Annotated in this window: 39 protein-coding genes and 1 other RNA gene (2 of these 40 cut by a window edge); 22 read left to right on the forward strand and 18 right to left on the reverse strand. The window is 41.3% G+C overall.

Going from position 1 to position 57671, the window contains the following annotated elements:
* The 10 genes from coaBC to KJK34_RS00615 form a co-directional block, all read left to right on the forward strand.
* Positions 1–208, forward strand: partial view of a bifunctional phosphopantothenoylcysteine decarboxylase/phosphopantothenate--cysteine ligase CoaBC gene (gene coaBC, locus KJK34_RS00570; RefSeq protein ID WP_223051901.1) — the final stretch only. The gene continues 1004 nt to the left of window position 1, outside the view; the window shows 208 of its 1212 coding nt (coding positions 1005–1212); the start codon falls outside the window, past its left edge; its stop codon occupies positions 206–208.
* On the forward strand, positions 201–1085 hold the full coding sequence (gene porD / locus KJK34_RS00575) for a type IX secretion system protein PorD (protein WP_223051902.1): 885 nt from the start codon (positions 201–203) through the stop codon (positions 1083–1085). Before coaBC ends, porD begins: the two co-directional genes overlap by 8 nt.
* Positions 1086–1114: 29 nt before the next feature.
* A complete protein-coding gene (gene recN, locus KJK34_RS00580; RefSeq protein WP_223051903.1) occupies positions 1115–2767 on the forward strand; it encodes a DNA repair protein RecN in 1653 nt (550 codons plus the stop codon).
* A 50-nt stretch (positions 2768–2817) separates the two neighbouring features.
* Complete coding sequence (locus KJK34_RS00585) at positions 2818–3630, forward strand: enoyl-ACP reductase FabI (RefSeq protein ID WP_223051904.1); 813 nt, start codon at positions 2818–2820, stop codon at positions 3628–3630.
* Between the two features lie 290 nt (positions 3631–3920).
* Entirely contained in the window at positions 3921–9599 is a 5679-nt protein-coding gene (locus KJK34_RS00590; protein WP_223051905.1) for an Ig-like domain-containing protein, read from the forward strand.
* A 312-nt stretch (positions 9600–9911) separates the two neighbouring features.
* Positions 9912–15701: a T9SS type A sorting domain-containing protein gene (locus KJK34_RS00595; RefSeq protein ID WP_223051906.1), complete on the forward strand. Its 5790-nt coding sequence runs from the start codon at positions 9912–9914 to the stop codon at positions 15699–15701.
* A gap of 104 nt (positions 15702–15805) precedes the next feature.
* Positions 15806–16804: a glycosyltransferase family 2 protein gene (locus KJK34_RS00600; protein ID WP_223051907.1), complete on the forward strand. Its 999-nt coding sequence runs from the start codon at positions 15806–15808 to the stop codon at positions 16802–16804.
* Positions 16801–17397 (forward strand): dephospho-CoA kinase, encoded by a 597-nt coding sequence (gene coaE / locus KJK34_RS00605; RefSeq protein WP_317196848.1) that lies wholly within the window; start codon positions 16801–16803, stop codon positions 17395–17397. Before KJK34_RS00600 ends, coaE begins: the two co-directional genes overlap by 4 nt.
* Before the next feature lie 61 nt (positions 17398–17458).
* Positions 17459–18994, forward strand: coding sequence for a sensor histidine kinase (locus KJK34_RS00610; RefSeq protein WP_223051908.1), 1536 nt, complete (start codon positions 17459–17461; stop codon positions 18992–18994).
* Positions 18995–18998: 4 nt separating this feature from the next.
* Positions 18999–19724: a response regulator transcription factor gene (locus KJK34_RS00615; RefSeq protein WP_223051909.1), complete on the forward strand. Its 726-nt coding sequence runs from the start codon at positions 18999–19001 to the stop codon at positions 19722–19724.
* Between the two features lie 60 nt (positions 19725–19784).
* Here the strand turns inward: KJK34_RS00615 and KJK34_RS00620 are convergent, their stop codons facing one another.
* From KJK34_RS00620 to KJK34_RS00655, 8 genes are all read right to left on the reverse strand, one after another.
* Entirely contained in the window at positions 19785–20525 is a 741-nt protein-coding gene (locus tag KJK34_RS00620) for an acyl-[acyl-carrier-protein] thioesterase (RefSeq protein ID WP_223051910.1), read from the reverse strand.
* Positions 20509–21441 (reverse strand): tRNA (adenosine(37)-N6)-dimethylallyltransferase MiaA, encoded by a 933-nt coding sequence (gene miaA / locus KJK34_RS00625; protein ID WP_223051911.1) that lies wholly within the window; start codon positions 21439–21441, stop codon positions 20509–20511. Before miaA ends, KJK34_RS00620 begins: the two co-directional genes overlap by 17 nt.
* Positions 21442–21443: 2 nt before the next feature.
* Positions 21444–22253: an ion transporter gene (locus KJK34_RS00630; protein WP_223051912.1), complete on the reverse strand. Its 810-nt coding sequence runs from the start codon at positions 22251–22253 to the stop codon at positions 21444–21446.
* Between the two features lie 45 nt (positions 22254–22298).
* Complete coding sequence (locus KJK34_RS00635) at positions 22299–23663, reverse strand: exonuclease domain-containing protein (RefSeq protein ID WP_223051913.1); 1365 nt, start codon at positions 23661–23663, stop codon at positions 22299–22301.
* A gap of 120 nt (positions 23664–23783) precedes the next feature.
* Complete coding sequence (locus KJK34_RS00640; RefSeq protein WP_223051914.1) at positions 23784–24500, reverse strand: YggS family pyridoxal phosphate-dependent enzyme; 717 nt, start codon at positions 24498–24500, stop codon at positions 23784–23786.
* A 3-nt stretch (positions 24501–24503) separates the two neighbouring features.
* Positions 24504–25718 carry a DUF1015 domain-containing protein gene (locus KJK34_RS00645; RefSeq protein WP_223051915.1) on the reverse strand — a complete coding sequence of 405 codons (1215 nt, stop codon included), beginning with the start codon at positions 25716–25718 and terminating at the stop codon, positions 24504–24506.
* A gap of 50 nt (positions 25719–25768) precedes the next feature.
* A complete protein-coding gene (locus KJK34_RS00650; RefSeq protein ID WP_223051916.1) occupies positions 25769–26659 on the reverse strand; it encodes a 3-hydroxyacyl-CoA dehydrogenase family protein in 891 nt (296 codons plus the stop codon).
* 34 nt (positions 26660–26693) lie between these two features.
* Positions 26694–27659, reverse strand: a complete 966-nt coding sequence (locus tag KJK34_RS00655) for a Gfo/Idh/MocA family protein (RefSeq protein ID WP_223051917.1) — start codon at positions 27657–27659, stop codon at positions 26694–26696.
* A gap of 166 nt (positions 27660–27825) precedes the next feature.
* Between KJK34_RS00655 and KJK34_RS00660 the strand changes: the two genes are divergently transcribed.
* Both KJK34_RS00660 and KJK34_RS00665 read left to right on the forward strand, forming a co-directional pair.
* The gene (locus tag KJK34_RS00660) at positions 27826–28467 is read left to right on the forward strand and encodes a protein-L-isoaspartate(D-aspartate) O-methyltransferase (RefSeq protein ID WP_223051918.1); all 642 of its coding nucleotides are present in this window, start codon (positions 27826–27828) and stop codon (positions 28465–28467) included.
* A gap of 34 nt (positions 28468–28501) precedes the next feature.
* Positions 28502–32245: a transglutaminase domain-containing protein gene (locus KJK34_RS00665; protein WP_223051919.1), complete on the forward strand. Its 3744-nt coding sequence runs from the start codon at positions 28502–28504 to the stop codon at positions 32243–32245.
* Positions 32246–32279: 34 nt separating this feature from the next.
* Here KJK34_RS00665 and ytxJ read toward each other — a convergent pair whose 3' ends face one another.
* Positions 32280–32672: a bacillithiol system redox-active protein YtxJ gene (gene ytxJ / locus KJK34_RS00670; protein ID WP_223051920.1), complete on the reverse strand. Its 393-nt coding sequence runs from the start codon at positions 32670–32672 to the stop codon at positions 32280–32282.
* Positions 32673–32800: 128 nt separating this feature from the next.
* On the opposite strand from ytxJ, the gene clpB reads away from it, so the two are divergent.
* Positions 32801–35407 (forward strand): ATP-dependent chaperone ClpB, encoded by a 2607-nt coding sequence (gene clpB / locus KJK34_RS00675; RefSeq protein WP_223051921.1) that lies wholly within the window; start codon positions 32801–32803, stop codon positions 35405–35407.
* 68 nt (positions 35408–35475) lie between these two features.
* Here clpB and KJK34_RS00680 read toward each other — a convergent pair whose 3' ends face one another.
* A complete protein-coding gene (locus tag KJK34_RS00680) occupies positions 35476–35718 on the reverse strand; it encodes a hypothetical protein (protein WP_223051922.1) in 243 nt (80 codons plus the stop codon).
* Between the two features lie 288 nt (positions 35719–36006).
* Between KJK34_RS00680 and KJK34_RS00685 the strand changes: the two genes are divergently transcribed.
* Positions 36007–36207 (forward strand): hypothetical protein, encoded by a 201-nt coding sequence (locus KJK34_RS00685; RefSeq protein ID WP_223051923.1) that lies wholly within the window; start codon positions 36007–36009, stop codon positions 36205–36207.
* Positions 36208–36465: 258 nt separating this feature from the next.
* Here the strand turns inward: KJK34_RS00685 and KJK34_RS00690 are convergent, their stop codons facing one another.
* Entirely contained in the window at positions 36466–39771 is a 3306-nt protein-coding gene (locus KJK34_RS00690; protein WP_223051924.1) for a T9SS type B sorting domain-containing protein, read from the reverse strand.
* Positions 39772–40102: 331 nt separating this feature from the next.
* On the opposite strand from KJK34_RS00690, the gene rpsA reads away from it, so the two are divergent.
* The 3 genes from rpsA (at position 40103) to KJK34_RS00705 (ending at position 43208) form a co-directional block, all read left to right on the forward strand.
* The gene (gene rpsA, locus KJK34_RS00695) at positions 40103–41869 is read left to right on the forward strand and encodes a 30S ribosomal protein S1 (protein ID WP_223051925.1); all 1767 of its coding nucleotides are present in this window, start codon (positions 40103–40105) and stop codon (positions 41867–41869) included.
* Positions 41870–42114: 245 nt separating this feature from the next.
* A complete protein-coding gene (locus tag KJK34_RS00700) occupies positions 42115–42564 on the forward strand; it encodes a hypothetical protein (RefSeq protein WP_223051926.1) in 450 nt (149 codons plus the stop codon).
* Between the two features lie 86 nt (positions 42565–42650).
* Positions 42651–43208, forward strand: coding sequence for a fasciclin domain-containing protein (locus tag KJK34_RS00705; protein ID WP_223051927.1), 558 nt, complete (start codon positions 42651–42653; stop codon positions 43206–43208).
* A 330-nt stretch (positions 43209–43538) separates the two neighbouring features.
* On the opposite strand, the gene KJK34_RS00710 is transcribed toward KJK34_RS00705, so the two are convergent.
* Entirely contained in the window at positions 43539–44591 is a 1053-nt protein-coding gene (locus tag KJK34_RS00710; protein ID WP_223051928.1) for a glutaminyl-peptide cyclotransferase, read from the reverse strand.
* Positions 44592–44679: 88 nt separating this feature from the next.
* On the opposite strand from KJK34_RS00710, the gene ffs reads away from it, so the two are divergent.
* The 4 genes from ffs to fsa all read left to right on the forward strand — a co-directional run bounded on the left by ffs (position 44680) and on the right by fsa (position 47075).
* Positions 44680–44778, forward strand: an RNA gene (ffs, locus tag KJK34_RS00715) — signal recognition particle sRNA small type.
* Positions 44779–44848: 70 nt separating this feature from the next.
* Positions 44849–45655 carry an SDR family oxidoreductase gene (locus tag KJK34_RS00720; protein WP_223051929.1) on the forward strand — a complete coding sequence of 269 codons (807 nt, stop codon included), beginning with the start codon at positions 44849–44851 and terminating at the stop codon, positions 45653–45655.
* A gap of 30 nt (positions 45656–45685) precedes the next feature.
* Positions 45686–46393: a hypothetical protein gene (locus tag KJK34_RS00725; RefSeq protein ID WP_223051930.1), complete on the forward strand. Its 708-nt coding sequence runs from the start codon at positions 45686–45688 to the stop codon at positions 46391–46393.
* A gap of 25 nt (positions 46394–46418) precedes the next feature.
* Positions 46419–47075, forward strand: coding sequence for a fructose-6-phosphate aldolase (fsa, locus tag KJK34_RS00730; RefSeq protein ID WP_223051931.1), 657 nt, complete (start codon positions 46419–46421; stop codon positions 47073–47075).
* A 209-nt stretch (positions 47076–47284) separates the two neighbouring features.
* Here fsa and KJK34_RS00735 read toward each other — a convergent pair whose 3' ends face one another.
* The 4 genes from KJK34_RS00735 to KJK34_RS00750 form a co-directional block, all read right to left on the reverse strand.
* Positions 47285–48214: an NAD(P)/FAD-dependent oxidoreductase gene (locus KJK34_RS00735; RefSeq protein WP_223051932.1), complete on the reverse strand. Its 930-nt coding sequence runs from the start codon at positions 48212–48214 to the stop codon at positions 47285–47287.
* 87 nt (positions 48215–48301) lie between these two features.
* The gene (locus KJK34_RS00740; protein ID WP_223051933.1) at positions 48302–50122 is read right to left on the reverse strand and encodes a chloride channel protein; all 1821 of its coding nucleotides are present in this window, start codon (positions 50120–50122) and stop codon (positions 48302–48304) included.
* Between the two features lie 72 nt (positions 50123–50194).
* Positions 50195–50863: a DNA alkylation repair protein gene (locus KJK34_RS00745; protein WP_223051934.1), complete on the reverse strand. Its 669-nt coding sequence runs from the start codon at positions 50861–50863 to the stop codon at positions 50195–50197.
* Positions 50860–51444, reverse strand: coding sequence for an acyl carrier protein phosphodiesterase (locus tag KJK34_RS00750; RefSeq protein WP_223051935.1), 585 nt, complete (start codon positions 51442–51444; stop codon positions 50860–50862). The genes KJK34_RS00745 and KJK34_RS00750 overlap by 4 nt, the downstream gene beginning before the upstream one ends.
* A gap of 140 nt (positions 51445–51584) precedes the next feature.
* Between KJK34_RS00750 and glmM the strand changes: the two genes are divergently transcribed.
* Positions 51585–52976 carry a phosphoglucosamine mutase gene (glmM, locus tag KJK34_RS00755; protein WP_223051936.1) on the forward strand — a complete coding sequence of 464 codons (1392 nt, stop codon included), beginning with the start codon at positions 51585–51587 and terminating at the stop codon, positions 52974–52976.
* Positions 52977–53027: 51 nt separating this feature from the next.
* On the opposite strand, the gene KJK34_RS00760 is transcribed toward glmM, so the two are convergent.
* Together KJK34_RS00760 and KJK34_RS00765 are read right to left on the reverse strand one after the other, a co-directional pair.
* Complete coding sequence (locus KJK34_RS00760; protein WP_223051937.1) at positions 53028–53762, reverse strand: YdcF family protein; 735 nt, start codon at positions 53760–53762, stop codon at positions 53028–53030.
* Between the two features lie 84 nt (positions 53763–53846).
* Positions 53847–57671, reverse strand: the 3' portion of a protein-coding gene (locus KJK34_RS00765) for a choice-of-anchor I family protein (protein ID WP_223051938.1). 663 nt of this gene lie beyond the right edge of the window; 3825 of the gene's 4488 nt are visible here — the last part of the coding sequence; its start codon lies off the right edge, out of view — the gene reads right to left on this strand; it ends in the stop codon at positions 53847–53849.

Here is a 57671-nt window from a genome sequence, read left to right on the forward strand (position 1 = left end):
AGAAAACGCAAGGCTTAAGATTAAAAGAAAAAACTTAGATTTGATTGTTTTAAACTCGCTTAATGATCAAGGCGCCGGTTTTGGCAAGCCAACGAATAAGGTTACTTTTATAGATAAAGACTTTAATGAAGAGGATAAAGAGCTTAAAGCCAAAGAGGCTGTTGCAAAAGATATAATTGATAAGATAAAAGCACATTATAATGTTTAGATGGTTAACAATAATAGCGGTACTGTTTGCTTTTAGTGCACAGGCACAGGAGCTTAACTGTACAGTTACCGTGAATGCCGACAGGGTTACCGATGCAAATACACAGATTTTCAGGACGCTGGAAACCTCATTAAATGAGTTCATGAACAGTACCCGCTGGACATCGCGCAACTTTAGCAGGAATGAACGTATAGACTGTTCTATCTACATCAACGTATCGGCTTATGACTCTAACAGCTTTAGCGCTACCATGCAGGTACAGTCGTCAAGGCCGGTATATAACAGTACGTATCAGTCGCCTATATTAAACTTTAATGATAAGGATATAAGTTTCAGGTACCTCGAAAACGAGACATTGCAGTATAACCCGAATGCTTTTACCTCTAACCTTATTGCACTGATGGCCTATTACGCCAATATTATAATTGGTATGGATGCAGATACGTTTGAGCTTAACAGCGGTACACCTTACTACCAGGCTGCGCAAAACATGGTGGGGCTTGCACAGGGCAGCGGCTACAGGGGCTGGGGGCAGCAGGATGGTAATCAGAACAGGTTTTTCTTAATTACCGACCTGTTATCAAACACGTTCAGCCCGTTCAGGCAGGCGCTTTATGACTATCACAGGCAGGCGCTTGATGTTATGTCTGATAACCCCAAGACAGGAAAAGAAAAAGCACTTGATGCTATAAAAACGCTTGCAGAGGTTAACAAAGTGCGCCCGAATGCGTTTCTTACCCGTATCTTTTTTGATGCCAAGTCAGATGAAATTGTCTCGATTTTTTCAGACGGCCCAATGGTAACCATAACCGGTCTTGTAGATACGCTAAACAGGATATCTCCGCTTAATTCTTCCAAATGGAGTAATATAAAATAGTACATTTGTGCAAAACACCGCACATTGGTATGTTGCAAACATTACACATTAAAAACTTTGCTCTTATAGAGCAGCTACATATAGATTTTTCGGAAGGCCTTTCTATCATTACAGGCGAAACCGGTGCAGGTAAGTCAATACTTTTGGGTGCGCTGGGGCTTGTTTTGGGCAACCGTGCCGATTTAGGTTCGCTTAAAGATAAAGAACAGAAATGTGTTGTAGAAGCACATTTTAAAATAAGCGATTATAACCTTAAAACTTTTTTTGCCGATAACGACCTTGATTATGATGATGTAACCATAATAAGGCGAGAAATATTACCGTCAGGAAAATCGAGGGCATTTGTTAATGACAGCCCTGTTAACCTGCAGGAACTGCAACAGCTTGGCAATCATCTTATAGATATACATTCGCAGCAGCAGACAAGGGAGCTGTCAGATGAGCAATACCAGCTTTACATTTTAGATGCCATTGCGGGCAACAATCACCTGCTTGCAGAATATAAAAAGCAGCTTTCCTTATATAAAAGTTTAAAGAAGCAACTTATAAAGGCGAAAGAGCAAAAGGAAAGCCTTACCAAAGAATATGACTACAACAGTTTCTTACTTAAGGAACTTACAGATGCCAACCTTAAAGCAGGCGAGCAGGAAGAAATGGAAGCTGAACTTGAAAAACTCAGTAATGTAGAGTTTATTAAAGAATCGGTAGCCAAAGCGCTTGCCATTGCGGAAGATGAGCAGATAGGCGTAATACAAAATCTTAAAGAAATAAAAAGCACACTGCAAAAAATAAGTGGTTTATCTGTAGGTTACAGCCAGTTCTATGAAAGGGTAAACAGCGTACTTATAGAGTTTGATGATATTGCAGCAGGGCTTCGGGAGGATGCCGACCTACTGTCGGACGACCCGGAGAGGCTGGAATTAGTAAACCAAAAGCTGCAATTAATTTACAGCCTGCAAAAAAAGCATACCGTTTCTACTGTAGAAGCGTTAATAGCAATTCAGCAGGAACTGGAAGGAAAGGTATTGCAGTCGGACGAACTGGATGCCACGATTGAAAAACGTGAAGCAGAGCTTTTGGATATAGAAAAAGCAACAAATGAAGCAGCGGCAGCGCTCTCTGAAAAAAGAAGTGCGGCCATACCTAAGCTAGCCGACAATATAACAACTATACTTTCTCAGCTTGGTATGCCCAATGCACGCTTTAAATTTGAACTTACCCCATCCGGTAATTACTATGATAATGGCACCGATACTATAAACCTGATGTTCTCTGCCAACAAAGGGACCGATTTTGGGCTGCTGAAAAAAGTAGCTTCGGGAGGTGAGATGTCGCGTATTATGCTTGCGGTAAAATCGGTACTGGCAGGATATTCTAAACTCCCTACTATAATTTTTGATGAGATAGATACCGGGGTTAGTGGAGAGATATCCAATAAAATGGGAGACATTATGAAAGAGATGAGCAAAGCCATGCAGGTTTTTGCCATAACACATTTACCGCAGGTAGCTGCAAAGGGTGACAGCCACTATAAAGTGTTTAAGAGCATACAGGGCGAAACAACTGTTTCTGAACTTAAAGAACTGACAGGCGAGGGCAGGGTGCAGGAAATAGCCGAAATGCTTTCGGGCAAAGACATTACCGATTCTGCGCTTAACCACGCAAGGGCGTTGCTTAACTGAAAAAATGCTATATATTTGTTTTTGATATAAACCAGCAAACTCTAATTGATATGCATAATTTACTAAAGGGCAAAAGGGGGATTATTACCGGAGCCTTAGACCAGAATTCTATAGCCTGGAAAGTGGCTGAAAAAGCACATGAGCAGGGGGCAACATTTGTATTGACCAATGCGCCGATTGCCATGCGTATGGGCGAAATAAAAAACCTTGCCGAAAAAACTAATTCAGAAATTATTCCGGCTGACGCTACCAATGTAGATGACCTTGCCAACCTTTATACAAAAGCCCAGGAAATACTTGGCGGTAAAATAGATTTTGTATTACACTCTATAGGTATGAGTGTTAACATCCGTAAGAACATACCTTATACAGAGTCTAATTACGATTACTTTATGAAAGGCATAGATGTATCTGCACTTTCATTACATAAAATGCTTAGCGTTGCCATGAAAATGGACGCAATAAGTGAAGGCGGAAGTGTTGTGGCGCTTACCTATATGGCTGCACAGCGCACCTATCCGTTCTATACTGATATGGCAGATATTAAAGCAATGCTTGAGTCTATAGCGCGCAGCTTTGGTTACCATTATGGTGTAGAGAAAAAAGTGCGTGTTAATACTGTGTCTCAGTCGCCAACAAAAACAACTGCGGGAACAGGTATTAAAGGCTTTGGTGATTTTTACAGCTATGCCGACTCTATATCGCCATTAGGCAATGCAGATGCCGAATCATGTGCAGATTACTGTATTACATTATTTTCAGACCTTACACGCATGGTTACCATGCAAAATCTTTTCCATGATGGAGGTTATTCATCTACAGGTGTAAGTTTTGACGTTATGGATAAGTTTGCGACTGAATAAATTATAAATACACAATATTTTAGTTATAAAAAGAGCCCATTATAGGCTCTTTTTACATTTATAACTTGATAGACACATTAAAATGTTATGAATTAATAAATTTTAAATCCTTATTTTAACATAATTTTTTGGTTTGTTTCATTTTTAAATCATAAATAACTATCTAAACAATGTTAATTTATATAAATTGTGATGTATGTGTATAAAAATGCATTAATGTTATAAATAGCGGTTAGAGTGTAATAAAAAGTTATAATTTTATTAAGTTTTAAATTAATTATTTACTTTTTATGAAAAAATTTACTTTAATTGCTATGATGCTCTTTATCGTCACTGCAGGTTTTGCGCAAGCTTCGCTATATAGCTTCGCACAATCTACAGGGACGTACAGCCCCATTACCGGGGGGACTGTCCTGGCTACGTGCACCAGTTGTACGGACAGCTACGACTCAAGTTCTTTTGTTATTACTTTACCAACCCCGTTTACCTTTAACGGAACTTCTGTTTCGTCGGTGGTAATGCGTACTGACGGGTCGCTTGTGCTTGGTTCTACAACCACGGGCACCAGTACAGGGCCAATTGCTGCTACAACTACTGCAACAGGAATTGCTTCTGCTTTGGGTATGGATTTAAGGACCTCTACAATTACGGGTACCGTTTTTGAATTGCGTTGGGAAGATACCGGTTCAGAATATGTGTTCCAGTGGCAAAACGCTGCGCGTTGGTCTCAGGGTAACGCTGAGAAACTTAATTTCCAGATTCGTATAGTAAAAGCAACAGGGGTTATCTCTTTTGTTTATGGCGAAATGTCCGGCGTTGCCGACTCTACAACTTATCAGCCACAGGTTGGCTTAAGAGGTGCTTCTAATGCCGATTATAATAACAGGCGTGTAACAACCACCGTTCCTGACGATTCACCATCTTGGGAAGATACTGCTGCCGGAACAAGCAACAGTCATACTGTAAGGTTTACATCAGGTACACCTGCTGCTTTCCCTGCAAATGGCTTAACTTATACATATTCTCCGCCACCTCCATGTACGGGTACTCCTGTAGCAGGTACAGTAAGCGGAAGCCTTTCAAGGTTTGTATGTAATGGTTCTACACCTGCTGCTATAGCAGTTACGGGTGTATCAGCAGCCGTACCGGGTATAAGCTACCAATGGGAGCAGTCTTTAAATGGTACAGACTGGACTAACGCTACCGGTGGTACAGGTGCTACTACAACTTCATATACACCTCCGGTATTTAATGGTACTACAATACAGTACAGGTTTAAAGTAACCTGCGCAGGCAGTTCAGAGTCGGCAGTTACAAGTGCTGTCTCTATAAATAATGAATCTTCATCAGTATCTCAAGCTACGGCACTTGCTGTAACTGCTGATAGCGCTACACCAACATCATTTGGCGTAAGCTGGACAAACGGTACAGGTAACAGGAGGATTGTAGTGATAAGTGATGCTGCAATAACAGATCCTGTTAACCAGACAGGTGCAGCCGCTATTACGGCAAATAATGTTTATGCAGGTACAGGCCAGCAAATAGTTTATGAAGGTACAGGCAGCAGCGCTACAATTTTAGGGCTTAACTGTAATACAAGTTATAATGTAAAAGTATTTGAATATAACCGTTGCGGCTCAGGCCCATATGATTTTATCTTCAGCCCTGTGTCAGAGACAAATGCTATAACATTTACTACTCCGTCTCCGGCTACTGCTGCGGCTTTACCGGTAACAAACAACTTTACAGGGTTTACCGGTGCTAACCTTCCTGCTGCTGTTGCCGGCTGGTATGAAGGTGCAATACCTACAGCTGCCGCTACAACCCCGGGAACATCATACCCTGGTGGTAATGCTTCTAACTGGGTTAATTCATCTGTTTTAGGAGGTACTACTGCAAGGGTAAACTTATATACTAACACAAGGAATGAGTGGATTATAAGCCCGAAAATTCAACTTACAGCCAACTCAAGGCTTAAGTTTAAAGCGGCTATTACAAACTGGAACTCTGCAGCTGCTGATGCAACCGGAATGCAGGGTACAGATGATAAGGTGCGTGTAATGGTATCTACAGACGGATGTGGTGTAAACTGGACTCCTGTTTTTACATTTGATGCTGCAAATACAACTACACTTACTAACGTACTGACTGATTTTGAAGTGCTTTTAACAGCATATAACGGACAGACAATACAAATTGCTTTCCAGGCAATTGATGGGCCAACGGATGATACGTCAGACTATGATTTCCATATTGGTGATATAGTTGTTGAAGAAGTTCCGGCGTGTGATATACCTGTACTTGCTGAGTCAACTAACATTGATAAGGATAGTGTAACTATTAACTGGGCAGCACCTTCTACAGGTACACCAACAGGTTATGAATATGTAGTTTCTGCAACAAACGCAACACCTGCAGGTGCAGGCACGGCTGTTACAGGTTTAACGGCTAACGTGTCAGGCCTAAGTGCTTCTACTGATTATTATGTATTTGTAAGAAGCGTTTGCGGTGCAGGAGTTTACAGCGACTGGACAGTTGCAGGTGAATTTACAACACTGTGCGATTATCCTGAAATACTTACTACCACACCGGATGAAGTTTGCGGTATAGGTACAGCATCTTTATCGGCTACTGCTACAGGTGGTACAATTAAATGGTATGCAGCTGCCAATGGCGGTGCTTCACTTGCAACGGGTGCTAACTTTACAACGCCTGAAATTTCTGAAACTTCTACATATTATGTAGTTGCAGAAGGTGTAGGAACTTCTGTATCTGGCGGTCTTATTGCTCCTAACGCATCATGGACAGGTTTTGCTTCAGAAGACTGGGGTATAGTATTTAATGCAAATACTGATGTTACCGTAAATTCAGTAGATGTATATTCTACAACTGCAGGAACTTTAGATGTTATGGTTGTTAATGCTGCGGGCGAAGAACTTTTCTCTACAGGTAGCCTTCCTGTAGCAGCAGGAGGCACTACAACACCTACAACCATTCCGCTTAACATTTCTGTTACTCAGGGTAACGGTTACAAAATACTTGTTAAGAGCTATACAGGTGTAAGTCTTATAAGAGGTTCTGTAAGTGGTTTTCCTTATGTTAACGATAACATAAGCGTAACGGCAAGCGAGTGGGGTGGTACTACAACTGGTACTTATTATTTCTTTTATAATATACAAACTACAGGTGTTTGCGCAGGTGCAAGAACCCCGGTTACTGTTACTGTTACTGATGCTCCTGAAATTGAAGTTACAGCAACTGAAGAAGCAATTTGTATCGGAGAAAGCACGCAAATTTCTGTAACAAGTGCCAACACAGATTATACTTATGTATGGACTCCGGGTGATTTAACAGGTGCTGCACAAACAGTAACTCCTGCCGAGACTACAACTTATACTGTAACAGCTACCGATGCTGTTTCGGGATGTGTTGCACGTGAAGAGATAACTATTACTGTAAATATGCTTCCTTTTGCAGAGGCTGTACAGTCTGACGTAGCTATATGTGAAGGTAGCATAGGCCAGCTAAGTGTTGTTGGAGGCCCTGTAAGCGGAGATGCTGTTATGGGTACAGGTACAACAGCACCAAGTACTACTTCATATCCTAACCCGTTCAGTGCTTACTATGGCGGCGCTAAAACACAGATTTTGTTCAGGTCATCAGAACTTGAAGCGCAAGGCCTTGTTGAGGGGACTGAAATCAGCTCACTTTCTTTCGACTTCTTTGCTTCTGTAGCTAATACAGCAAATGACCTTACTATACGTATTGGTACTACTGACAGCGACCAGTTAACAGCAGGTTTTGATTCAACCGCAAACCTGGTTACTGTTTATAACGCAAACTTTACACCTGTTGCAGGTACTACAGGACTTGTGCCATTTAACTTTAGTACTCCTTTTATCTGGAACGGAGACAACATTATAGTTGAGGTAGTACACAACCAGGGTAACAACGGTAATGGTTCTGGTACAAGGACAAGAACAACAACTACATCTTTTAACAGTGTTTATTATGGAGCTGTTGATGGTGTAACTCCTGCAGGTGCAGCAAGTATTGATTCACTTGATGAAGATGATTTTGATACAGACGGTACTTCAACATCAAGGCCAAATATTGTATTTAATCATGAACTGAATACAACTGTTGTATGGTCTCCTGCTGCCGGTTTATTTACTGATGCCGGAGCAACAACTCCTTATAACGGAGAGAATGTATCTACAGTTTATGTTATGACAGCTGCTGCTGCAACTTATACTGCAACAATTACAAGTGAGGCAGGTTGTACTTCAGATGTTACTATAAATGTAACAATTACAGATACCCCTGCGCCAACTGTAGCTGATGCTGCACAAACACTTTGTGCCGGTGCTACTTTAGAAGATATCACCATAACAGGTACAGATATACTATGGTATGCCGCTGCAACAGGTGGTGAATCTCTTGAAGATGATACAGAGCTTACAGATGCTACTGTATATTATGCAAGCCAAACGGCTGATGGTTGCGAAAGTAATGAAAGGACTGCAGTTACAGTTACAATTTCTACTGTTGCAACACCGGTAGTTGCTATAACACAACCGGGTTGCGGAGATACAACAGGCTCTGTAACGGTTACAGCTCCTGTAGGTGCTGAATATACTTACAGCATAAACGGTACCGACTATCAGGCATCAGCTACGTTTGATGGCCTTGCAGAAGGTATTCACACTGTTTATGTAAAGAATGAAGATGGTTGTACATCTATACTTGATGTAACTATTGAGGCAGCTCCTGTAGTTCCTGTGGCCCCTGAGGTTACTGCAACACAACCGGGTTGCGGAGATACAACAGGTTCTGTAACAGTTACAGCTCCTGTAGGTGCCGAATATACTTATAGTATAAATGGTACTGACTTCCAGGCATCAGCTACATTTGATAACCTTGCAGCAGGTACATATACTGTTACTGTAATGAATACAAGCGGTTGTACATCTACACTTGATGTAACTATAAATGCTGCTCCGGCAACTCCTGCTACACCGGTGGTTGATGTAATACAGCCTACTTGTGCCGTTGCAGGTACAATTACAGTTACGGCTCCTGTAGGTGCTGAATATACTTACAGCATAAACGGTACAGATTTCCAGGCTTCAGCTGTATTTGCTGATGTTGCTCCGGGAACTTATACTATTACAGTTAAGAACGATGCAGGTTGTACTGCTGCTTTAACAGATGTTGTTGTTAACGATACTCCGGTAGTGGCTGCTCCTGTGGCAGATGCTAACCAGTCATTCTGTAACGGTGCTACTGTAGAAGAACTTGAAGCTGAAGGCGAGGACATTCTTTGGTATGCTGATGAAACAGGAGGTGAGCCTCTTGCTGATGATACTGTATTGGTAGATGGTACTACTTATTATGCATCTCAGACTATAGAGTGCGAAAGCGAGGGCAGGACAGCTGTAACTGTTATGGTTACTACGGTTGCTGCACCAACAGGTGAAGCTGTACAGGTTATAACTGTAAATAACGCTGCTGACGCAACTCTTGAAAACTTAGTTGTTGATGCTGAAGAAGGTGCAGTTATTACATGGTATGCTTCTGAAGAGGATGCTGCTAACGGTGATAACCCGCTTGCACTTACAACACAATTAGAAGACGGTGTTACTTATTATGCCACACAAACTGTTGGCGATTGTACAAGTGTTGCAACACTTGCTGTAACGGCTAATGTTGTGCTTGGCACTACAGGTTTCGATAAAGATACATTCTCTTATTATCCTAACCCTGTTAAAGATGTACTAAATATTACATCTGCTTCAGAAATAACTTCTGTTTCGGTATTTAACATGCTTGGACAGCAGGTAATGGCTGTACAACCGGGTGTTGTTAATGCATTACTTGATATGTCAGTACTATCAGATGGAACTTACCTTATTAATGTAACTGCTGGTAATAGTGTGAAAACTATTAAAGTGGTAAAGAAACAGTAAGTTTTCATTTGTAAAACGCATAAAAATGCTTTAAGCCGCAGGGAATTCCCTGCGGCTTTTTTATTTCGTAAGTATTACTATACAAATAATGTTTCCTGAATAAAATCTCAATATTAAAATAATGTTAAAATTTTAACAATTAAATAAAGTCATTGAGTTTTTTGCTGATAGAGGTATTTTTTATTAATTTTTATAACACAAACGTTAATTTTAATTAAAAAATTATTTACAATGTATATAAATTATGTTAATTTATGTTTAATGTATATATTTTTTATAATTTTATTAGCAATTAATTATAACTATTATAATATGAAAAACACTACTATTTTACACTCGGGCGCAGGGAAACGTTCGGGTAAATGGCGTTTGGGCTATTTAGTCCTTATTGCCTTAATGTCGGTAACGGCGGCCTTTGCGCAGACGGGAACCATAGGTATTGGTTCCGGTACTGCTACGTCTGCTAACCGAGTTCCTATTTATTCGTGCTATAACTTTAATTACAGTCAGCAAATCATTACGGCATCCGAATTTGCAGCGGGAGGTGGCGTTGCAGGACCTGTAACTAAAGTGAGGTACTTCTATTCGAGTGGTGGTACTACAGTTGCCAACTGGAATAACTGGACAGTTTACATGGGGCACACAACCAAAACTGAATTTACCAGTAATACAGATTGGGAACCTCTTGCAAACCTTACACAGGTTTACACAGGTACAATTACGCCTGTAGCGGGTAACTGGTTCGAAATTACATTTACAACACCGTTTAACTACAACGGTACCAGTAACCTAATTATAGCTGTAGATGAAAATGCTGCTAACTTTTCGTGTACCGCTAACTTTGGCTCCTATACAGGAACAGCCAATACAGGTATTTCTTTTTGGAGTGACGGAACTAACCCTGATCCTGCTGCGCCGCCTACAGGCACGCGTACAAATACGCTTGCAAGGCTGCAGCTTGTTGGTAACGTAGCCTCATGCCTTGCGCCAACAGGTCTTGCTGCATCTGCAGTAGGCAGTTCTTCTGCCACATTGGGCTGGGCCGCTGCTGCAAGCGCCGCAAACGGTTATGAATATTATGTTAGTACAAGCAACACAGCGCCAACAGGTTCTACAACACCATCAGGCTCTGTAGTTGCGGGTACGCTTACAGCGCCGATAAGTGGCCTTATGGCTAACACACCTTATTTTGCGTGGGTTCGCAGTGTATGCGGTGTGGGCGTAACAAGTTCATGGTCGCCATCGGTATCGTTTACTACGCTGTGTGATGCAACATCTATACCTTATACGCAAAATGTTGAGTCGGTTACTACTCCGGCTATACCATTATGCGTAACATTACAAAATGCGGGTACAGGTAATAACTGGATTACTGTAAATAACCCCGGTAACGGATTTACCAGTAAAACGTTCCAATATACATATAACTCATCTAACGCGGCAAACGCCTGGTTTTATACACAGGGTTTAAGCTTAACAGGCGGAGTATCTTACAGGGTTGCCTACAGATATGGTAATAACAGTACATTTTATACCGAGAAGCTGAAAGTTGCTTATGGTACAACTGCAAATGCTGCCTCGATGACCAACGTGATTGCAGACCATCCTACAATTAATACTGCTAATGCAACTACAACTTTTGTAGATTTTACCCCTGCAACAACAGGTGTATATTATATAGGTTTCCAGGCATATTCTATAGCAAACCAATTCAATTTATATGTTGATGATATATCTGTAACGCTTACACCAACATGCGAGCCTGTATCTGGTGTTGCGGCTACCACAACATCATTTACAACTGCAGGACTGGTATGGAATGCTTCTGCAAGTACACCTGCAAATGGTTACCAGTACTATGTTAGTACATCTAATACTGCACCCGTGAGCGGAACCACTCCAACAGGAAGTACAGCAGCAGGCGTATTAACAGCAGACTTAACCGGTTTAACTGCCGAAACTACCTATTATGCATGGGTAAGGGCAGTATGTTCTGTGTCAGATGCAAGTCCGTGGTCCAGCGTAACATCATTCTTTACAGGATACTGTACGCCTGCACCATCAACTGTTGATGGCCAGGGTATAGTAAATGTTACTATGGGTTCTATAAACAACTCAACAGGAGCAGAAGCAGGAAACTATGCTAACTACTCGGCTCAATCTACAGATGTTGCCCTTGGTTCTACAGTAAACTTTAGTATCACTTATGCTACGGGTTATACTTATGGTACTAAAATATGGATAGACTGGAACAATGACACCGATTTTAATGATGCCGGAGAACTTGTTTATACAGGACTGTCTACAAGTGCTAACCCAACTACACTAACCGGCTCTTTTGCGGTGCCTGCCGATGCAGCACTTATAGGAAGCCACAGGGTAAGAATTGGCGGTACAGATAATGACACAGGCGGTACACCATGTTATACAGGTTCATGGGGTAGTTATGAAGATTATACAATAAATGCATTTATGCCACCTGCACCGGCAATTACCGGGTTTACGCCATCAGCATACTGTGCTGTAGAGGGTGATATAACCATTACAGGAACAAGCCTTGGTAATGCAACACTTACCATAGGTGGTACTGCTGTTACAATCGGCACAAATTCTGATACAGAAATTGTAGCTACAGTGCCGGCGGGAGTATCAGGACAGGTTAGCGTTACTACTGTTAGCGGTACGGCTACAGGTACAGGCAGCTTCTCTGTTACAGCTCCTGCCGACTTAACACTTAGCGGTACAGATACTGCAATATGTTTAGGCGATACATCTGGTGTTGTTACCATTACTGAAGGAACAGCTTCATTTGATATATTTGAATGGTCTCCTGCAGATGGTGTTTCGGGTAATGCTACAGATGGATATACCTTTGCACCAACAGAAACTACTACATATACGCTTACAGCATCACAATCAGCAGGAAGCTGCGTTATTGCTGCCGAATATGTTGTAACAGTTAATCCGGTTCCGGATCCTGTAACTGTTATGCCATCGGCTGTAAATGCATGCCAGGGCTCTACTGTAGAGCTTACTGCTGAAGGCGGTGAAACTATTGTTCCTGTTGCATATTGTACACCTACTGTTTTCAATACTGGTGCATCTGGCGACTTTATCAATAACTTTACATTTGCGAATATTACCAACAATGCTTCCGGTGATACTGCATCAGATTATATTTACTATAGTGCTTTAACTGCTAACGTAGTTGGAGGGCAAACCTATAACATATCACTGCAATCAGGTTCAGCATGGGGCCAGCGTTTCCGTGTGTGGATAGATTTTAACATGGATGGTGTATTCAGTGCAGATGAAAGTGTTTTCAGTACACCTACATCTTCTACAGCAGTACAAACAGGTACTATAACTATTCCTGCAACAGCATTTAACGGCTTAACGAGAATGCGTGTGGGTGCAAGGTTTGGTGCTACCGGTATAACTGCTACTGAGGCATGCGGCCATGGTGGCTTTGGCGAGTGGGAAGACTATAACGTAATGATTACAGGTGCTTCAAGTGCGGTTGAGTACGTTTGGTCTCCTGTAGATGGTTTATATTCAGATGCTGCTGCTACAGTTCCTTATACTGGTGCTCCTGCAATAAGCGTATATGCTAAGCCAATGGCTACAACAACCTATACTGCAACCGTTACTACAGATCTTGGCTGCCCTGCTTCAGATGCTGCCGTTATCAACGTTATTGTAACACCTGCACCTACAGGTAACACAGATGTGTTTTCTCCTACGGCGCTAACAGTTGCTGACCTTACCGCTACAGGAAACAACATCCAGTGGTATGCTTCAGCTACAGGCGGTACTCCGCTTGCAGCAGGAATGGCTTTAACATCGGGCACATATTATGCCTCTCAGACAGTTAACGGCTGCGAAAGCCAGGAAAGGCTTGCTGTTAATGTAACAATGCCACAAATGGACTGGGTTAACCTGCAATGGCCTCCGCAACTTAACATAGTTCAGGGCACAACAGGCGTAGTTTATGCACAGGCTTGGGAGCCGGGAGTAACTCCCGGAGCAGGCCCTGGTATAGGTGTTAGTGCATGGGTTGGTATCAGCTCGCAAAACACTAACCCATCTACATGGACAACATGGGTACCTATGACATATAACACTCAGGTTGGTAATAATGATGAGTTTATGGCAGCTATAGGCGGTAGCCTTGCACCGGGAACCTATTTCTATGCAACAAGGTTCCAGCTTATGGAAGGTCCTTATGTATATGGTGGTTACAGCGCAGGGGGCGGTAGCTTCTGGGATGGTAACCAGTTTGTGAGCGGTGTACTTACAGTTAACTGTGGTACTGCTGCACCGGTGGCAAATGCTGCACAATCATTCTGTAATGCTGCTACAGTAGCAAACCTTGCTGCAACAGGCACAGACATTCAGTGGTATGCAACAGCAACAGGCGGCAGCCCGCTTGCTCCTACAGTTGCACTTGCTAACGGAGGTACTTATTATGCCTCTCAGACTGTTGGCTGCGAAAGCCTTACAAGAACTGCGGTAACAGTTACTATTAATAACACGGCTGCTCCAACAGGTGCAACAGCACAAACATTTGAAGACGGAGCTACTGTTGCCAACCTTATGGCTACAGGTACTAACATTATGTGGTACAGCAGTGCAACAGGCGGCACAATGCTTAACGCAGGTACTGCGCTAGTAAGCGGCACTACATACTATGCTTCTCAAACACTTAATGGTTGCGAAAGCCAGAACAGGCTTGCCGTTACTGTTACAGTAAATGATCCGGCTATGGATTGGGTTAACCTGCAATGGCCTGCTGCAATTACAATTACCCAGGGCGAAACAGCCATGGTATATGCACAGGGTTATGAAGCGGGAGTAACTCAGGGTACAGGCCCGGGTGTAGGTGTTACAGCCTGGATAGGTGTAAGTACTGAAGATACAGACCCATCTACATGGACAAACTGGATTCCTGCAACATTTAATGCACAGTCGGGTAATAACGACGAGTTTATGGCATCTGTAGGTGCAGGTTTAGAGCCGGGTGTTTATTACTATGCATCAAGATTCCAGCTTGAAGATGGCCCATATTCTTATGGTGGTTTCAGCATGCAGGGCGGTTCTTTCTGGAATGGTATACAATACAATAGCGGAGTACTTACAGTACTTTGTGCTACCCAGGCTCCTGTAGCGGCTGCTCAGCAGGTATTCTGCAACAGCGCAACAGTAGGAGAACTTATGGCACAAGGCCAGAACATCAACTGGTATATGGAAGCTGAAGGTGGTAATGCACTTGCTACTGATGCCTCTCTTGTTAACGGAATGGTATATTATGCCTCTCAGAGTGCAGGTTGCGAAAGCGTAGAAAGGACAGCTGTTACCGTAACGGTACAGGTAACTGAAGCGCCAGCTGTTCAGGATGCCAACCAGGTAGTTTGCAGCGGTTCTATGGTTTCTGACCTTGCTGTAGATGCAAATGAAGTAATGTGGTATGCATCTGAAACTGATGGTGAGCCACTTGCGGCAGACGTTATGGTTGAAAATGGTATGACTTACTATGCTTCTCAGTGGGTTAACGGTTGCGAAAGTACAGGCCGTACTGCGGTAACTGTTGCGGTAACTGTAACACCTGCTCCTGAAGGTGCAGCACAGCAAAGTATTTCTGTAGCGCAGGGCGAAACTGCTTCTATAGAAAACATAGTTGTAACAGGTACTGATGTTGTTTGGTATGCAAGCGAAGAAGATGCCATGAACGGTACTAACCCTATGATGGCAGGCAGCGCAATAGAAGCCGGCAATACTTACTATGCTGTACAAATTGTAAACGGCTGCAGCAGCGTTAGCGCACTTGCAGTAACAATTACAGAGATACTTGGCGGTGGTATTTTCGACAGGGCAGCTTTCAGCTACTATCCAAACCCTGTAAAAGATGTGCTTACGATACAGTACTCTTCAGATATTACTGCAATATCAGTATTTAACATGCTTGGCCAGCAGGTAATGGCAATACAGCCAAACGCTGCCGATGTTAAAGTAGATATGTCAACTCTTTCAGATGGTACATACCTGCTTAATGTTACTGCCGGTGATGTAGTAAAAACAATAAAAGTAGTTAAGAAACAATAGTTGTAATTATTAGTTTTTAATTAGTTGAACCGATGGCTGTAGCCATCGGTTCTTTTTTTGTTATAATACTGTATAAACACTTACTTTTGTTAAAAATTAGCCGGATGTTGTTTTCTCTTATAATACCTGTGTATAACAGGCCAGATGAAATAGATGAACTTCTTGCCAGCCTTTGCAGGCAAACCTATACAGAGCAGTTTGAGGTGGTGATTATAGAGGATGGTTCTTCTGTAACCTGTACCGACGTAATTACGGCTTATGAGGGTAAGCTATTCATCTCTTATTACTTTAAGGCCAATTCCGGGCCGGGTGATTCCCGCAATTATGGCATGAAAAGGGCAAAAGGAAGCTATTTTATAATATTAGACTCAGACTGCATAATTCCGGACAACTATCTTATAAATGTTTCAAAAAGGCTTGAGAAGCACTACGCCGACTGTTTTGGCGGCCCTGATGCTGCGCTGGACTCATTTACCGATATACAGAAGGCTATTAATTTTGCCATGACATCTTTTGTAACCACAGGAGGTATCAGGGGTGCGTCAGAGAAGGTAGAGAAGTTCCAGCCCAGGAGCTTTAATATGGGGCTTTCTAAAGAAGCCTTTGAAGCGTCAGGCGGTTTTGGGGATATTCATCCGGGGGAAGACCCTGACCTTTCTTTGCGCCTCTGGAAAATGGGCTATAAAACGCTTTTATACCCGGATTGCTATGTTTACCACAAACGCAGGATAGACTGGCAGAAGTTTTACAAGCAGGTAAATAAATTCGGCAAGGCACGCCCTATACTCGATTTGTGGCATCCTGAACATAAAAAGATAACTTACGTTTTTCCTGCACTTTTCATAGCGGGATTTGTATTTTCTCTTATAGCATTGTTAATTAATATTCAACTGCCCCTATATCTTTATATTTTGTATCTGTTTTTTATAGTAGTGCTCTCAACAGTGCAAAATAAAAGCCTTACAATTGGTTTATATTCATTGGTAGCAGTATGCATACAGTTTTATGGCTATGGCACGGGTTATATAGAATCTTTCATTAAAGTACACCTTATGGGTATTAACCCCCAAAGGGCTTTTCCTGAGCTTTTTTTTAAAAAATGATGACAAAAATTATAGGCCTTACCGGCGGTATCGGCAGTGGCAAGAGCACTATTGCGGCTTATTTTGCCTCTAAAGGTGTGCCCGTTTACATAGCTGACGATGAGGCTAAAAAAATACTTTATACTCCCGAAGCATCAGAAGAGGTAAAAAAAGCTTTTGGAGAAATTGTATTTACAGAAGGGCAACCGGACAGGAAAAAACTCTCTGAACTGGTTTTTAATAACCCCGAGAAACTTAAGCAGCTTAATGCCATCATACATCCTAAAGTAAGCAGCCATTTTGAGGAGTGGGTAAAACAGCACAGCACATCGCCATTTGTGATTAAAGAAGCTGCCATTTTGTTTGAAAGCGGCAGCTACAAAAACTGCGACGCTGTTATATTGGTTACCGCACCAAAAGAAGTGCGCATAGAAAGAGTCATGAAACGCGATAATGTGACCCGCGAAAATGTATTGGCACGCATGAAAAACCAGTGGGAAGATGAAAAAAAAGCAGCACTCAGCCACTACATAATAAATAACGAAAGCCTTGATATTGCTAAGAAACAGGCAGATAACATCATTACTATCATTAATTCACAAAGTAGCCGATGATGTTGTTAATGTTTGGTTAATCTTATAAGGTAATGAGTGTTAAAATGTTAATTTTACGACGATGAATAAGACGCGGTTTCGCTTACTGGTATTTTTTATGAGCCTATCCCTGATAGGCATTATTCTTGTACAGCTTTACTGGGTTAATTCATCTTTAAAAAATAATGAAGAGCAGTTCAGGTTCCATATCCAGCAGGTTTTAGGCAAAGTTGCTTCTAAGCTGCAGGCGAATGACAGGTATGAGTTTTTTGCACTTTATACCCATTTCAGGGACAGCTCCGGCAGGAGGCCGCAGCGTGAAGAAATGCTTACTTATTATAACAGGTATAAATCCAAAAATAAAGGCAAAAAAGTTATCTATTCAGATAGCATGAGCCAAAGAGATTATAATCTGTTCTTTGATAATCAGGAGACTAATAAATTCCTTGCGGATTCTCTACCCGATGCTGATGAGCGTGAGCAATCTGCCATTGCAAAAGGTTCGGGTAAATCAGGCGATATGGAAGTTTGGCAGCAATACCAGCTTGATATGTACCTGAGGGACTTTAGGGAACAGAACCCGCTTGAAGCAAGGGTAACCAAAGACTGGCTTCGCAAAACGCTGAAAACGGAGCTAAGCCAGAATGGTGTAGATACACACTTTGAATACGGAATATATAAAAACGGCCTTGCTACTAAAATACGTTCTGAAGGGTTGCAATGGGATGATGAAACATCTTATGAACATAACATTTATTCTGAACGTGACGGTAACCCCGGCTACAGGCTTGTAGTTGCTTTCCCGGAAAAGCAGACCTTTATACTTTCGTCCATATTTGGTATTACTTCACTCTCGCTCATTTTTACGCTTATTATAATTATAGCATACCTGAGCGCGATAAACCAGCTGATTAAGCAAAAGCAGATATCAGAAATAAAAACGGACTTTATAAATAACATGACGCATGAGTTTAAAACGCCTATTGCAACAATAAACCTTGCGCTTGATGCCATCAGGAACCCGAAGATTTTAAGCGATACTGAAAAAGTGCAGCGCTACCTGCAAATGATAAGGGATGAAAACAAGAGGATGCACTCTCAGGTAGAGAATGTATTGCAGATAAGCAAGCTTGATAAAAAAGAGCTCGACATTACCAAAGAGCAGGCAGATGTGCATGATATTCTTGAAGATGCCGTAGAGCACGTTCATTTAATTATTGAAGCCCGCCACGGAACCCTGACAAGGCACTTTGAAGCTAAAAGGACTACCGCTTTGTTAAATGATGTGCATTTTACAAACGTTTTAGTTAATATTTTAGATAATGCCATAAAATATTCTCCTGATGAACCCGTTATAGATATCTATACTGAAAATGTAAAGGATTTCATCTTAATTAAAATTGAGGATAAGGGTCTGGGAATGAGTAAAAATACGGTTAAACGTATTTTTGAAAAGTTTTACCGTGAGCATACCGGCGATATACATAATGTAAAAGGGCACGGCTTGGGGCTGGCCTATGTAAAAAGGATAATAGACGATCATAACTGTAATATATACGTAGAAAGTGAAAAAGGGAAGGGGAGTACCTTTATAATAAAAATGCCTCTAATAAATTAAAAATATGGAAGAAGTAAACAAAAAGATTCTTTTGGTTGAAGACGATCCTAATTTTGGAGCGGTGCTGAAAGACTATCTGTTAATTAATGATTTTGATGTGACACTGGCAAAGAACGGGATGGAAGGTTTTGAGAAGTTTAAAAAAGATAACTTCGACCTTTGCATACTGGATGTTATGATGCCTTATAAAGACGGTTATACCCTTGCCCGTGAAATAAGGGAGAAGAACAAGGAAGTGCCTATTATTTTCCTTACGGCAAAATCTATGAAAGAAGATGTGCTTAAAGGGTATAAAGTAGGTGCGGATGATTACCTGAACAAGCCTTTTGACTCTGAAGTGCTTTTAATGAAAATTAAGGCTATCATCCAGAGAAAAGCTTCTGAAACCAAAACGGATAATACCAAGTTTGAGTTCCAGATAGGCAAATTCCACCTTAACAGCAAACTGCGTTTCCTTACATTTGAGAATGATGAGCCTATTAAGCTTTCGCCAAAAGAGAACGAGCTGCTTAAAATGCTTGCACTTCATGAAAATGATTTGATGCCAAGGGAACTTGCCCTTACTAAAATATGGAGGGACGACAACTACTTTACATCAAGGAGTATGGACGTTTATATCGCCAAGCTGAGAAAATACCTTAAGCCGGATGAGGATGTAGAAATACTTAACATTCACGGTGAAGGTTTCCGCCTTGTGGTGAAGAATAAAGTTTCTGAAGAACAGAAATAATTACAACCTGTATATTATAGTACCACATTGCAATGCTCAGGCAGCATGCAATGTGGTTTTCTATTTCCAGTTCAACTCAAGCGCAAAGCAAGGCTTGTCTTCTTTTTGTATCGTAAAATAATGCTGTTTATCAGTCTCGCCGCTGTAAATTTTCACTTCATCATTATATTTTAGTTCCCTTAAAAAATTCATGTCAAAGCTTTTTAGCTGTTGCCTTAGCAGCGGCTTATAGTCAAGTGTATCAAGGCACCATTCAAGGTACTTTACATTATTGGCATGAAAAACAATATCTAAGTCAGATAACACTACCCTGCGTTCTGCTACAAGTTCCGCTTCACGGCTAAGGTCAAGTTTGGCAAATGCCTGTTCTGTTGGCAGCCTGTCAGGATATTTTTCAAAATGGTCGTGTGGCAGCGCCAGTGCTTCCGATTTTCTTAAACTTGTATTGAAAACAGCCCAGTAGGTAAGTGAGCCTACAATTTTTTTACCATTAAGCCACATCTCTAAAGCCCTTACAGAGCGTGAGCCCTGTAAATCTGTAATCCAGGTGGTAACGGTGACTTTATCGCGCCATTTGGGCAACTCGTCAATTTCTACACGCATACGGCTTAGCACCCATGCCTGGTTGTGCTGCTGCATATCGGTAAAGCTCATGCCACCCATTTCTGCATGAGAGCCTGCCGTAAGCTGCAACAAATTACATAGCTCCGTCTGTTTAAGGTAGCCGTTCGGGTGGCATTGCAAAAAATTTATTTCCCAATCCTGAGTGTAAACAGAAGTAAAATTATCGGCTATCGGCATGTATCATTTTGTTTATGTGTTGTATAATTATTTCGGCAGGTGTTGCAAAGTTAAACCAGGTTATGGCTTCATTGCGCCTGAACCATGTCATTTGCCTTTTGGCAAAGCGGCGTGTATTCTTTTTTATTTCTTCTATAGCGGTTTCTAAAGAATAATCGCCGTCAAAATAGCTGAAAAGCTCTCTGTAGCCTACCGTTTGCAACGCGTTATACTCTTTATATTGGTAAAGTGCTTTCGCTTCTTCCAGAAGGCCGATATCCATCATAATATCTACCCGCCTGTTAATGCGCTCATACATCAACTCTCTGTCAGCATCAAGCCCAATGAGTATCGGTGTAAAGTTGCGGCTGTTCTTTTTAATATTGAGAAACGAGGAGTAAGGCCTGCCTGTACCTATGCAGACTTCAAGTGCGCGCATCATCCGTTGCGGGTTTTCTTTGGCTACACGTTTATAATGCTCAGGGTCGCGCTTTTCAAGCTCCTGCTGCAGCCATGTTATGCCGTGCCGGTTATAATTTTCAATAATATATTCCCTTACCGATTCATCTATGTCAGGAAAATCATCAAATCCTTTAAGCACTGCATCTATATATAAACCCGAACCGCCTACCATAATAACTACATCATGCTCTTTATACAAATCATCAAGCAGTGCTATGGCATCGCGCTCAAAATCACCAACAGTATAAGTATCTTTTATACTGATGTTCTGAATAAAATAATGCTTTGCGGCAGCAAGTTCTTCTTCAGATGGTACGGCTGTGCCAATACTCATTTCCTTAAAGAACTGCCTGCTGTCGGCAGATATAATAGGGCATGAATAATGCTGTGCCAGCTGTATGGCAAGTGCTGTTTTGCCAATTGCAGTGGGGCCGACTATGGTAATTAAATACTTATTTTGTTTATGATGTGTCATTTTTATTTTTGAAGGTGCGCTCCGCAGTTATAGCAATAAGTAGCATCATCCCTGTGGCGGTTTGCATTGCAAACCCGGCAAACCTGTGTGTTTTGGTGTACATTGCCTTCCTGCATAAATTGCGCGGTAACAAGGCCTGTGGGTACCGCAATAATGCCGTAACCCATTATCATAATAAGCGAGGAAAGAAACTGCCCTAAGGGTGTTATAGGGGTAATATCTCCAAAGCCAACGGTGGTTAATGTTACAATAGTCCAGTATATGCTTATCGGGATATTTTTAAAGCCGCTTTCAGGCCCTTCTATAATATACATAAGGGTACCCATAATTATACAAATGACGACTACACCAAAAAGAAAAACAGCAATTTTTACCTTACTTTTTTTAAGTGCCGTGAGCAACTGATCTGAAGCGCCGATAAAACGCCCCAGCTTTAGTATCCTGAATACCCGCAGCAGCCGGAGCGCGCGTATTGAAATGAGGAAACTGAGCCCGGGAAAGAGCACATCGATATATTTGGGTATCATGGCAAGAAAATCGATAATGCCATAAAAGCTGAAAATATAACTTGCAGGCTTTCGTACTGATATTATCCGAGCTATGTATTCTATTGTAAAAAAAGCAGTAATAACCCACTCTATAATGTCAAGCTCCCTGCCATATACTATTTTAATGCCGGCAACGCTTTCCAGCATTACAGCAATAATACTTATAAGTATAAGTATCAGTAATACAACATCAAAAAGCTTCCCTGCTGGTGTATCGGCTTCATAAATAATTTCATGCAGTTTGTGCCGGAAGTCTTTGGGCATAATAACGGGCAGTTAGTTAATAGTACCAAAGATACTAAATATGGGTTAGAGCCTTATTATTTTAAGCGCCCTCTTTTTACGGATATAACTCTGTATTATATTCTTTACATCGCGGTTGTGCTCCATCGGTATCAGTATGTTTTTCAATATTTCAGGTTTATTCACCTGATAATTAAGATTGAAAAAGGCATAACCTTTATACACTCCATTTTCTATAAGCACCGCGCTGCGCTCTTCTATTGTACGGCCTTTATCAATAATAATCATACTTTGGTGGTTAAAGCTGTTGTTATTGATAAACTCCGTTACACGGTTGTTATAATCTTCTGCAGGCTCCTTTTTTATGCAGGCACCATTGCAGTTACCTAGGGTGTAGGGGAAGCAGCTTTTTTTAGCATCAGGGTCAAGCCCTGTGAGTTTTTGGCAAAGTTTATACTTTTCGGTAATTTTAAAAAGCGCGCTTTTGGCTTCTGTCATTCCGGGGAAAGAAAGTATTTCTTTTTTCCTTCCGTCAGATTTACCGATGTTAAGAGTTATGTATCCGTTCTCATCTTTCTTTGCATACAGCGCAAGCGGGTGAACAGTGTTTTTTTGAACACGGTTATAAATGGGCCTGTTGATTTTTACTTCCTGGCACTCCTTTAGCAGTGCAATAAGCTCGCTGCCTGTTTCTTCATAATTAACGGTATAAGCATCTCGCTGAAGCCTCTTAGCCTTGCGTGAAGTACCTGTAAAGTGCTGGTTAAGTCTTTTTTTAATATTGCTGCTCCTGCCGAGATATACCAGGTCGCCGTTTTCTTTGTAGATATAATAGAGCCCCTGTACAGAGGGTATGCCCTCAAGCAGGTCGAACAGTTTACTGGCAAGCGGCTTTGGGTTAGCCGATTTTACCAGGCTTTTCATAATTTGTTTTTCGACATCCTTTGCAAGCAGCAGCTTAAAAAGCTGTACTGTGGCAAGCGCATCGCCGGTGGCGCGGTGCCTGTCGCTAACAGGGATACCCAACGCGCGGGCAAGTTTGCCCAAACTGTGCGATTTCTGTTCGGGCAGCAGCTTTTGAGAAAGCTCTACCGTGCATAATGATTCGCGTTCAAAATTGTAGCCCAGCCTTTCAAATTCTGTCTTCAGCACGCGGTAGTCAAACTGCGCGTTGTGGGCTACAATAATGCAGCCGTCGGTAATTTCAATTATGCGTTTCGCTACTTCATAAAATTTCGGGGCGCTGCGCAGCATGGCATTGTTTATGCCCGTTAGTTTTACTACAAAAGGCTGTATAGGCTTTTCCGGATTTATAAGGCTTATAAACTGGTCGGTTACTTCATGGCCGTTATAGCGGTATATGGCTATTTCTGTAATCCCCTCTTCATTATATTGTCCGCCTGTGGTTTCTATATCGAGTATTGCGTACATTCAGTATCTGGCTTCCCTAAAACAGGAAAAATATATTTGTAAGAATTAGTTTAATGTCTTGACAGACACCTAATCTACAAAATTACAAATATCTTACCACATTTTACCGTGAGCTATGCGCTAATAATTACGGCTGCCGAATATACTGCTGCCAATGCGCACCATAGTACTGCCGCAATCAATAGCTATGAGGTAATCGCCGCTCATGCCCATAGATAAAATTGACGGTTGGCAGTTAACAGTTGACTGCTTTTGCTGAAGCCTGTCAAAAATAGTTTTAAGGTGCGTAAATTCTTTTTTTATCTGAGCCTCATTGTCTGTAAAAGTTGCCATGCCCATAAGTCCTGTAACTTTAATATTCTGCATCTGAGCAAATTCTTCTGATAAAAGCAAATCGCTAAGCTCCTGCTCATCCATCCCGAATTTTGTTTCTTCTTCGGCTATGTGCATTTGCAGCAGGCAGTTAATTACCCTGTCATTTTTTTTAGCATGCTTGTTAATTTCCTTCAGCAGCCTCAGGCTGTCAACACCGTGGATGAGGCTCACATATGGCGCCATATACTTAACCTTGTTGGTTTGTACGTGGCCAATCATGTGCCATTCAATATCTTTTGGCATTGCTTCCCACTTCTCAGTCATTTCCTGAATCTTGTTCTCGCCAAATATGCGCTGCCCTGCATTGTAGGCTTCCATCAGGTCTTCAACAGGTTTAGTCTTGCTAACTGCTACCAGAGTAACATGCGGTGGGAGAGAGGATTTTATTTTATTGAGATTATCGGAAATTGACATATTCACATTTTTAGTTACAGTTTCTAATTTCTGACTTCTAACTCTCATTTGTCAGAGTTCATAAATTACTAATCCAATACGGAACTTAGGCTCTATATAGGTGCTTTTTGGCGGCATTATCTGGTTGTTATCAGCCAGTGCTTTTACTTCTTCTATAGTAGGAGGGAAAAGCATAAAGCCGACCTGGAAGCCGTTTTCGTCTACCATTTTTTTAATATTGGTTATGGGCCTGCTGCCGGGTATGTACTCTATACGCTCGTCATTACGCAGGTCGCTAATACCTAAAAGCGGATGCAGCACCTTGTCATATAATATGCGTGCGTCCAAAGCATCATAAACAGATGCATAGTTGGTATCTTTAACATGCAGGGCATAAAACTCCCCGTCAAGATACATACCAAAGCTGTATTTCCTGTCGGGTTTCCACAATTCCTGTCCACGGTTTTCTATAGCAAAATCTTTTTGCAGGGCATCTAAAAAATCGGTTTTGCTTAAACCGTTCAGGTCGTGTATTATGCGGTTATACTCGTATATCTTCAGGTCATTCTCGGCAATCAGGAAACTCATAAAATAGTTGAGGTTCTCATTCCCTGTATCCTTATCCTGTTCATACAATCTGTTGGCAGAAGCCGACCTGTGATGCCCATCTGCAATATACAGGCTATCCATCTGTGCAAACTGCCCCTGTATCCAGTTTATTACTTCTGTATCTGTTATGCGCCAAAGGGTATGCTTGTCCCTGTTTGTGGTAGAGAACAGGTAAAGTGGGCGTTCTTTTTTATAATTGGTAATCCACTCCTGTAACTCTCCGTTTTGCGGATAGGTTATCAGTACCGGCTCTGTATTAAAGCCTGTTTCATGCAGGTAGTCTTTAAAAAACTCAACGCGGTAAGACAGTGTGTCTTCGTGTTTTTTAATTACATTATTCCTGTAGTCTTCTAAAGAAGCTCCTGCTATTATACCGGTATAGGTATTTTGCTTACTTTGAATTTCGTAGAGGTAAAAAACAGGCTCCGGCTCCTGTATAAAGATCTGCTGCTCTTTAAATTCCTCATACTTAAGGTTAACGCCTTTAAAGCGGGTATCAGTCGAAATTTTTTGCAGGTTGGTGTAGGCCGGGTGCAGCACATGCAAAAAAGAAAAAGGATTATAATCCAGTTGTGAGGCAAGCTCTGCGGTGGTATAATCGTCATACGACCGTGATGTTACAAGGCTTACTTTATCTCGTGCGGGCCTTACCGCTTTAAAAGGGATGATATTTGCCATATAAAGCCCCCTGGCCCCAAATGGGGCAGGGGATTTAATTTTTTAGAAGATTATTTTGTAAACATAGCCGAGATTTTCTCAGCCTTTTTACTTTCTGAATAGTCGTAGAAACCTTCGCCCGACTTAACGCCAAGCTTACCTGCCATTACCATGTTTACCAGCAGCGGGCACGGCGCATATTTAGGGTTCTTAAAGCCATCATACATTACATTAAGTATAGAAAGGCATACATCTAGCCCTATAAAATCGGCCAGTTGCAGCGGGCCCATAGGGTGTGCCATACCCAGTTTCATTACAGTGTCTATTTCATAAACGCCTGCCACACCATTATACAGGGTTTCTATGGCTTCGTTTATCATCGGCATTAATATGCGGTTAGCTACAAAGCCTGGGTAGTCGTTAACTTCTACAGGTACTTTGCCCAGCTTTTCGCTTAGCTCCATAATGGTTTTTGTAACCTCGTCAGATGTATTGTATCCCCTTATGATCTCTACCAGCTTCATAATAGGCACCGGGTTCATAAAGTGCATACCGATAACCTTATCCTGCCTTGTAGTTACGGCAGCTATCTGTGTAATAGATATTGAAGAGGTATTAGTGGCAAGTATGGTTTTTTCGTCGCAAAATGAATTAAGGTCCTTAAATATTTTAAGCTTTAGGTCCACATTTTCAGTAGCGGCTTCCACCACAAGGTCAGCATTAACCACACCATCCTTAACATCGGTATAGGTAATTATGTTACCAATTGTTTTATGCTTGTCATCTTCTGTTATGGTGCCTTTGCCCACCATACGGTCGAGGTTGGCGGCTATGGTGTTCATACCTTTTTCAAGCGCTTTGTCAGAAATATCAATAAGCCTTACGTTGAATCCGCTTTGTGCAAAAACGTGGGCAATACCGTTACCCATTGTTCCTGCACCTATAACTGCAATGTTCTTCATTTTATGTATATCGTTTGTTTGTTGTTTGTGTCGTTTACTTTTTAAAACAGTCTATCACCCGGTACGCTACCCTTAGTGCCTCTGTGCCGTCTTGCAGTGTAACAACAGGGTCTGTGTTATTATTTATAGCATCTGCAAATGTTTCAAGCTCATCCAGTATGGCGTTGTTGGCCTGCACTTCGGGATTTTCAAAATAAATCTGTTTTTTTATGCCTTCTGCATTTTGTAGTATCATATCAAAATCGCCGGGTGTTTCCGGTGCATCTTTCATTTTAACCACTTCACACACCTTGTCAAGGAAATCTACCGATATGTAGGCATCTTTCTGGAAGAAGCGCGACTTGCGCATATTTTTAAGTGAAATGCGGCTTGAGGTAAGATTAGCCACGCACCCGTTCTCAAATTCGATACGGGCATTCGCAATATCCGGTGTATCGCTAATTACAGAAACCCCGCTTGCATATATATTTTTAACTTTGCTTTTTACTACGCTTAATATTACATCTATATCATGTATCATTAAATCGAGTACCACCGGCACATCCGTACCGCGCGGGTTAAATTCAGCAAGGCGGTGTGTTTCTATAAACATGGGGTTTTGTATCATGTTCTTGGTGGCAATAAAAGCGGGGTTAAAACGCTCTACATGCCCTACTTGGCCTTTAACGTTGTGCTGCTTTGCAAGGGTTATAATCTCTTCGGCTTCTTCAACTGTGTTGCTTATAGGTTTTTCAAGAAAAACATGCTTTCCTGCCGTAATGGCTTCCTTAGCACAATCGTAATGCGAAAGGGTAGGGGTAACAATATCTACTACATCTACAGCCTCTATAAGCGCTGTTACCGAGTCGAACTTGCGGTAACCGTATTCTGCTGCCACTTTATCTGCATTGTTGCTGTCAGGGTCATAAAAACCCACCAGTTCATATTTTGGCGACTGATTGAGCAAACGCAGGTGAATTTTTCCTAAATGCCCTGCACCCAATACTCCGATTTTTAACATACTGAAATTATTTTTAACAAAAATAAGATTATTTGCCCTGAAAAAGCAAAAAACAGCATAAAAATGGTGATGAGGCTGCATTGTTTCAAATATGGCAAAAGCATTTGCACAGGGTTTGCATTTTTGCTTAATTCTTCCTTATTTTTAGCCCTGAAAAATTCCCGCATTGAAAGACACAGCAAAACACCAGGGGCTACGCAATCAGTTGGTAAGCCTTTTAGAACAAAAAGGTATAAAAGACAGGAATGTACTTGAGGCAATCCGCAAAATACCCAGGCATTTATTCCTGGAGTCGGGCTTTGAGGAGTATGCCTATCAGGACAAGCCTTTTCCTATTGGTGCGGGGCAAACCATTTCGCAGCCTTATACCGTTGCTTTTCAGTCAGAGCTTTTACAGGTTAAAAAAGAAGATAAAGTACTGGAAATCGGGACAGGCTCCGGCTATCAGACGGCAGTTCTTTTTCACATGGGTGCAAAAGTATACAGCATAGAGCGGCAGAACGAACTTTTTAAAATCACATCGTTACTGTTACCCAAGCTCGGCATAAGGCCAAAGCACCTTAGTTTTGGCGATGGTTACAAAGGTCTCCCCAATTTTGCCCCGTTTGATAGTATAATAGTTACGGCAGGTGCGCCGTTTATACCTAAACCGCTAATGGCACAGTTAAAAATTGGCGGCAGGCTGGTTATACCTGTGGGCGAGAGTGTACAGGTTATGACATTGCTGATACGTAAAACCGAAACGCAGTTTGAAAAGCATGAACTTGGAGATTTCAGGTTTGTGCCGCTGCTTGAAAATAAAAACTAATTAATCAATCTTTTATACCATCCTTTAATTTACCATGAAAAAACTTTTATTGCTGTTACTGCTGTTCTCGGCATTTGTATATGCACAGGACAGTAACAAGGTTTGGGACCTTTTACTGAAAAACGACAGGGCCGGTGCACGGGCAATGTTCGACAAAACCCTGAAAAAGAAAATGGATACCGATATGGAGCTGCTGGTGCTTGATGCACTGATAGACCAGCAACTGGGTAAGCTGTACTTTGATGAAACCTTCTTAAAAAAGATGACGGCGCTTAAAGACAGCGAGCACTACTTGTACCCGGTTTGGTACCAACAATTTTCGGTGGGTAACCCTAATACCGAAGGCTATGATGAGCTTACATATAACAAAATAGACTATGTGGCAGGGGTAGATAAGTTTAAAGACATGCCCCATGTTATATATACAAAAGCTATTTTTGACAGGCACCGATTAAACTTTGATGCTTATAATGCCGGCATCAAAAAACTTGATGTTATAAACAAATGGCAGTTTTGCGGTGTTTTTGAAAACATGAATAACAGCGGGCTTGACACTGAATATGAGCCCGAATTTTATGCAAAGAACGATAAGCAGTTTAACGCCAACAGCAATGGTATAGTTAACTGGTATGTGCCCGCCATTCCGCAGAATGAAGGCTATCATTTTTACCTGAATGAGAGCGAGTACGGCAACGGTATTATGTATGCCCAAACCTTTATAGATGCTGATGCCGATAAGGATGTGGTGCTTAACCTGGGTACCAGCGGCCCGATAAAAGTATATGTGAATGATACTGAGATATATTATAATGACGAAGCTTACAGAACCGACCTGAATGCCTATCTTATAAAGTTCAGGTTGCCGAAAGGTACCAGCAGGCTGCTTATAAAATCTTCTACAACGGGCGGAACTGATTATTTTTATGCCGCTTTAAGTGATACAGCAGGTAAAAAAGTGTCAGGCTTACAGTATTCTGACAGCTACAGGCCGTATGTAAAATCTACTGCGGAGTCGTTGAATGCGACAGAGCTCAACCCCGCTTTTGAAGATTTCCTTGCAGCAAAGCTTAAGGCAAAGCCAAGCGATATATTTCATACGCTATTACTGTATGATGCTTATATAGCCAATCACAAAAAAGAGAAAGCACACGATGTAATAGAAAAACTTGCTGAAAAATATCCTGAAAGCTCAATGCTTAAAGTAAAGCTTATAGATTATTATAACCTTATGGATAATGAACAGGGTGTTGAGGAAATAAACAAGACGCTTTTGGTAAATGACCCTTCTTATTACTATAGCATCGTGAAAAAGTTTCAGGATGGTAACTGGGTAAGGGAGAGTAACATCAAGGAACTTGAAGAGTACCGTGATAAAGCTAAAAAGCTAAAATCTGAACTTTACGGTATTTTGTTTGACTACCTGATTGCCTCAAGAAATTCTGATGTAGATCTTACCCTGCAAAAAATTGAGGAACTTTTAAGCAAGTCGCACAAAAACGAAATGTTTACGGTAACCTTCGCAAACATGTATTCTTCCCTTAAAAATGATAAAGAAAAAACCATTTCTATAATGGAGAATCTTGTAAAAACAAGGGAAAGTGTATCTGCACAAAACGTGCTTATAAACTATTATAACTCGGTGGGCAGGAAAGAAGATGCAAAGCAGCTTGTAAAGAACTATATCAACCGCTACCCTTATTTCAACTATGTATATGATGATATAATTGAAATTTCCAATAACGAAAATAACTATCAGGCAACTATAGATTATGCCGATACAGCTTTAAAGAACTTCCCTTATTCTTTCAGGATGATGAAGGAGAAAGGTATGGGGTACAACTACCTGAAAAAAACGAAAGAAGCTGAAGATATGTTCAGGCAGTCGCTTGTGTATAATGCCGGAAACTCATCACTCCGTAAAACCTTATATGCTATAACTAAGGTTCCGGACGAGATAGAGCAGGTAAGTACCAAAAACCTGTATGATGTTATAAAACAACGCAGGAACTCAGGTATGCAGAATGATTATGGCGTGAATATACTTTTAGATGAATATATCATTAATGTATTGCCTGAAGGTAGCAGGAAAACCAAAACTGTTTACCTGTATGAAGTTACTGCCGAGAACGGTGTTGAGGAACTGAAAGAATACAGCATAGGCGGAAACAACCTTAATGTTATTAAGGCCGAAATTGTAAAGCCCGATGGCTCTATCGTGCCGGGTGAGCGTAATTACAGCACGGTAGTATTTACCAACCTTAACGTTAAGGATGTTATATACCTTGAGTATGAAAACACCGATAACAGCTACGGTCGCTTCTTTAAAGATTTTACAAGTACATACTACTTTAATGGCGTATATCCGTCGCAGCAAACTATTTTTGGTATAATATCACCTAAAGAAATAACCTTTGCACAAAACATATTAAATGGTGCCATTCCTGCTAAAACAAGTAAAATAAACGGGCGTAACTATATAAGCTGGGAAAAGAAGAACATCCCGACAATGCCACTTTACGAAAATTATGCGCCAAACTATTATGACCTTGCCAACCAGGTACAGGTAAGCAGCATTAAAACATGGGGTGATATTGCTAACTGGTATGCCGACCTTGTAAAGAAGAACATCAAGATGGATAAGGTGGCAGAGAAAACCTATGCGCAGATTTTCCCTGAAGGTGCATCTAAACTTTCTGATGAAGAAAAGGCTTACCGTATCTATAAGTATATAGAGGATAATATTACCTATAGCTCGCTCGATTTCAGGCAGAGTGGTTATGTGCCTCAAAAGCCGTCTAAAACCATTAATACCAAACTTGGTGACTGCAAAGATGTTTCTACGCTTTTTGTTGCCATGGCCGAAAAGGCAGGACTTAAAGCAAACCTTGTTTTAGTACTTACAGCCGATAACGGTACAGAGTCGTTAACGTTGCCTTCTATCAACTTTAACCACTGTATTGTTAAGGTTAATATGGCTGGGAAAGAGCATTTTATAGAGCTAACCAACCGCTACATGCCGTTTAAGGCTATGCCGCTTTCATTATATAAAGCAAAAGCGCTGGTAGTATCTTTTGATAAAGCCGAAAACGAGAAGGCTTCTATCATCAATATCCCGAATACAAACGCGCTTAAAAATGTGCTTTCTACCACTACAGTTGTAAATGTAGATGATAACAGCAAGCGTGTTGTGAGCACCCATACAATTCAGGGTACAACCAAATCTTATTACAACGAGCTGTTTTCTGACGCAGCAACCGAAGATGTAAGAAAAAAGCAGTTTGAAGAAGATATAAACTCAAGGCTCAATAAAGTAATATCGTTAGAATCTGTAAAGCTTGTAAACAATGATAAGTATGCCGATAAAATAGTTTTTGAAAACACCTTTACGGTTTCAGAAAAGCTGCAATCGGTAGGCAGCCTCAAAATTATGGAAGTACCATATATTGATAAGGTTTATACCCGCGATATTATAGCCAATGAGAAACGTAACTACGATATTGATTATACCGCTTATGAAAATGCTAACGAATATAATACTGAAGTAGTTATCAATATTCCGCAGGGCAAGAAGTTTACCGAAGTACCACAGGGTAAAGAGCTTAAGTTTAAAGGGCACACCTACACTATCAGCTATAACCTTACCGGGCCTAATACTCTTAAAGTAAACCGAAGCGTTAAACTGTCGTGGGATAACATAAAAGCAGCCGACTATCCTGAATACAAGAAGTATGTGGAAGACGTGCTGGCAACAGAAGAAGAGATTATCGGTTTTAAATAAAAAAGGGAACGGGCGCTTAAAGCGCCCGTTTTTATTATAACCTGGTCTTTATATCTTCAGCCTCAATATCGCTGTGAGAAGCATGATACACAGCCGTACCGTCTTTTATCAGTACTACCTGCGGCGACTGATGGGTAACGCCAAACTTAGCAGCAATTTCATTACTGATATCCCTGTGTTCTAAAAGGTCGAGGAAGTATGGCTTCAGCTTACCCTCCTCAATAGCATATTCGCGCTCAAAATTGCGTAGTGCCATACGGCTTATGCTGCAACGCGTGCTGTGTTTAAACACCAGTACGGGCACATCATGAGATTCTGCTGCTATGCTTTCCAGTTGTTGTATTTCTGTTAATTCGTTCCACTTTAAAGTTTCAGATGAAGTAACTTTACTGTCATTATTTCCGAAAATATTATCTAAAAAGCCCATATTTTAGTGTTGCTGCGACATTTTGACTGATAACGTGCTTATAAACAAACTGTTTAAAGTCAAAAAGTCAGATTTTACTTATTGGAATATTAATTGAAATTCTTATATCAAATTTAAACAATCAGAATATGAATTTTGCCAATTTTACTATAAAATCACAGGAAGCAATACAGCGTGCACAGCAAATAGCGCAAAGCTATGGGCATCAACAAATAGAGAATGAACATATTATAAAAGGTATTCTTGAAGTTGATGAAAATGTAACGCCGTTTTTGCTTAAAAAACTGAATGTAAACGTCGGCCTGTTCAGCCAGGTTTTAGACAGCACCCTGCAAAGTTTCCCCAAAGTGCAGGGGGGCGAAATGTCGCTTTCGCGCGATGCAGGCACAGCGCTTAACGAGGCGAGTAACATTGCCCGTAAAATGAACGATGAGTTTGTATCGGTAGAGCACCTTTTGCTCGCCATATTTAACAGTAGGAGCAAGGTAGCACAAATACTTAAAGACCAGGGCGTAACCGAAAAAGGGCTTAAAGCGGCTATAGAAGAACTGCGAAAGGGCGAGCGTGTAACATCGGCCAGCGCAGAGGAAACCTATAATGCACTAAACAAATATGCCAAAAACCTGAATCAGTTGGCAAACGACGGAAAACTTGACCCGGTAATAGGCCGTGATGAAGAAATACGCCGTGTGTTGCAGATACTTTCCCGCCGCACAAAGAACAACCCTATGCTGGTAGGCGAACCGGGCGTTGGTAAAACCGCCATAGCCGAGGGGCTTGCACACCGTATTATTCAGGGTGACGTGCCGGAGAACCTTAAAAACAAGGTAGTGTATTCACTTGATATGGGTGCGCTTATAGCAGGTGCCAAATACAAAGGTGAATTTGAGGAAAGGCTTAAATCGGTAGTGAAAGAAGTAACATCTGCCGAGGGCGATATTGTACTGTTTATAGATGAGATACACACGCTTGTAGGTGCAGGTGGCGGCGAGGGCGCTATGGATGCCGCCAATATACTAAAACCGGCCCTTGCCCGTGGAGAGTTACGCGCTATAGGGGCTACTACGCTTGATGAATACCAGAAGTATTTTGAAAAGGATAAAGCGTTAGAAAGGCGTTTCCAGAAAGTTTTGGTAGATGAACCTGATACAGAGAGCGCCATTTCTATACTGCGCGGTATTAAAGAGAAATATGAGGCACATCACCAGGTACGCATAAAAGATGATGCCATTATTGCCGCGGTTGAGCTTTCGCAACGGTATATAACCAATCGTTTCCTGCCGGATAAGGCTATCGACCTTATGGATGAGGCGGCAAGTAAACTGCGTATGGAGATAAACTCCAAGCCGGAAGAGCTTGATGTTTTAGACCGCAAGATAATGCAGCTTGAAATTGAGATTGAAGCCATTAAACGCGAAAATGATGAAGCCAAGCTGAAATCATTAGGGCTGGAGCTTGCCAATCTTAAAGAAGAACGCAATGAGGTATATGCCCGCTGGAAAAGCGAAAAAGATGTGGTAGATAACATACAGGCTACCAAAACCGATATTGAGAATTACAAGCTGGAGGCTGAAAGGGCCGAGCGTGAAGGCGACTATGGCAAGGTAGCAGAGCTGCGTTACGGTAAAATTAAAGAAGCGCAGGAACAGCTTGACAAGCTGCAACAGCAACTAAAGGAAAGCCAAAAAGGGCAAAGCCTTATAAAAGAGGAGGTAACCCATGAAGATATAGCCGAAGTTGTAGCCAAATGGACAGGAATACCTGTAACCAAAATGCTGCAAAGCGAGCGCGAGAAATTGCTTAACCTTGAAGACGAACTGCACAGGCGCGTGGTAGGGCAGGAAGAAGCCATACAGGCTGTTAGTGATGCTGTTAGGCGCAGCCGTGCAGGGCTTCAGGACCAGAAGAAACCAATTGGCTCATTCCTGTTTCTGGGAACAACGGGTGTAGGTAAAACAGAGCTTGCCAAAGCGCTGGCCTCATACCTTTTTGATGATGAAAATGCCATGACCCGTATAGACATGAGCGAATATCAGGAACGCCACAGCGTGAGCCGCCTTGTAGGTGCGCCTCCGGGGTATGTGGGCTATGAGGAAGGCGGGCAGCTTACAGAGGCTGTAAGGAGAAAGCCCTATAGCGTTGTACTGCTTGACGAAATTGAAAAAGCGCACCCTGATACATTCAACATACTGCTACAGGTGCTTGATGAAGGCCGCCTGACTGATAATAAAGGCCGTCTTGCAGACTTTAAGAACAGTATCATTATAATGACCAGCAACATGGGCAGCGGCATTATACAGGAGAAATTCGAGAACCTGAAAGGTGATATTGAGTCAGCTACCGAAGCAGCCAAAACAGAAGTGTTGGGGCTCCTTAAACAGACCGTAAGGCCGGAGTTTATTAACCGTATTGATGATATTGTGATGTTTACCCCGCTAAACCAGGAGAACATCAGGGAAATTGTAAGGCTTCAGCTTAAATCGGTAACCAAACTGCTGGCAAAGCAAAGTATTACGCTTGATGCCACACCGGAAGCTATAGATTATCTTGCAAAACGCGGTTATGACCCTGATTTTGGCGCACGCCCTGTAAAGCGTGTTATTCAGAAAGAAGTTATGAACCAATTGTCTAAAGAAATACTTTCAGGTAAAGTAACAACAGACAGTATAATCCTGCTTGATAGTTTTGACGGCGAACTGGTTTTTCGCAACCAAAGCGATATTGCAGCAAACTGAACAGTAAACTATATATAACAAAAACACCTGCCGTATAGCAGGTGTTTTTTATTTGTATCAGCAGACTCTTAGCGTGCGCTCTTGTACTGATAATATTGGCGTATCGTCATAATATCACGATCGTTTTTTCTGCGCTTTACCGCAATAAGGTAAAATATACCTGCAATGGCAAGGCACGAAAGCAGTATTATGAATAATGCGTTGATGAGGTAATTGCTGAAGGAGATGTTATCGAAATTGAAATCGTTGATTATAAGATAACCACCCACCACAGCGGCAACAAGAGTAAGGAAGATGTATAATAGTTTCATAATCAATAATATTTAAAAGTGTTTCTTAAACAGGTATGCAATTTCAGTATTTAAATGCTTAGATTTAAGTACTTTATGAATAAATAACTTTTAGTTAAGTATTATTTTGCAGTACAACACTTACAGTATTATACGTAAACCCAGTAAATAAAGGTTTTTAAAAAATACATAAAAATTATCGGTGTTATAAAAATTAAAAAAACCTTATACGTTAAAGTTTTGAAAACCTTATAGATGTTATGTGTTGTTAGTTGGAAATTTGTAATGATAACCTAAAACCTTATTATTATGAACATGAAAAGAATATTCGGGGCTTTACTTACTGTGCTGGGAGCCGGTGCCCTAATATATGCTGCTTACATATTTGCTAACACTTCTACAGGAGAATACAGTATAAAAACCACAGCCGTATATGGTATTGTAGGTCTTATCTTCTTTATTGCGGGCATAGGGCTTGTAAAGCGGACAAGAGATGACTCAAAAGTATAGTCAAGTAAATATAACAATTGCAATAAACTGAAAGGGGCTGTCTCAAAAGTACTTTTACCAGTACTTTGTCATTCCGACGATAGGAGGAATCTTAACGAAATCAACCATTTAAGATTCTTCACTCGCTATCGCTTCGTTCAGAATGACACTTTTGAGACAGCCCCTTAACATTTAACACAAATTAATTAAGAGCAAATGTAATTTATTCTTGCTGTTGTTATGTAATTACGAAATTTACAAGTAAATGGTTTTCAGTCACTACCTTACCATAGAAAAGTGCCCTTTATATTCTTTACCGTTTTCACGAACCACTACAAACCAGTAGTCTGTACTGGGCAGTTTGTTGCCGTTAAAGGTACCATCCCAACCCTGGCTGTTCGCGCCAAATGATGTTATAACCTTACCATAACGGTCAAAAATATACACCTTCATGTTTGGCTCCTTTATAGCATAAGCTATCCTCCAGGTATCATTAATGTTGTCTCCGTTGGGAGTAAAGAACTTAGGATAGGTGAGCAAAAATGCTTCCCCGGCATCCAGCCCGCATTCAAATTTATCCCTTACATATACATTATAAGGCCCTGGTGCCAGCCCGGCAAAGGTATTACTGTCCTGGTAGTTAATACCGTCTATAGAATATTCATAGTTTTCTATATTAGCACTATCTTCCAGCAAAACTGTTATAACATTATCTTCATCAGTCCAGTCTTCTACTTCTATGCGCGCTATCTCGGGTGCAGAAGAGGCTGTTATGGTGATTTCATTTGTAGCTTCGCAGCCGTACTGGTTTTCTACCGTCAGGGTATATATGCCTGCCTCACTTACAATGATATTCCTTGTTGTTGCCCCTGTAGACCATAAGTAACTCTCAAAACCCGCATCAGCAATAACAAGTATGCTTTCGCCTTCGCAAAGGCTGCGCGTGTTATCCATATTAAACTGGGGCAGCGGCCTCACTATAACATCAAAAGCTGTAATTGCAATACAGTCTGCATCGGCATTGCTGGTTATCCTCGCATATAGTGTAGTTGTGCCTGTAGTTGCTGTATAATTATCATCAAGCACGTTTGTACCATTTTCTGCATCAGTAAGGGTGCTGTGGTAGGTGAGCGTTACATTATTTATATCCTGCCCGTCAATAACAAGGTCATCCTGTTCAGAAAGATCAAAAATTTCGGTGTTATCATCCCCATCATCGCACCGCTCAAGGTCGGGTGGGGTAGATGCATACACAAGCGATGGCAGGTCGGCAACGTTAAAAGACCAGGTGTCAAAATTGCCGCAGGGGTCGTCAACCCTTACCTTGTAGGACGCAGATTCTAACCCTGTAAATATATTGTTGTTGCCGTTGTCTATTATAAATGAAGTGTCACCATTTTTTTCGATAATGCGGTATTGCATAGGCTCCGCACCAACGGCATTAACTTCTATATCGGCAATATCTCCGGCACATGTAAGGCTGCTTACGCCCAAAATATCGAGGTTATCATAAAAATCAAATTCTTCAAGTACTTCAATACATATTTTTGTTGGTTCGCCACTGCCGAAAGTCTGGAACACTTTCAGCACACGAAATGAACCTGTAGTGATGTTGGTATATAACGTTTCACCATTGGTCATTAGCTTAGCGTTCAGTTCAGTTGGCTGGCTGCCTTCAGGATAAATGTTATTGGTAGTAGGATGCCCCCATTCATTCGTTTCAGTATTAATTAATTTCTGAAACCAGAAGGAAAGCGAAACACTGGCGTTACTGGTGTGTTGCAGGCCAACATCAAACGAGCCGCAGTACCTTGTAACATCAACTTCAGATTCTGTTACTGTATATGCCGGTACGTTCGCTGTTACTTCCGTTTCGGGAGTACAGTTGGTAGTAACCTTAACTTTATATTGCCCCGGCGGTAGGTTATCCATATATAATGTACCAAGGTTAGATATATATGCGGCTGCATCAAAAGGGGTTGTGCCAAACTCCGGAGGCGCTACGGTAACTATGGCAGAAGTAAGTGCATAATTACCACCGACCCTTAATGTGCCAAAACCCTCTGTGCAATCGGGGCGGGCAATAGGGCTTATACCTCCTGCTGAAAAATCAGGTATAACAACTTCTTTCGGATAAATGTTGCCGCAATCATCTTCAACTTCAAAAAGATAGGTACCCGGGGGCAGGCTTCCTATCTCAACCGCATCATCATCATTAACATATCCTGACAAGTCAAAAGGCATCTCATTATTTTCAGTAAATTCTACAGGGCCATCTACTATTTGCCCTCCTATGAGTACAAAACCGGGCACTGTTACAACTGTACGGCCCAGGTTATTTTCGCAATCGCTGTTAAACACTGCGGCCTCTGCCTCCGGTTCAAATTCTTCCAGTTCAATACTTATATCTTCAGAGCGTCCGCAGGCATCTGTAACAGTAAACTCATATATACCGGGAGGTACAGGTACTCCTTCGCCCCCATACTGAACCAGGTTTCCCCAGAAAGTAGGATGTTCAGTGTTAAGTTCTTCAGGGTTAAAGCCATCGGGAAATTCTGTAAACTTTATGTTAAAGGGTGGAACATACTTAAAGATATTCAGCAACATAAATTTATCACCGCAGCCTGCATTATCGAAACCTGCAACAGCAGTTAATTTTTGCCTTATCAGGTTATTGGGCATATTATAAGTTGTGCCGCAACCATCTGTAAATACTACATCATAATAATAATTGGTGTCGTAATAGAACGGTATTTCAATTTGTACCATCATTTGTGGTGGCGATTGAGAACCCACCGCAGTTACATTATAGGTTATGGGGTCGCTTCCGTCTGGCGGATATATAGTAAATATTGCCGTAATGGGTAAAACCATTGGGATATCAGGGTCTTGTGGGTCTATAGTATGCCTTAATGTTATCAAGTCGCACGCAGGCAACGCTAAGTCGGGAAATATGCCGTTGCTTATTGATAGTACTGATGCAGCCGAAAGCACTGTAACCGTTTTTACAATTCCCTCTCCGCATGCATCTATAACCCTAACCGAATATACTCCTGCAGGAAGCCCTTCAAAAGTATCAGATTGCTGAGGTGCTACTGTAACAGGGCCGGATAGTATTTCATAGCTTACAGGGTTACCCTGGCTCACATTTGTATATATAACCCCGTCATTACAGGTGCTGGGTGAGCTGGTTACCTGATAATCGAGTGCTGCGATTACATCTAAAACTGTAACTTCCTGCTGCGCAGTGCTTGTATTGCCGTTAACAGTTTGCGAAGCAATAACAAGATAATCGCCATCTGTAAGGTTACTAACGGTGGTACCGGTATTGTTATAAATGGGTGTTGTAGTGTTGGGTAATGCAAAAACCTGGAAATTTACAGGGGGTGCAGGTGCGGCATTGGTAACCGTAAACGAAAGTGAGCCATTGCCGGGACAGGTTTCGTTGGTTACTGCAACAGAAAGCTCAAGCTCCTGTGCCTGCAGCGTTACCGGAAAAAACCATACAAGTATCAGGACACAAATCTTTAAAACGATATGTGCACGACAAAAGGCAGCGCCTGTCATGTCATAATTTAGTTTCATAGCAAAAAATTAAGTTTCCCTCTTAATTTTTCAGGTTTTTTTTCCGTTGACTAAGATAATTAAAATATTCTGTATAAAAACATTGTTAATTTATTTGTAGTTAAAAGTTATATATAAAACAATTTTATAATTATTTCAATGCAACATGTACGGTTACCATATGTAAAGGTGTACTATTTGTTTGTATATCAAAAAAATAGTTGTACTTTTGCACACCTTTTGGCGGATATGGGTTTCCTTAAGGTGTAATTATAAAAATGTAAAACACTTCTGTTGTTGCTGCCGTATGAAACCCCGGTTAACACAGGATACAAATATTTAAGAATCAGACATGTCTGAGCAAACAAAAACAAAAGAAGAATTTCTGCAGGAGTTTAACTGGCACAACTTTGAAGAAGGTATAGACCCGGTAGATGAAAACAACCTGAAGGAGTTTGAAGATCTAGTTGCAAAAACCTTTATAGATACCGACAGTGATGAGGTGGTTGAAGGTACTGTAGTAAGAATCACTGACAGGGATGCTATCGTTGATATCAACGCAAAATCGGAAGGTGTTATCTCTCTTAACGAATTCCGTTACAACCCTAACCTTAAAGTTGGGGACAAAGTAGAAGTACTTATAGATGTTCGTGAAGATAAATCAGGACAACTTGTACTTTCTCACAAAAAAGCACGTACAATTAAGGCTTGGGACAGGGTTATCAATGCTAACGAAACAGGAGAAATCGTTAATGGTTTTGTTAAGTGCAGGACTAAAGGCGGTATGATTGTAGACGTTTTCGGTATTGAGGCATTCCTTCCGGGTTCTCAGATAGACGTAAAACCAATCAGGGATTACGATCAGTATGTAAATAAAACTATGGAATTTAAAGTTGTGAAAATCAACCACGAATTCAAAAACGTAGTAGTATCTCACAAAGCACTTATCGAAGCTGATATCGAGATCCAGAAAAAAGAAATCATCGGGCAGCTTGAAAAAGGCCAGGTACTTGAAGGTGTTGTTAAAAACATTACTTCATACGGTGTGTTCATCGACCTTGGAGGTGTTGACGGTCTTATCCACATTACCGACCTTTCATGGAGCCGTATTAACCACCCAAGCGAAGTGCTTGAGCTTGACCAGAAGCTTAACGTTGTTATCCTTGACTTTGATGATGAGAAAACACGTATCCAGCTTGGTCTTAAGCAGCTTCACCCGCACCCGTGGGATGCGCTTGACGCAAACCTTTCTGTAGGTGATAAAGTTAAAGGTAAAGTAGTGGTTATTGCTGACTACGGTGCATTTATAGAAGTTGCCGAAGGTGTGGAAGGACTTATCCACGTAAGCGAAATGTCTTGGTCTACGCACCTGCGTTCTGCCCAGGATTTCGTAAAAGTGGGTGACGAAGTTGAGGCTGTTATCCTTACTCTTGACAGGGATGACCGTAAAATGTCTCTTGGCATTAAGCAGCTTTCTCAGGATCCTTGGACTGATATCACTTCTAAATATCCTGTTGGCTCTAAGCACACAGGTATCGTTAGGAACTTTACAAACTTTGGTATATTCGTTGAGCTTGAAGAAGGTATCGACGGCCTTATCTATATCTCAGACCTTTCATGGACTAAGAAGATTAAGCACCCAAGTGAGTTTGTAAACGTTGGCGATAAGCTTGATGTTGTAGTTCTTGAGCTTGATGTTGAAGGACGCAAACTTTCTCTTGGACACAAACAAACCCAGGCTAACCCTTGGGATAAATATGAAGATTCTTTCGCTGTAGGTACTGTACACACAGGTGAGATATCTGAAATTGTTGACAAAGGCGCTACCGTAGAGTTTAACGATGATATCGTTGCCTTTATACCATCTCGCCACCTTGAGAAAGAAGACGGCAAGAAACTTAAAAAAGGAGAATCTGCCGACTTTAAAGTAATTGAGTTCAACAAAGAATTTAAAAGGGTAGTTGCATCGCACACTGCTACTTTTAAAGATGAAGAAGAGAAAAATGTTAGGACTGCACAAGAGTCTAACTCTTCAAACAACAATGCAGAGAAAACCACCCTTGGTGATATCGATGCACTTGCTGAACTTAAAGAAAGAATGGAAAAAGGAGAGAAGTAATCTTTTCTTAACCTGATATATAAAAGCCCTTCCGGTAACGGAGGGGCTTTTTGTTATATTTGAATTTAACTTATCAACTATGAAAAAAATATTTTCATCTATTGTAATGCTATTGATATTTGCTAATTGTGGTAATAACGAAAAAAACGTTTCCAATAAGGGTAATTCGTATAATGTTGATACTTATTTAATAAAGAAAACACCATTTTTTCTTGAGACAAATCCTTTAAGAAGAGTAACATTTAGTGGATACATTCAAATTATACAGACAGGATAGTTACGAATTTGAACATAATATTTTAAACGATAAGGAAGCTAAATTGTTAGACTTAACAGTTGATAAATATTATTATAAAAATGGTATTATGTTTATCTATGATGCGCCGGCAAGTTTTCATGATACATTACAATTTAAAAAAGATTCAATGCTTTTTAACCGGTATGTACTTAACCCTTCAGCTTCAAAGTTTATTCGTTATAAGGATACTGTATACGAAATAAGGAAATGTAAATACAAAAAACAAACTACTGTAGAATCTGGTTCTGCAAATTACTATTTAAATGAAGATTTAGGTCTTATTTTAAGTAAGCATATAAATTTAAACAGCGGGTGCGTGAGGTACGGAACTACACCTAAAGCTGTTTTTTTACAAAATGCGATAATTCAGGATTCTTTATTCTTTAAATTTCAATAGTTAAATTTTTCTAAAATCTGTTTTAGCCTTAAAACTGTACAATTTGAGTCAACGTATATGATGCTATAACTTAAAAGCAATCAATTATGAAAACTCTGAAATTTTTATCTGCGGCAATCTTTGCATTCACGCTAATGTGCGGCACAACTACTTTTGCACAAAAAGCAAAAACAGTGGGTGGTGCGCCCATGTATCCTTCTAAAAATATTATAGAAAACGCCGTAAACTCTAAAGACCACACTACGCTTGTTGCAGCCGTAAAAGCAGCCGGGCTGGTAGAAATACTTCAGGGTAAAGGCCCTTTTACTGTTTTTGCACCTGTTAATGCCGCTTTCGATAAACTGCCTGCCGGTACTGTGCAGACACTTTTAAAGCCGGAAAACAAGCCTATGCTTCAGGGTGTGCTTACGTATCATGTTGTAGCAGGTAACTGGAGTGCTGCCGATATAATGGCTGCCATTAAAAAGAACGGCGGTACCTATGAAGCCAAAACTGTACAGGGAGGTAAACTGGTATTTAAAATGGAGGGCAAAGACCTTGTGGTAATAGATGAAAAAGGCGGTAAAGCTAAAATAACCATTGCAGATGTAAACCAAAGCAATGGTGTTATACACGTTGTTGACACTGTGTTGATGCATAAATAGTGTATCCCCCCGTTTTTATATATATTTTAGACGAAAGCCTCCCTGTTTTGTGCGGGAGGCTTTTTTTATTAATTTTGATGAAAAGCTAAAACTGTGGAAGTGATTAAAGAAATCATCAGGGCAATAGGCTATTTCTTTACAAGGCTATTTCAGTTTATACTTCTTATTGCTGGCTTCATGCTGATAGAATATCTTGTGATGAGAAATTTTACTTTCTCTTCTGATACACAACGTTTACTTAGCAGCTTCTTTAAATATACGCCCCTTGCTGTTTTTTTAGTGTTTATAATTAGCCACAGGATAAAACAAATGCGAAGCACGGATTAACTACTACTGTTTGATTTTTATTTCAAACATCTTATCCCAGTTTTTACCGGTTACAAAAATTGTTTTTGTTTTTGGGTTGTAGGCAATACCATTAAGTACATCAAGATCAGGGTGCTTGGTAACCTGCTGTTTTAGTTCTGTAAAGTTGATAATGTGCTCTACAGCACCCGTAGCTGGGTTTATAATAGCAATAGCATCCTGTTGGTAAACATTGCCATATATTTTACCGTCAATCCATTCCAACTCGTTAACCGCCTTAATTTTGCTGTTGTTGGTATATACATTTACGTAGTCAACTTCTTTTAGCGTTTCAGGGTCCAGCTTCCATATCTTTTCGGTGCCGTCGCTTTGGTACAGGTGTGTGCCATCATTGGTTAATCCCCAGCCCTCAATATCTTTAAAATAGTTGAACTCTTTAATCTTCTCAAAAGTATCGGCATCATATATAAAGCCGGTTTTTTCGCGCCAGGTAAGCTGGTACACCTTGTTATTGATAACTGTTATACCTTCGCCAAAATACCTGTCTTCCTGTTCAACTTTCTTGTAAACCTCTCCGGTTTTATAGTTTACTTTGCGCAGGCTGGAGTGTTGGTAACGCCCTGTCCCTTCATAAAGTGTGTCACGGTAAAACTCAAGCCCCTGTGTATAGGCTTGTATATCATGCGGATATACATTTACAATTTCATATTCCAGCAGTTCGGGTTTCACATCGCTTACAAGTTCTATACGCCCTGTTGTTTCAGCATTATCTCCATCATAATATACAACCGCTTTTATATTCTGGTAACCAAACTTTTTTCCGTTCAAGGCGATATCAAGCGGCGCATTTCCTTTCACAGAGCCTGCCCTTGTGTCATTTATAAAATAGGCAACAGAATCAATTTCTTTATTTTTAGCGTTTACCAGCTTTAATGAAAGTGTTTCCTGCGGCTGGTATTGCTGCTTCATGGCAGAAGTATCTATGCTGAATAAATTATTTTTTACTGTTTCGTCATCTTTACACGAATTTAGTGCTGCTGCCAACGAAATGAAAGCTAATACTTTAAGTGTTTTCATGGTTGTATTTATAGGTAAAGCAATATACAATTGTATTCTTAAAACGCCAATTGCCTTGCAAAAATATAAAAATATAGTATCTTTGCACCGGCAAGTCCTACACGACCAGCTCCTGCAGAATCCTCCAGGGTGGGAACACAGCAAAGGTATGCGGTTGTAGCGGTGCGATGTAGGTCGCTTGCCATTTTTTGTTTTATTTGATGAGGTCTCCCACGCGGAGATTTTTTTATTTTTGGACATTACAAAAACGCGCTGCAATGGAAAAAAAAGTAGTACTGATTACAGGAGGCTCCTCCGGTTTGGGCAAATCTATAGGCACATTTCTTAAAGATAAAGGTTATACCGTATATGGCACAAGCCGTAACCCTGAAAATGTAGAAGGTACTCCTTTTCCGCTCATAAAGCTGGATGTTCGTGATGCCGAAAGCATAAAGGCAGCCATTGCAGAGCTAATACAACTTGAAGGCAGGGTAGATGTACTTATAAATAATGCAGGCGTGGGCATAACGGGTCCGCTTGAGGAAATACCTGCATCTGAAATAAAGAATAATTTTGAAACCAACCTTTTTGGCCCGATAGAAGTGATGAAGGCTGTTTTGCCACACATGCGCAGCCAGAAGTTTGGGCTTATAATCAATGTAACGTCTATTGCCGGATATATGGGATTGCCCTACCGCAGTGTATATTCGGCTTCTAAGGGCGCGCTTGAACTGATAACCGAGGCACTGCGTATGGAGGTTAAAAGTTTTGGCATTACCATTACCAATGTTGCACCGGGCGATTTTGCCACTAATATTGCCGACAGGCGTTACCATGCACCGCTTGTTAAGGGTTCGGCTTACGAGGAAAGCTACGGGCGTACCCTGCAAATGATGAATGAGCATGTAACCTCCGGCAGCAACCCAAATGAAATGGCAGAAGCGGTTTATGCCATTATGAAAGACCCTAACCCGAAAGTACATTATAAGGTGGGTGCCTTCATGCAAAAGTTTTCTATTGTGCTTAAAAGAATATTGCCGGACAAGGTGTACGAAAAATTGCTGATGAATCATTATAAATTGTAGTTTTGCGGCCGTCAACCAATTAAAACACAAATGAGAAAAATTTTACTATCGCTGGTGCTCATGGCAGCAGGTACATTTACGGCTACGGCACAGGATTATACAGAAAGCCAGGAAGGCTTCCTGTTAAATTTTGGTGTTCATTATGGCATTGGGTTTTCCGGGAGTTACGAATACTACAATGACTGGGAGAGGGATTACCGCCGCGAAAATAACAGGGGGCTTACATTAGATGTCAGCCTGTATTACAAACTGGATAATTACAACTGTATCGGTTTTGTATATACCAACTATTCAACCGATATGGAAACGAGTAATGTATATGCTTATGCACCGGGCAATGATTATGAACCTATCGGCATAACTGATGTAAGGAATGAGGTAAGCGTTTCGTTATATGCACCGTCTTATATGGTTAACTTCAGGCTGCCTGAAAATACCCGCCATGAGTTTAACATTGAGCAGGCTATCGGTTACATTCGTTATAAGGAAGATGCTTACTATCCTGAGCTTTATGAAATAAGGGGTGGCGGTATCGGCTTTTTAAGTTCTTTAAGCTACAGGTATGAAATTATTGATAATTTTGTAATAGGCCCCAAAATCAGCTATACAACGGGTATAGTATTCGGATTAAATGTAACAGGCCCGGGTAATTATGATGCTAATATTGGTTTGCTGGATGATGATATGCGTTCCGTAAACAGGTTTGATGTAGGTCTATCGGCATGTTACCGTTTTTAAACAGAAACAACATAATTTTTACAATATGAAATTTTTTATTGATACAGCTAACCTCGACCAGATAAGGGAAGCACAGGCACTTGGTGTTTTAGATGGTGTTACCACAAACCCTTCGCTTATGGCAAAAGAGGGTATAACAGGTAAAAACAACATCCTTAAGCACTATGTAGATATTTGCAATATAGTGGAAGGCGATGTAAGTGCCGAAGTAAATGCTGTAGATTTTGAAGGCATGGTTAAGGAAGGCGAGGAGCTTGCCGAACTGCACGAGCAGATAGTAGTTAAACTACCAATGACACAGGATGGTGTAAAAGCAGCTAAGTATTTTTCCGACCGTGGTATTAAAACAAATGTGACCCTTGTGTTTAGCGCAGGGCAGGCATTGCTTGCAGCAAAAGCAGGTGCTACTTATGTTTCTCCTTTTATAGGCCGTCTTGATGATATTTCTACCGATGGGCTTAACCTGATAGACGAGATACGCCAGATATATGATAACTACGCATTCGAGACACAGATACTTGCTGCTTCGGTTCGCCATACTATGCATATCGTAAACTGTGCCAAGATTGGTGCCGATGTTATGACCGGGCCGCTTAGCGCCATCACGGGGCTTTTAAAGCACCCGCTTACTGACTCTGGCCTTGCACAGTTTATTGCTGATTACGAAAAGGGAAACAAGTAATCTTACACATTTAAAGATTATTATTTAAGTGTATTTCCATTTCGACTGAAATGGAGAAATCTAAACTATATAAAGGGGCTGTCTCAAAAGTGCTTTTACCAGCATTTTGTCATTCCGACGATAGGAGGAATCTTAACGAAATCAACTATTTAAGATTCTTCACTTCGCTATCGCTTCGTTCAGAATGACACTTTTGAGACAGCCCCCTTTTATGCTTTTACTTTTTCAAGCTTAAAAGCCTCGGCAATAAATTGCTTATTGATGGTTGCCCCGGCTTTGTTACCCGCAGCAACAGCATTAGCCACAGAGCGGAACAGCGTTAGGCAGTCGCCTGCCGCATATACTCCGGGTACAGAGGTTTCCATAGTTTTGCTCACCTGTACAAAACCATGCTCGTTAAACTCACAGCCCATTTTTTCAGGAATAGAACATTGTTGTATAAAGGGTAGTTGTGTGAACAGTGCATCTATATACTCGGGTTCAGTATCTTCAAAAGTAAGCTGGGTTACATATCCGTTATTATGCGCTATAGCGCATATTTCATTTTCAACCACTTTAACGTTATGGTTGTTAAGCAATAAAACCTCCTCATCACTTAGTGTGCTGGTGCCGTTGGTAAACAATGTAAGTTCGCCGGCCCAGTGGCAAATGGTTTTAGCCATTTCAAAGCCCATATCGCCATTGCCGATAACGCCAAGCCTTTTGCCCGCCACTTCATACCCGTGGCAGTAGGGGCAGTGCAGTATGCTTTTGCCCCAGCATTCGGCAAAGCCTTCTATTTTGGGTAGGGTATCTATAATCCCGGTAGTAAATAATAGTTTTTTAGCAGTAAAGCTGCTGTTTGCTTTCGTCGATACAGTAAAACTATTACCCTCTTCAAAAGCATCAGTTACTGTGTCTTCTAGAAAATGAACGGTTGGATAGTTTTTAACCTGTGCTTTTGCTTTTTCGCGTATGGTAAACGGCGTTTCACCATCCTGTGTGATAAAGTTATGCGATTCAGGTGCCTGGGCGTTGCAGGGGTTGCCATTATCAATAACCAGTACATTGCGCAGTGAGCGCCCCAGCGCAAGCGCTGCGGAAAGCCCTGCGTAGCTTCCGCCTATAATAATTACATCAAAAGTTTGTTGGTTTTCCATTGCCATAAGTTGTACTGTAAAAGTATTAAACCATTATGGCAGCGCGTTGCAGTTTAACGTAACTTAAACGTTTGTTTTGCAGCAGTTTTATTCAATAACTATTTCCTTCAGCTTTTGGCGGTAGGCTTCCAGTATTTTAGATTTAAATACAAAACCGTAGTAACGCTCATCTTTAAGAATGGGCAGGTAATCAGTTCCCGCAGCATCAAATTTTTCCATGATGCTTTCAACAGAATCTTCAATAGAAACTACCTCGCGCGGTGAGGCTATCATTTCTTCCAGCTTACTGTATTTAATCTTAAAAGGACTAAAAACCAGATGCCTTATCGAGTTAAAATCTACAATGCCTATGAGCCTGTTTTTTTCGTCTGTAACGGCAAAAATATTTTGGCTGGTGGTAGAGAGCAGGTTAATAACATCATCGGGCTTATGCGTTGTCTGTATCGTTTTTATATCGGTTGTTACCACGCTCAGCAGGTCGATGCTCGAAAGTATGTTACGGTCTTTATCGCTGGTAAATACCTGGCCTTCTTCGGCAAGGTGCTTAATGTCCATAGAGTGTTTTTCGAACTGTTTCGATACGGCAAAGCTTACAGATGACACTATCATAAGCGGCAGCATCAGGTTGTAGCCGCCTGTAATTTCACCAATAAGGAAGATGGCTGTAAGTGGTGCATGAAACAGCCCGCTAAGTATGCCCGCCATACCCACTATTGTAAAATTACCGACAGGTAAATCCCTGTCAAGCCCTATAAGGTGTACAAACTTGGCAACAAAAAAACCGAGATAGCTCCCCACAAATAAAGACGGTGCAAAGTTACCACCATTACCCCCGCTGGAAAGTGTAAGCCCTGTTGCATATACCTTTACCAGCATAGTAACACCTACAAAAGCAAGTAAAACCCAGCCGTTGTGTTTAAACTCTTCTAAAACGGTATTATTAAGTAATGCTTCCGGGTTGGGGTTTGCCAAAACTTTTATGCTTTCATAACCTTCGCCAAATAGCGTGGGCAGTAAAAATATTAGTGCTGCAAGCGGCAGTGCGCCATAAAGTGCTTTACGGTAATCGCCATTGCGCATTTTAGCAAAATGGGCTTCTATCTTCTGGAATTTACGGGCATGGTAAACCGATACCAGCCCACCCAGTATGCCTAAAAGAATGTAGTAGGGAATGTTATGGTAATCAAAAGAATGCTGTTGGCGGAATGAGAGCAATACTTCTTCATTAAGCACAACGGTTGATACTATGGCGCCAGTAGCAGCCGATATCATTATCGGTATAAATGCGGTTATGCTAACATCTGCTAGTACAACTTCTATGGCAAAAAGTACACCGGTTATAGGCGCATTAAATGCTGCTGCTATACCGGCAGCCACACCACATGCTAAAAGTAATATCCTGTCTTTCTTGCTTAGCTTGTATTTTTGGGCAAAGTTAGAGCCGAACGCTGCCCCGGTAATGGTAATGGGTGATTCAAGCCCCGCCGAACCGCCAAGACCAACCGTTAATGAGCTTGTTACAATCTGCGCATACATTTGCTTTCTGGGCATAATACCACCCCGCTTGGCAACGGCATACAATATGCGGGAGCTGCCTTTTTCTATTTTACCACCTAAAACCTTGCGTACCACAAAAACAGTGAGAATTATACCAACAATAGGCAAAAGGCTGTTAATGTATGGCAGCTTTAAATAGCCGTTTATATAATTTGCAAAAAGAAATACATTGTGTGCAAACCCCTTAAGCACAATAACCGCAAATGCAGTAGATACAGACACCAGTACGGCAGAAACATAGATAAACTGCCTTTCGCTAAGGAGGCTCTTAATAATAAAAAATAAAGTTTCAACGCGGCGGACATTGTTCCGGAAGAACAAGCGGACTTTTGAAACGTTACGGTTAAGCATCTGTTATCGTGAAAAGTTAGATAAATTGTACAGATTGCGAAGTTACTTCATTTAAAAAAAATACAGCAGGTTTTACAGATTTTTTAAAGCTTCGCGCTTACTTAAGGGCTTCAGTCCGGCTTCGTTTACAAAATTACGTACAGCTTCGGGATTGGTTTTACCATACTCGCGAAGCGCCCAGCCAATAGCTTTCTGAATAAAAAACTCTTTAGAATGTTTGTGCTTTAAACATTCGCTGAAAAGGATATGCATATCAGTAGTTTTTTTATAACCAAGCTGAAATAGTATAGCACTACGGTTAAGCCACATATTTTCTGAATCTGAGAACCTTTGTATTACTAAATGGGTTTCATGAGGGTATTGCTTCAAATAGTCACCAAGCATATATTTGGCAAGTACATCTACGCTGTCCCACCAGGAGTGTGTCACAATCAGAAATTCAATTAGCACTACATCTTCTTTACGGTATTTCTTTTTGAGTTCTTTTATCAGTATTTCAATAGCGCAGTAATGATATTCACGTTGCGGTAGGGCATAAAGCTGTTTTGCCAGTTCACGCGGATGTTGAGACACTTCATCTTTATGCTCCTGCCAAACCTGCTTCAGTAAAGCTCTCCGCAAATCAGTCTTTATGCCCAGAAAAGGAAAATTATCCTTCATATACTTCTGCATGGCTCCTGCATTTTCAGCAGATGTATTTTCCTGAAAAACCGATTGTAGTCTGCCGATAAAGCCTGTCATATTTTGCTGGTTTTTTCTTTGACATATTGCCGCAGGTCTTCAAAGAATACCCTGAACTCTTCTTCAAAATCCTCATAAAATTCTGTAAGCTGTTTAACAGCATTCCCCATACCCGATTTATTTGCGGTGCGCCTGTCCATCTGTTTTAAGATTCCCCCAATACCTTCTACACTTGCATAGCTGCCCAGCCAGTCCTGTTTAATCATGTAAGGTACCATGCCTTTTGTTTTTTCAGGGAGTATAGTTTCGTTTTCCTGTAAAAGCGTATAGAAACCATTTGTATAGTCCTGCAACGATTCACTATGATACTCATTCCAGTTCTTTGCCAGAAAATGATCATAAAAAATATCAATTATCACTCCCGAATAGTGGTGATAATAGGGGTGCAGCCTTTTTGTACTCTGCCTGAAAACGGGGTGTGCATCAGTATAGGTATCTATAAACCTGTGCAGCACAATGCCTTTTTTTACCTCTTCAGGCAAATCTTCAGGCGGTTGCCCGTGTATGCCATCGGCAATAAAGTTGCCGATTTTAAGCAGGTTGTTATCGCCCGAAAGGTAAATATGTGCGAGGAAATTCATACTCCCAATGTAGTGAATTGTTTTATGGCTGCAAAATGCAACTGCAACATTGCTTAATTTTACAGAAAAAGTAAAGCTTTCATAATGTTAAAATTTGTGCTAAGCCTTATATTTGCGTTAACCGAAAAACCAACAGAATTATGACGTTAATCAAATCTATTTCAGGTATCAGGGGAACAATTGGCGGTAAAACCGGCGACAACCTTACACCCGTAGATGCTGTAAAATTTGCATCTGCCTATGGTACCTGGCTAAAAAAACACTCAGGAAAAGATAAAGTAACCGTTGTTATAGGCCGCGATGCCCGTATTTCGGGCCCCATGATACACAACCTTGTAATGAATACTTTGGTGGGCCTTGGTATAAATGTGGTGGATTTAGGGCTTTCTACAACGCCAACCGTTGAAGTTGCCGTACCGCTTGAAAAAGCCGACGGTGGTATTATACTTACTGCCAGCCACAATCCTAAACAGTGGAATGCACTAAAGCTGCTGAATGAAAAAGGCGAATTTTTGAGTGGTGCCGATGGTGCCGAAATACTTAAAATAGCCGAAGCCGAAGCTTTTGACTTTAGCGATGTTGACAATTTAGGTGAAGTAACACAGAATGATGCCTACATGGATATTCATATTGATGAGGTACTTAACCTGCCGCTTGTTAATACTGAGGCTGTAAAAGCTGCCGGTTTTAAAGTGGTGGTAGATGGCGTAAATTCATCGGGAGGTATTATAATCCCGAAACTGCTGGAGCAGATGGGGGTAGAGGTGGTAAAGCTGTACTGTGAACCAAACGGACATTTTCCGCACAACCCGGAGCCTTTAAAAGAGCACCTGGGCGATATATGCAAGCTGGTAACAGATGAGAAAGCTAACTTTGGTATTGTGGTAGATCCTGATGTTGACAGGCTTGCGTTTATATCTGACGACGGCGAAATGTTTGGTGAAGAATATACGCTTGTGGCCTGTGCCGATTATGTACTCAGCAAAACACCGGGTAACACGGTAAGCAATATGTCATCATCGCGCGCGCTGCGCGACATAACCGAAAAGCATGGCGGCAGCTATGAGGCCAGTGCCGTAGGCGAGGTAAACGTGGTAGAGCTGATGAAAAAGAATAATGCTATAATAGGCGGCGAAGGTAACGGCGGTATCATTTACCCTGAACTGCACTACGGGCGCGATGCGCTTGTGGGTGTTGCTTTGTTCTTAACCTATCTTGCCCAAAATAACATACAGTCGGTTGCAGCGCTAAGGGCATCTTACCCGCAGTACTACATGAGCAAAAATAAGATAGAGCTTACACCGCAAATAAATGTAGATGCCATTCTGGAAGGTATGGCAGGCAAGTATATTGATGAAAAAGTAAGTACTGTTGACGGTGTCAAAATAGACTTTGCCGATGAATGGGTACACCTGCGTAAATCGAACACAGAGCCGATTATACGTATCTATACCGAAGCGCCAACACAGGCCAAGGCAGATGCCCTTGCAGAGCGCATAATCAATGAAATAAAAGAAATAGCGGGAATATAAGCTTCTCGTAATAATATATAATAATAAACCTGCGGCGGTGTCGCAGGTTTATTATTTAAACCATTTGTAATACAGCATGCCCAGATATTCGTGCATTGCTTTTTCTGTATAAGTAATTTTTTGTGCCGAAGGCGACCAAGTGTAAAGCATACTTTCAGCATCGTGCTTAATGTAATAATCGGCAGGAGCCGCTACAGGGTTTAGCCCTGCCTGCTTAAATGTTTGTATGGCGCGCGGCATGTGCGAAGCACTTGTAACTACTATTATTTTTTTATCTTTTCCCGCATATTTTTTTACAGCCATAGCTTCTTCCCATGTTGTTTTGGGTTGCAGTAGCATTATACTGTCATCTGCTTTAACGCCTAAGGCAATGGCTGTCTGTGCCATTAGTTCGGCTTGGGATACTTTATTACCTTCCGCATAACCCGAGGTTATGAATCTACACCTGTTCATCTTATTGTAAATACGGACACCCTCCATTAACCGGGAACGTGCAATACCTGAAAGGCAATGACTTGCAGAAAGTGAACTGTCGTTCACATGGCCTCCGCCCAGTACTATAATTGGAGTGCCTTCCGGTACCTGTGGTGTATCAAGCGGTTTGTATTGCTGCTCAAGGTTACGCATAAGCCATATCGGCAACGGGCTTACAGAAAAGATAAAAAGTTCTGTAATAGCAATTATTACCAACAGCCGCGCTGTTTTTTTGCGTTTCATTGCATTTAGTACCAAAGCAAGAAGCAGCAGTATCCAAAAGAGGTATATAGGGCTTATAAGTTTTTCCATAGTCAGGCTTATGGTTTGTAAAGTTAAAAAAAATCCTGCCCGGTAGGGCAGGATATAAAAATCAAAAACAAGTCACAAAAAACATTATTTTACAATAAGTTTCTTTACAATACCTTCTTGTGTCCTGATAAGGTAAATACCTGATGCCATTGCAGAAGTATCAAGCTTAAGCGCCTGCTTTTCGGTGTGCAGCAGTTTGCCGTTTATATCATAAACTTCAATATCGGCAGCACGGTTAAAGTAAGCCACTCCCTGTACCGATGGGTTAGGGAACACATTAAAGGTTTTTGGCAGGGCTGTAAAATCGCCCGTGTTAAGGTTAGTAACATCTACCTCATATATTGTAAGCGTACCGCTTATCTCGTTAGCTACAATTATATAATTCTTGCCGTCAGGGCTTTCAGTATCATTGATAAAAGTGATGCCTTCCGGGCCGTGGTCACCTTCATAGGCTGTAGTGCTCCTGTTGTTCTTATAATCGGTAAATACTGCATTTGCAGGGTCGGTAATGTCATAAACCATAACGCCGCCAATCCTTTCAAGGCTTATAAAGGCAAAAGTACGGTTCAGGATAGTAGCTACCGTTACACCTTCCGGCTCAGGGCCTTTGGCACGGCTACGGCCTTTTTGGTCGTTATCTTCACTATCTGCATTAAATATAGGATTGAAAGCAGGAGTCATTGCAGTGTACATCTCGAAATCATCACCGCTGTCAAACACTATTTGTTTAGTATCAGCATTGAATATAGAGAATGAGCGTGAACCTACACAGTATATTTCCTCAAATTGGGTGTCGTTGTCTGTGTCACCATCAAGATTGGTAACCCTCATCCTGCCGGCGTTGTGGCTCTTTTTAAGCATTGCAGCTTGCGGGAACTCAGCAGCATCAAGTACATAGCCGTTGTTGCCAATGGTTGTCCTTTCTTCAAAACCATCATACTCTTTTTCGTCACCTTCGTTAGCGGTTACAATATAGTTTACACCGTTAACACTGTATGTGGCAACTGCATCCGGAATATAATAAGCATTTATAGGCCAGTTGGCTATAAGTATTTCGCCGTTGTTATCAGAAATATCAAAACCGTTACCCGGCAGGCTCATATCTTTAGTGCCAAGTGCCCATACATCCGCTATGCTTGTGTTAGTCAGGTCTATTTCTGCAATAGCGTTATTTTCCTGAAGTGTTACCCATGCTTTTTGTGAGTCGGCACTTACAGCTACATATTCAGGTTCAAAATCCTGTGCCATAGTGCTTTCGGCTTTCAGTTTCCTTACACCCGAAGCTATAAGGGCAGTTTCCTGTGCATTGTAAGCATTAAAATCAAGTGTGGTAACGTCAGCATCGGTTAGGTTAGCCATACCGCCTGTAACATCTATTACACTTACAGAACCTTCAGGGTCTATGCTGTAGTCGCTGTTTGGTTGTCCTTCATTAGCTGTAATTACTTTAGTGCCATCTGGAGTAAAAGTAATATTATCCGGCAGTGCGCCAACAGTTACCTGGCTCTGGAACACACCCTCTGCATTAAAGAATACTACAGAACCGTTTAGGTGCTCTTCTGCATTTGGAGAAGCCACGGCTACCATGCCGTTTTTAACCGCTACGCTGGTAACGCCGCCATAAGGGTTCATGTCAACAGAGTTGATTACTTCCGGAGACTCAGGGTTAGAGAAGTCTATTACATCAAGGAAACCTGCCACAGCACTTGTAGTAAAAAGCCTTTCTGTAGCCGGGTCATAAGCCACGATCTCGCAGGTGCTTGAGTTAGTGCCTGAAGGGTCGAAGCTGCCAACATACTGAAGCTCTATGTCCTGAGTTGGCTCAGGTGCCATACGGTCGTTATCCTTTATGTAAACCGTTGCAAATGTTTCACCTGTAATATTTATGTTTACAGGGTTTTCAAGGCTTAATACAAAGTATTCGGCATGTTGCTCTTCCTCTGTATCATCAATTACAGGTATGCTTATAGTTTGCGTAAGCTCGCTTGTACCTGTAAAAGTAAGTGTTGTAGTAGTATACGTAAAGTCGTTACTGTCTGCAGTACTGAAAGGAGCAGCCTTAAGTACTAAATCTACCGAGCTTGCAGCAGGGCCTGCAAGGTTAAGCACTATGTTTACGCTTCCTGCCGCTTCATCTGTTACAATAAATTCAGATTCGAATGCAATTTCAGTATTGTAAGTAAAGCCGTAAACGTATTCACAAGCCATAGTAAGGCCTGCTTCATCTTCAATATTATTGATGGTAAGTTCATAAGAGCTGCCACCTTCAAATGCAGATGAATAAGTAAGTGTTACTACATTACCGTTTACAGCAGCACTTGCAAGGCCATTTATACCTGTATAATTTGCAATATCAGAAGCTGAAGCCGCTTCAAGTTCGTTATTGAATGTAATCTGGATAGTAGTATTGTTTAAAATGCTTATTCCCTGAACATTTGGAGAGCTTGGGAAGTTCCACACAGGCCATGTTTGTGCCGGAGTACCTGCAGCAACACCCACCCAGTTAGCAGGGTTAAGAATAGCTGCTTTAAGCTCGGCAGGAGTACCTTCTGTAGTACCGTTATAATAAGCATTGGCAGTATTTCCTGCATCATTACCCGGTGCTGTGCTAAGGTTAACAGCACTAACGCCATCTGCTAAACCTGCAGGAAGCATAGAATTGCTGCCGCTGCACTCTGTATTGGTAGTTAGCCATGCATTAGAGCTCATTGCCGTAATATAGTTTGGCATGGCAGCCGAACCTGTATAGACGATTACCTGGTCTCCACCAGAGCTAAGCCCGAAGCTGTTACCTGTAACCGTACCTGTATTAGATAGTAGTGCATCTGTTTGTATTGTAATAACAGATCCTGCCGGGACACACTGCGTGGCAGTCCACATAATGGCTTCGCCACACTGTGGTTGTGCATTTGTTGTGTATTTAGAGTCAGTCAGGTATATAAAAGTACCCGGAGCTATATCTACAAAAGTAATTAGCGCCACTTCATCTTCTGTAGAAGAAGCATTCATCCTGTACGCTACTACAGCCATATCGCCTGCAGCAAACTGTGTTTGTACCGCGATAGTGGTGAAAACTGAAGATTGACCGGTTGCAACAACATTATCACTAAAATCTTCTACCATGTTAGGCAGTAAGGCTACATAATACTGCTGCCCGTTAAGTAAATCCGCATCAGGTGTTATTGTAATAGTGTTATCGGCAAAAATAGTTGTAAACGGAACCATAGCGCCCGAAGCATCCTCAAGACGAAGCTCCACTAAAGAAGCTGCGTTTGCTGAGGTAATAGGGGTGTTATCTGCCATCCTTACATTTTCATTGAAAGAAAAAGAAGGCATAACATCTACCGGAAGGAAATTAGAAAGGTTTGCCGGTGTAATGGTAACCATAGGGGCGGTAGTATCTGTAGTACCTTCCATTGGCGTACCGATAACTGTAATGTTATCAAACCTGTTGTTACCACCTGAACCTGATGCATTAGCACCGCCAAAATTTATTTTCAGTATAAAATCTGCATTGTCCTCAGCACCTTCAATTCCAGAAAAATCAAGGGTTACTATGCTAAAGCTTGTTGTAGGGTTAAAGGTAGTTGTTGCCAAACCTGCACTTGTGTAGGTAGCACCACCATCTAAACTGTATGAGTAGTATTGCTCTGTAGCACCCGAGTTTGTTCTTGTAGTGGCAAAGCTAACCTCTATGTTTTCATAACCTGTTGTAGGGAAAGCGATAAGAAAATCGCGTGATGCACTTGGGTTACGCGGCCTTAGTGCATTACCCTCTGTATCGCCGTTTTGTGCATTTAAAAGTGAGCCTTCATCTACACCATCCATATAGCCTGCACCTGTACCGGGATAGGTTATCTGTGCAGTACCGGCAACAAGAGAAAGATCTGAAACTACTGCTGTAGTGGT

The organism is Flavobacterium coralii (genome assembly GCF_019891545.1).
Classification (GTDB): domain Bacteria; phylum Bacteroidota; class Bacteroidia; order Flavobacteriales; family Flavobacteriaceae; genus Flavobacterium; species Flavobacterium coralii.

Bases quoted from the DNA above. Each gene is read 5' to 3' on its own strand.
- porD (WP_223051902.1), top strand. From the start codon at position 201: ATGTTTAGATGGTTAACAATAATAGCGGTACTGTTTGCTTTTAGTGCA.
- recN (WP_223051903.1), top strand. From the start codon at position 1,115: ATGTTGCAAACATTACACATTAAAAACTTTGCTCTTATAGAGCAGCTA.
- KJK34_RS00585 (WP_223051904.1), top strand. From the start codon at position 2,818: ATGCATAATTTACTAAAGGGCAAAAGGGGGATTATTACCGGAGCCTTA.
- KJK34_RS00590 (WP_223051905.1), top strand. From the start codon at position 3,921: ATGAAAAAATTTACTTTAATTGCTATGATGCTCTTTATCGTCACTGCA.
- KJK34_RS00595 (WP_223051906.1), top strand. From the start codon at position 9,912: ATGAAAAACACTACTATTTTACACTCGGGCGCAGGGAAACGTTCGGGT.
- KJK34_RS00600 (WP_223051907.1), top strand. From the start codon at position 15,806: ATGTTGTTTTCTCTTATAATACCTGTGTATAACAGGCCAGATGAAATA.
- coaE (WP_317196848.1), top strand. From the start codon at position 16,801: ATGATGACAAAAATTATAGGCCTTACCGGCGGTATCGGCAGTGGCAAG.
- KJK34_RS00610 (WP_223051908.1), top strand. From the start codon at position 17,459: ATGAATAAGACGCGGTTTCGCTTACTGGTATTTTTTATGAGCCTATCC.
- KJK34_RS00615 (WP_223051909.1), top strand. From the start codon at position 18,999: ATGGAAGAAGTAAACAAAAAGATTCTTTTGGTTGAAGACGATCCTAAT.
- KJK34_RS00620 (WP_223051910.1), bottom strand. From the start codon at position 20,525: ATGCCGATAGCCGATAATTTTACTTCTGTTTACACTCAGGATTGGGAA.
- miaA (WP_223051911.1), bottom strand. From the start codon at position 21,441: ATGACACATCATAAACAAAATAAGTATTTAATTACCATAGTCGGCCCC.
- KJK34_RS00630 (WP_223051912.1), bottom strand. From the start codon at position 22,253: ATGCCCAAAGACTTCCGGCACAAACTGCATGAAATTATTTATGAAGCC.
- KJK34_RS00635 (WP_223051913.1), bottom strand. From the start codon at position 23,663: ATGTACGCAATACTCGATATAGAAACCACAGGCGGACAATATAATGAA.
- KJK34_RS00640 (WP_223051914.1), bottom strand. From the start codon at position 24,500: ATGAGAGTTAGAAGTCAGAAATTAGAAACTGTAACTAAAAATGTGAAT.
- KJK34_RS00645 (WP_223051915.1), bottom strand. From the start codon at position 25,718: ATGGCAAATATCATCCCTTTTAAAGCGGTAAGGCCCGCACGAGATAAA.
- KJK34_RS00650 (WP_223051916.1), bottom strand. From the start codon at position 26,659: ATGAAGAACATTGCAGTTATAGGTGCAGGAACAATGGGTAACGGTATT.
- KJK34_RS00655 (WP_223051917.1), bottom strand. From the start codon at position 27,659: ATGTTAAAAATCGGAGTATTGGGTGCAGGGCATTTAGGAAAAATTCAC.
- KJK34_RS00665 (WP_223051919.1), top strand. From the start codon at position 28,502: ATGAAAAAACTTTTATTGCTGTTACTGCTGTTCTCGGCATTTGTATAT.
- ytxJ (WP_223051920.1), bottom strand. From the start codon at position 32,672: ATGGGCTTTTTAGATAATATTTTCGGAAATAATGACAGTAAAGTTACT.
- clpB (WP_223051921.1), top strand. From the start codon at position 32,801: ATGAATTTTGCCAATTTTACTATAAAATCACAGGAAGCAATACAGCGT.
- KJK34_RS00680 (WP_223051922.1), bottom strand. From the start codon at position 35,718: ATGAAACTATTATACATCTTCCTTACTCTTGTTGCCGCTGTGGTGGGT.
- KJK34_RS00685 (WP_223051923.1), top strand. From the start codon at position 36,007: ATGAACATGAAAAGAATATTCGGGGCTTTACTTACTGTGCTGGGAGCC.
- KJK34_RS00690 (WP_223051924.1), bottom strand. From the start codon at position 39,771: ATGAAACTAAATTATGACATGACAGGCGCTGCCTTTTGTCGTGCACAT.
- rpsA (WP_223051925.1), top strand. From the start codon at position 40,103: ATGTCTGAGCAAACAAAAACAAAAGAAGAATTTCTGCAGGAGTTTAAC.
- KJK34_RS00705 (WP_223051927.1), top strand. From the start codon at position 42,651: ATGAAAACTCTGAAATTTTTATCTGCGGCAATCTTTGCATTCACGCTA.
- KJK34_RS00710 (WP_223051928.1), bottom strand. From the start codon at position 44,591: ATGAAAACACTTAAAGTATTAGCTTTCATTTCGTTGGCAGCAGCACTA.
- KJK34_RS00720 (WP_223051929.1), top strand. From the start codon at position 44,849: ATGGAAAAAAAAGTAGTACTGATTACAGGAGGCTCCTCCGGTTTGGGC.
- KJK34_RS00725 (WP_223051930.1), top strand. From the start codon at position 45,686: ATGAGAAAAATTTTACTATCGCTGGTGCTCATGGCAGCAGGTACATTT.
- fsa (WP_223051931.1), top strand. From the start codon at position 46,419: ATGAAATTTTTTATTGATACAGCTAACCTCGACCAGATAAGGGAAGCA.
- KJK34_RS00735 (WP_223051932.1), bottom strand. From the start codon at position 48,214: ATGGAAAACCAACAAACTTTTGATGTAATTATTATAGGCGGAAGCTAC.
- KJK34_RS00740 (WP_223051933.1), bottom strand. From the start codon at position 50,122: ATGCTTAACCGTAACGTTTCAAAAGTCCGCTTGTTCTTCCGGAACAAT.
- KJK34_RS00745 (WP_223051934.1), bottom strand. From the start codon at position 50,863: ATGACAGGCTTTATCGGCAGACTACAATCGGTTTTTCAGGAAAATACA.
- KJK34_RS00750 (WP_223051935.1), bottom strand. From the start codon at position 51,444: ATGAATTTCCTCGCACATATTTACCTTTCGGGCGATAACAACCTGCTT.
- glmM (WP_223051936.1), top strand. From the start codon at position 51,585: ATGACGTTAATCAAATCTATTTCAGGTATCAGGGGAACAATTGGCGGT.
- KJK34_RS00760 (WP_223051937.1), bottom strand. From the start codon at position 53,762: ATGGAAAAACTTATAAGCCCTATATACCTCTTTTGGATACTGCTGCTT.